58 protein-coding genes (1 of these 58 running past the window's edge) are annotated in these 54,131 nt (G+C 67.9%); 35 read left to right on the plus strand and 23 right to left on the minus strand.

Translation table 11 applies throughout. The annotated features are described in order from the left end of the window. Positions 1-476: 476 nt before the first annotated feature. A complete protein-coding gene (locus tag AC1DXV_RS01005) occupies positions 477-824 on the minus strand; it encodes a ribonuclease E inhibitor RraB (protein ID WP_477868285.1) in 348 nt (115 codons plus the stop codon). A 138-nt stretch (positions 825-962) separates the two neighbouring features. On the opposite strand from AC1DXV_RS01005, the gene AC1DXV_RS01010 reads away from it, so the two are divergent. From AC1DXV_RS01010 to AC1DXV_RS01030, 5 genes are all read left to right on the plus strand, one after another. After that, positions 963-1,418, plus strand: coding sequence for a hypothetical protein (locus AC1DXV_RS01010; protein ID WP_477868283.1), 456 nt, complete (start codon positions 963-965; stop codon positions 1,416-1,418). 16 nt (positions 1,419-1,434) lie between these two features. After that, the gene (locus tag AC1DXV_RS01015) at positions 1,435-1,806 is read left to right on the plus strand and encodes a hypothetical protein (RefSeq protein WP_477868281.1); all 372 of its coding nucleotides are present in this window, start codon (positions 1,435-1,437) and stop codon (positions 1,804-1,806) included. Positions 1,807-2,118: 312 nt separating this feature from the next. Beyond that, entirely contained in the window at positions 2,119-2,457 is a 339-nt protein-coding gene (locus tag AC1DXV_RS01020; RefSeq protein WP_477932131.1) for a hypothetical protein, read from the plus strand. Between the two features lie 654 nt (positions 2,458-3,111). Further along, positions 3,112-3,699, plus strand: coding sequence for a 2OG-Fe(II) oxygenase (locus tag AC1DXV_RS01025; RefSeq protein ID WP_477864098.1), 588 nt, complete (start codon positions 3,112-3,114; stop codon positions 3,697-3,699). Beyond that, complete coding sequence (locus AC1DXV_RS01030) at positions 3,696-4,220, plus strand: hypothetical protein (protein WP_477932133.1); 525 nt, start codon at positions 3,696-3,698, stop codon at positions 4,218-4,220. The genes AC1DXV_RS01025 and AC1DXV_RS01030 overlap by 4 nt, the downstream gene beginning before the upstream one ends. Before the next feature lie 452 nt (positions 4,221-4,672). Here AC1DXV_RS01030 and AC1DXV_RS01035 read toward each other — a convergent pair whose 3' ends face one another. Further along, positions 4,673-5,155, minus strand: coding sequence for a GreA/GreB family elongation factor (locus AC1DXV_RS01035; protein ID WP_477864129.1), 483 nt, complete (start codon positions 5,153-5,155; stop codon positions 4,673-4,675). Between the two features lie 562 nt (positions 5,156-5,717). On the opposite strand from AC1DXV_RS01035, the gene AC1DXV_RS01040 reads away from it, so the two are divergent. Continuing rightward, entirely contained in the window at positions 5,718-6,284 is a 567-nt protein-coding gene (locus AC1DXV_RS01040) for a GNAT family N-acetyltransferase (RefSeq protein ID WP_477864100.1), read from the plus strand. A gap of 79 nt (positions 6,285-6,363) precedes the next feature. Further along, complete coding sequence (locus AC1DXV_RS01045) at positions 6,364-6,900, plus strand: hypothetical protein (protein WP_477932135.1); 537 nt, start codon at positions 6,364-6,366, stop codon at positions 6,898-6,900. 412 nt (positions 6,901-7,312) lie between these two features. Here the strand turns inward: AC1DXV_RS01045 and AC1DXV_RS01050 are convergent, their stop codons facing one another. Next, positions 7,313-8,329: a 1-aminocyclopropane-1-carboxylate deaminase gene (locus AC1DXV_RS01050; protein WP_477864102.1), complete on the minus strand. Its 1,017-nt coding sequence runs from the start codon at positions 8,327-8,329 to the stop codon at positions 7,313-7,315. A 136-nt stretch (positions 8,330-8,465) separates the two neighbouring features. On the opposite strand from AC1DXV_RS01050, the gene AC1DXV_RS01055 reads away from it, so the two are divergent. After that, complete coding sequence (locus AC1DXV_RS01055) at positions 8,466-8,990, plus strand: Lrp/AsnC family transcriptional regulator (protein ID WP_477864103.1); 525 nt, start codon at positions 8,466-8,468, stop codon at positions 8,988-8,990. 15 nt (positions 8,991-9,005) lie between these two features. Here AC1DXV_RS01055 and AC1DXV_RS01060 read toward each other — a convergent pair whose 3' ends face one another. Further along, on the minus strand, positions 9,006-10,061 hold the full coding sequence (locus tag AC1DXV_RS01060; RefSeq protein ID WP_477864104.1) for a helix-turn-helix domain-containing protein: 1,056 nt from the start codon (positions 10,059-10,061) through the stop codon (positions 9,006-9,008). Positions 10,062-10,264: 203 nt separating this feature from the next. Between AC1DXV_RS01060 and AC1DXV_RS01065 the strand changes: the two genes are divergently transcribed. Continuing rightward, complete coding sequence (locus AC1DXV_RS01065; protein ID WP_477864105.1) at positions 10,265-11,848, plus strand: GMC family oxidoreductase; 1,584 nt, start codon at positions 10,265-10,267, stop codon at positions 11,846-11,848. A 246-nt stretch (positions 11,849-12,094) separates the two neighbouring features. After that, positions 12,095-12,874, plus strand: a complete 780-nt coding sequence (locus tag AC1DXV_RS01070) for an alpha/beta fold hydrolase (RefSeq protein WP_477932137.1) — start codon at positions 12,095-12,097, stop codon at positions 12,872-12,874. Here the strand turns inward: AC1DXV_RS01070 and AC1DXV_RS01075 are convergent. After that, a complete protein-coding gene (locus tag AC1DXV_RS01075; protein ID WP_477864107.1) occupies positions 12,847-13,557 on the minus strand; it encodes a TetR/AcrR family transcriptional regulator in 711 nt (236 codons plus the stop codon). The two genes, AC1DXV_RS01070 and AC1DXV_RS01075, sit on opposite strands and share 28 nt — an antisense overlap. A gap of 145 nt (positions 13,558-13,702) precedes the next feature. Here AC1DXV_RS01075 and AC1DXV_RS01080 point away from each other — a divergent pair, with 145 nt between their 5' ends. The 3 genes from AC1DXV_RS01080 to AC1DXV_RS01090 all read left to right on the plus strand — a co-directional run bounded on the left by AC1DXV_RS01080 (position 13,703) and on the right by AC1DXV_RS01090 (position 15,369). After that, a complete protein-coding gene (locus tag AC1DXV_RS01080; RefSeq protein ID WP_477864108.1) occupies positions 13,703-14,704 on the plus strand; it encodes an NADP-dependent oxidoreductase in 1,002 nt (333 codons plus the stop codon). 60 nt (positions 14,705-14,764) lie between these two features. Then, positions 14,765-14,917: a VOC family protein gene (locus AC1DXV_RS01085; RefSeq protein ID WP_477864109.1), complete on the plus strand. Its 153-nt coding sequence runs from the start codon at positions 14,765-14,767 to the stop codon at positions 14,915-14,917. Between the two features lie 167 nt (positions 14,918-15,084). Further along, positions 15,085-15,369: a hypothetical protein gene (locus tag AC1DXV_RS01090; protein WP_477864110.1), complete on the plus strand. Its 285-nt coding sequence runs from the start codon at positions 15,085-15,087 to the stop codon at positions 15,367-15,369. On the opposite strand, the gene AC1DXV_RS01095 is transcribed toward AC1DXV_RS01090, so the two are convergent. The 5 genes from AC1DXV_RS01095 to nirK form a co-directional block, all read right to left on the minus strand. Continuing rightward, positions 15,345-15,722, minus strand: coding sequence for a high-potential iron-sulfur protein (locus tag AC1DXV_RS01095; RefSeq protein WP_477864111.1), 378 nt, complete (start codon positions 15,720-15,722; stop codon positions 15,345-15,347). The two genes, AC1DXV_RS01090 and AC1DXV_RS01095, sit on opposite strands and share 25 nt — an antisense overlap. A gap of 4 nt (positions 15,723-15,726) precedes the next feature. Beyond that, entirely contained in the window at positions 15,727-16,356 is a 630-nt protein-coding gene (locus tag AC1DXV_RS01100; protein WP_477864112.1) for a hemerythrin domain-containing protein, read from the minus strand. Positions 16,357-16,428: 72 nt separating this feature from the next. After that, complete coding sequence (locus AC1DXV_RS01105; RefSeq protein WP_477932139.1) at positions 16,429-17,004, minus strand: SCO family protein; 576 nt, start codon at positions 17,002-17,004, stop codon at positions 16,429-16,431. Further along, the gene (locus tag AC1DXV_RS01110) at positions 17,004-17,828 is read right to left on the minus strand and encodes a formylglycine-generating enzyme family protein (RefSeq protein WP_477864114.1); all 825 of its coding nucleotides are present in this window, start codon (positions 17,826-17,828) and stop codon (positions 17,004-17,006) included. Before AC1DXV_RS01110 ends, AC1DXV_RS01105 begins: the two co-directional genes overlap by 1 nt. A 1-nt stretch (position 17,829) precedes the next feature. Beyond that, positions 17,830-19,344, minus strand: a complete 1,515-nt coding sequence (nirK, locus tag AC1DXV_RS01115) for a copper-containing nitrite reductase (RefSeq protein ID WP_477932141.1) — start codon at positions 19,342-19,344, stop codon at positions 17,830-17,832. 268 nt (positions 19,345-19,612) lie between these two features. Here nirK and AC1DXV_RS01120 point away from each other — a divergent pair, with 268 nt between their 5' ends. The 5 genes from AC1DXV_RS01120 (at position 19,613) to AC1DXV_RS01140 (ending at position 24,584) form a co-directional block, all read left to right on the plus strand. Next, on the plus strand, positions 19,613-21,886 hold the full coding sequence (locus AC1DXV_RS01120; protein ID WP_477932143.1) for a nitric-oxide reductase large subunit: 2,274 nt from the start codon (positions 19,613-19,615) through the stop codon (positions 21,884-21,886). After that, positions 21,883-22,230 (plus strand): metal-sulfur cluster assembly factor, encoded by a 348-nt coding sequence (locus AC1DXV_RS01125; protein WP_477932145.1) that lies wholly within the window; start codon positions 21,883-21,885, stop codon positions 22,228-22,230. The genes AC1DXV_RS01120 and AC1DXV_RS01125 overlap by 4 nt, the downstream gene beginning before the upstream one ends. Before the next feature lie 5 nt (positions 22,231-22,235). Continuing rightward, entirely contained in the window at positions 22,236-23,348 is a 1,113-nt protein-coding gene (locus AC1DXV_RS01130; RefSeq protein WP_477932146.1) for a DUF8744 domain-containing protein, read from the plus strand. 6 nt (positions 23,349-23,354) lie between these two features. Then, a complete protein-coding gene (locus tag AC1DXV_RS01135; protein WP_477864119.1) occupies positions 23,355-23,759 on the plus strand; it encodes a SirB2 family protein in 405 nt (134 codons plus the stop codon). Positions 23,760-23,855: 96 nt separating this feature from the next. Continuing rightward, positions 23,856-24,584, plus strand: coding sequence for a hypothetical protein (locus AC1DXV_RS01140; RefSeq protein ID WP_477864120.1), 729 nt, complete (start codon positions 23,856-23,858; stop codon positions 24,582-24,584). Here AC1DXV_RS01140 and AC1DXV_RS01145 read toward each other — a convergent pair. Then, positions 24,581-25,999 carry a short-chain fatty acyl-CoA regulator family protein gene (locus tag AC1DXV_RS01145; RefSeq protein WP_477864121.1) on the minus strand — a complete coding sequence of 473 codons (1,419 nt, stop codon included), beginning with the start codon at positions 25,997-25,999 and terminating at the stop codon, positions 24,581-24,583. The two genes, AC1DXV_RS01140 and AC1DXV_RS01145, sit on opposite strands and share 4 nt — an antisense overlap. A gap of 39 nt (positions 26,000-26,038) precedes the next feature. After that, positions 26,039-28,333, minus strand: coding sequence for a 5-methyltetrahydropteroyltriglutamate--homocysteine S-methyltransferase (metE, locus tag AC1DXV_RS01150; RefSeq protein ID WP_477932147.1), 2,295 nt, complete (start codon positions 28,331-28,333; stop codon positions 26,039-26,041). Positions 28,334-28,441: 108 nt separating this feature from the next. Here metE and AC1DXV_RS01155 point away from each other — a divergent pair, with 108 nt between their 5' ends. The 7 genes from AC1DXV_RS01155 to AC1DXV_RS01185 all read left to right on the plus strand — a co-directional run bounded on the left by AC1DXV_RS01155 (position 28,442) and on the right by AC1DXV_RS01185 (position 36,531). Further along, entirely contained in the window at positions 28,442-29,353 is a 912-nt protein-coding gene (locus AC1DXV_RS01155) for a LysR family transcriptional regulator (RefSeq protein ID WP_477864123.1), read from the plus strand. Between the two features lie 62 nt (positions 29,354-29,415). Further along, positions 29,416-30,555, plus strand: a complete 1,140-nt coding sequence (prpC, locus tag AC1DXV_RS01160) for a bifunctional 2-methylcitrate synthase/citrate synthase (RefSeq protein WP_477864124.1) — start codon at positions 29,416-29,418, stop codon at positions 30,553-30,555. A gap of 15 nt (positions 30,556-30,570) precedes the next feature. Further along, positions 30,571-33,189 carry a Fe/S-dependent 2-methylisocitrate dehydratase AcnD gene (gene acnD / locus AC1DXV_RS01165; RefSeq protein WP_477932149.1) on the plus strand — a complete coding sequence of 873 codons (2,619 nt, stop codon included), beginning with the start codon at positions 30,571-30,573 and terminating at the stop codon, positions 33,187-33,189. Positions 33,190-33,217: 28 nt separating this feature from the next. Beyond that, complete coding sequence (gene prpF, locus AC1DXV_RS01170; protein ID WP_477864126.1) at positions 33,218-34,414, plus strand: 2-methylaconitate cis-trans isomerase PrpF; 1,197 nt, start codon at positions 33,218-33,220, stop codon at positions 34,412-34,414. A gap of 14 nt (positions 34,415-34,428) precedes the next feature. After that, the gene (locus AC1DXV_RS01175; RefSeq protein ID WP_477864127.1) at positions 34,429-35,292 is read left to right on the plus strand and encodes an isocitrate lyase/PEP mutase family protein; all 864 of its coding nucleotides are present in this window, start codon (positions 34,429-34,431) and stop codon (positions 35,290-35,292) included. A gap of 222 nt (positions 35,293-35,514) precedes the next feature. Next, positions 35,515-36,186, plus strand: coding sequence for a response regulator transcription factor (locus AC1DXV_RS01180; RefSeq protein ID WP_477932151.1), 672 nt, complete (start codon positions 35,515-35,517; stop codon positions 36,184-36,186). Positions 36,187-36,252: 66 nt separating this feature from the next. Continuing rightward, positions 36,253-36,531, plus strand: a complete 279-nt coding sequence (locus AC1DXV_RS01185; protein ID WP_477873595.1) for a DUF3297 family protein — start codon at positions 36,253-36,255, stop codon at positions 36,529-36,531. Here AC1DXV_RS01185 and AC1DXV_RS01190 read toward each other — a convergent pair whose 3' ends face one another. Then, entirely contained in the window at positions 36,532-36,705 is a 174-nt protein-coding gene (locus AC1DXV_RS01190) for a hypothetical protein (protein ID WP_047509380.1), read from the minus strand. It abuts the gene before it with no gap. A gap of 125 nt (positions 36,706-36,830) precedes the next feature. Then, the gene (locus tag AC1DXV_RS01195; RefSeq protein WP_477873594.1) at positions 36,831-37,538 is read right to left on the minus strand and encodes a glutathione binding-like protein; all 708 of its coding nucleotides are present in this window, start codon (positions 37,536-37,538) and stop codon (positions 36,831-36,833) included. A gap of 165 nt (positions 37,539-37,703) precedes the next feature. On the opposite strand from AC1DXV_RS01195, the gene AC1DXV_RS01200 reads away from it, so the two are divergent. Then, a complete protein-coding gene (locus AC1DXV_RS01200) occupies positions 37,704-39,074 on the plus strand; it encodes a glycerophosphodiester phosphodiesterase family protein (protein ID WP_477867747.1) in 1,371 nt (456 codons plus the stop codon). 9 nt (positions 39,075-39,083) lie between these two features. Here AC1DXV_RS01200 and AC1DXV_RS01205 read toward each other — a convergent pair whose 3' ends face one another. Further along, the gene (locus AC1DXV_RS01205) at positions 39,084-39,794 is read right to left on the minus strand and encodes a nucleotidyl transferase AbiEii/AbiGii toxin family protein (protein WP_477867740.1); all 711 of its coding nucleotides are present in this window, start codon (positions 39,792-39,794) and stop codon (positions 39,084-39,086) included. After that, positions 39,787-40,260, minus strand: coding sequence for a helix-turn-helix domain-containing protein (locus AC1DXV_RS01210; protein WP_477867742.1), 474 nt, complete (start codon positions 40,258-40,260; stop codon positions 39,787-39,789). The genes AC1DXV_RS01205 and AC1DXV_RS01210 overlap by 8 nt, the downstream gene beginning before the upstream one ends. A 132-nt stretch (positions 40,261-40,392) precedes the next feature. On the opposite strand from AC1DXV_RS01210, the gene AC1DXV_RS01215 reads away from it, so the two are divergent. From AC1DXV_RS01215 to AC1DXV_RS01230, 4 genes are all read left to right on the plus strand, one after another. Beyond that, a complete protein-coding gene (locus AC1DXV_RS01215; protein WP_477867744.1) occupies positions 40,393-42,561 on the plus strand; it encodes a metallophosphoesterase in 2,169 nt (722 codons plus the stop codon). A 54-nt stretch (positions 42,562-42,615) separates the two neighbouring features. Further along, a complete protein-coding gene (locus tag AC1DXV_RS01220; protein WP_477867745.1) occupies positions 42,616-42,918 on the plus strand; it encodes a DUF1330 domain-containing protein in 303 nt (100 codons plus the stop codon). Between the two features lie 87 nt (positions 42,919-43,005). Then, entirely contained in the window at positions 43,006-45,759 is a 2,754-nt protein-coding gene (locus tag AC1DXV_RS01225; protein WP_477932153.1) for a putative bifunctional diguanylate cyclase/phosphodiesterase, read from the plus strand. Positions 45,760-45,779: 20 nt separating this feature from the next. Beyond that, positions 45,780-46,115, plus strand: a complete 336-nt coding sequence (locus AC1DXV_RS01230) for a hypothetical protein (RefSeq protein ID WP_477932155.1) — start codon at positions 45,780-45,782, stop codon at positions 46,113-46,115. A gap of 4 nt (positions 46,116-46,119) precedes the next feature. Here AC1DXV_RS01230 and AC1DXV_RS01235 read toward each other — a convergent pair whose 3' ends face one another. Both AC1DXV_RS01235 and AC1DXV_RS01240 read right to left on the minus strand, forming a co-directional pair. Then, a complete protein-coding gene (locus AC1DXV_RS01235; RefSeq protein WP_477932157.1) occupies positions 46,120-46,647 on the minus strand; it encodes a GNAT family N-acetyltransferase in 528 nt (175 codons plus the stop codon). A gap of 1 nt (position 46,648) precedes the next feature. After that, positions 46,649-47,239, minus strand: a complete 591-nt coding sequence (locus AC1DXV_RS01240; RefSeq protein WP_477872368.1) for a helix-turn-helix domain-containing protein — start codon at positions 47,237-47,239, stop codon at positions 46,649-46,651. 87 nt (positions 47,240-47,326) lie between these two features. Between AC1DXV_RS01240 and AC1DXV_RS01245 the strand changes: the two genes are divergently transcribed. Then, positions 47,327-47,776 (plus strand): hypothetical protein, encoded by a 450-nt coding sequence (locus AC1DXV_RS01245; RefSeq protein WP_477932159.1) that lies wholly within the window; start codon positions 47,327-47,329, stop codon positions 47,774-47,776. On the opposite strand, the gene AC1DXV_RS01250 is transcribed toward AC1DXV_RS01245, so the two are convergent. The 5 genes from AC1DXV_RS01250 to AC1DXV_RS01270 form a co-directional block, all read right to left on the minus strand. Beyond that, on the minus strand, positions 47,757-48,476 hold the full coding sequence (locus AC1DXV_RS01250; protein WP_477872364.1) for an LrgB family protein: 720 nt from the start codon (positions 48,474-48,476) through the stop codon (positions 47,757-47,759). The genes AC1DXV_RS01245 and AC1DXV_RS01250 overlap by 20 nt on opposite strands. Next, entirely contained in the window at positions 48,469-48,837 is a 369-nt protein-coding gene (locus AC1DXV_RS01255; RefSeq protein WP_477932161.1) for a CidA/LrgA family protein, read from the minus strand. The genes AC1DXV_RS01250 and AC1DXV_RS01255 overlap by 8 nt, the downstream gene beginning before the upstream one ends. Beyond that, positions 48,834-50,411, minus strand: a complete 1,578-nt coding sequence (locus AC1DXV_RS01260) for a DHA2 family efflux MFS transporter permease subunit (protein WP_477932163.1) — start codon at positions 50,409-50,411, stop codon at positions 48,834-48,836. The genes AC1DXV_RS01255 and AC1DXV_RS01260 overlap by 4 nt, the downstream gene beginning before the upstream one ends. 73 nt (positions 50,412-50,484) lie before the next feature. After that, positions 50,485-50,889, minus strand: a complete 405-nt coding sequence (gene vapC / locus AC1DXV_RS01265) for a type II toxin-antitoxin system VapC family toxin (RefSeq protein ID WP_477871968.1) — start codon at positions 50,887-50,889, stop codon at positions 50,485-50,487. Beyond that, a complete protein-coding gene (locus AC1DXV_RS01270; protein WP_477871966.1) occupies positions 50,886-51,080 on the minus strand; it encodes a type II toxin-antitoxin system VapB family antitoxin in 195 nt (64 codons plus the stop codon). The genes vapC and AC1DXV_RS01270 overlap by 4 nt, the downstream gene beginning before the upstream one ends. Positions 51,081-51,230: 150 nt before the next feature. Here AC1DXV_RS01270 and AC1DXV_RS01275 point away from each other — a divergent pair, with 150 nt between their 5' ends. The 4 genes from AC1DXV_RS01275 to gudD form a co-directional block, all read left to right on the plus strand. Continuing rightward, entirely contained in the window at positions 51,231-52,061 is an 831-nt protein-coding gene (locus AC1DXV_RS01275; protein WP_477871964.1) for a hypothetical protein, read from the plus strand. Between the two features lie 70 nt (positions 52,062-52,131). Next, positions 52,132-52,650, plus strand: coding sequence for a DUF2306 domain-containing protein (locus tag AC1DXV_RS01280; RefSeq protein ID WP_477871962.1), 519 nt, complete (start codon positions 52,132-52,134; stop codon positions 52,648-52,650). A 7-nt stretch (positions 52,651-52,657) separates the two neighbouring features. Then, the gene (locus AC1DXV_RS01285) at positions 52,658-53,674 is read left to right on the plus strand and encodes a LacI family DNA-binding transcriptional regulator (protein WP_477932165.1); all 1,017 of its coding nucleotides are present in this window, start codon (positions 52,658-52,660) and stop codon (positions 53,672-53,674) included. A gap of 101 nt (positions 53,675-53,775) precedes the next feature. After that, positions 53,776-54,131: the 5' end (the start) of a glucarate dehydratase gene (gene gudD, locus AC1DXV_RS01290; protein ID WP_477932167.1), read on the plus strand. 970 nt of this gene lie beyond the right edge of the window; 356 of the gene's 1,326 nt are visible here — the first part of the coding sequence; the start codon lies at positions 53,776-53,778; the stop codon falls past the right edge of the window.

Here is a 54,131-nt window from a genome sequence, read left to right on the forward strand (position 1 = left end):
GCTTTAGGGTAGCCTGCAGTCGTCGGCAACCGCACATGCTCCCTGCAATGCTCGCTTCACTCATACCGATCGCACCAGGAGAACCAGGCACTCAGTTGTGGGAAGTTGGGTGGGCACGAGGTGTTTCGCGAAGTGCTCTTCGCACTCACCTCGGCGACCCGTTCTACGTGGAGACTGACAGTCTCTGCACCTTTGGTGGCGAAGAGGACTGGTGGGCCTATAGGAGCCAAACGGGGGAGGTCTTTGCTGTGTGTTTGCGCGTACGGTACGAGGATGCAGTCCTGTGCCTGAGCGACCCGACCGAGGAGTCAATTCGAACGGGTGCGACGCTGCTTGTGCCGTGGGCTCTCGAACTCTTTGACCTGCCACGACACCGGTGATCCGATCGCATCGGCGTCACGCGACGAGCGTCGCTGACCGGCCACAACCGGTCGGTCGCCAGTGTCCGCTTACGGGTTTGCCAATGGGCGGGGACGCTATGGTGCGAGGATGGGCCCAACGTCCATTCCGTCGTAGCTGCCAAGGCCGTAGCGTTCAGCCAGGGCGTAGAACTGACCGTTCCTCTCAAACAGGCTCGCGGGCGTGTGAACCTCCTCCTTCTCCACGTGCAAGAAGTAGTAGGGCTGCTCGCCTTCGTCCAAGTCCGGAACGTACAAGTCGACGAACCTGCATCCGTCGCGTTCGAGGGCGGGAACGATTGAGGTGAGCTTTTCCTCAGAAGCATCAGTGAAGAAGTATCCCCACAGCATGGGCTTCGACATGTCCCATCTCGCGCCGCTCGCGATGCTCGAAAACATCTCTTCCAATAGTTCGAGTTCGATCATTTGTTGACTCTGTATACAGTTCGTACGGCGCACTCTACAGTGGACGGGCGCGACCAACCTTCGCGCCACTCGGCGGAAGTCGCATGTCGGCCACATGCCGTCGGTCGCCGATGACTGCTTTCAGGTCTTCCCTGCAGAATGTCGACTTCGCCGCTTCTCTTCGAAACATCGTCGATGGCTCTACCTTTTCACGTGTGGTGCGAATTGGACGGCGCGCGTCTGTATGAGCGTGCCGATGGGCGCTTCCAGCAACTCGAGCGAGGTGTGCTTGCGCCTTGGTATCAACTGCATCGCTGCCTCTTGGTCGAGCGAGGGCTAGCTGAACTCCTGCGAAGTTTCGACTTGGATCGAGTCGCGTTCGAGCCGGCGGTTGTCTTTGATCCGGTCAGCGGACAAGAGAATCACACTCTCGCGCGAGTTCGCATTGGCCAGTTCTTCACGCCCGATCAGATGCGAGATCTTTCGATGGATGGGTCACGTCTGCTGGTGATGAATGACTCGCATGTTTTCGCGAGCCCCGATCTCAAGGACCTGCTGTGCAATGCCAAGATTCCCTACCTTCGGTTCAGCGAGGGACTTCGAGGATTCGGCTAGTCGCCGCAGGCATATGTTGTCCACTCGACACATTGAAGATGCATACGACGCAGCCAAGCTGATCGAAGGCTCGCTGCTTGACGGCTGGGCGCTTGGCTATGTTGGCGTCCCATGGCCTGGCCCGTGGCCCAAGGTCAATGGCGACCTCTTCGTCGTCGATCCTGACGGCTGGCAGGCTGGCATCGCATGGGAGTCCTCAGGGCCGGAGGTCCGCGAGATATCCAGCGCGTCTGCGACCAGATGGGGTGTTTATCAGATCAGGTTTCCTCTGCCGGTGATGAGCGAACGCGATCTGGTTCGCAACTTCGTGGCAGTCCTTCCGATGCTGCGTGATCTGCGAGCAAGCGTCGCGGCAACTCGTGAGTCCTTCGCTTTGAAAGGCGGATGAGCTGCTCAACCGCGGCTTCGCCGAGTTGAATCGAAGGGCTTGAACGACCGCAACGGGTCGCCTACAGGCGAACAGGCACCTCGGCCGATCGGCAACAGTCGGCCACAAGCAGCAGTTCGCCCATGACCGGTTTCAGGCAAGCGCTTCCCACCTTAGCCGGCCTCGCAGTGCTGTCTCCGACCGAGCACCGTACGCGTCATCCCAACCCGCGACAGGCGAGGCGTACTGTCACTCTCACTTCAGGGACTGAGCCACCGACCGCCAGCAGAAGCTTTCGGATAGGCTATCGCCCCAACGATGGAGAGTCCTCTGATGCGACTGATTGCCACCATTGCCGTGGTCCTGCTTTTTGCGCTGATCGCCATGCTGGTCATCTCGACTGCATTGGCGGCCAGGGAGTTGAAGCAACGGTTTCCTGCCGTCTGGGCGGCAGAGGGAGAGCCGGAGGCGTGGCTCTGGTTGCAGCGAACAAGCGTCCGCGGGGGCATCCTCAGTTTTCTGGACGAGAGGCGGTACCTGGCTGCGAAAGACGAGCGCTACTCGCGTTACTGCGCCTACTTACGCCTCGGTTGGCATCTATTCTTTCTGGCGCTGTTGGCGGTAGCGAGTTTCGTAGTGCTGGCTGCGTTCAGCGATCCACAGGTGGCCTGAGGACCGCCCACATTCGGCCAGATGCCGACGCTCACGAGAGTCTGCTTCGAGGCCGTGCGATAGTAGTCCCCATGCCGCGGAGCCAATCGTTCATTTCTGGTGAGGTAGCCTGGTCGCAGGGGCGCTTCCTTGACTGTGGGCGAGTGCTCTGCGAAGAGCTGTCGCCAGAGGAGCAGGTGAGATGGGCGACAGGACTGCTGAAGTTCTGCATGCGATACGGCCCCTCAGTACCGTCGATCGCGCGTGTCGCTGCACTGGCAGACGCTCCATCCGATTGGCGATTCGCTCACGCCGCGTTCTCTGACGTTCGCGCAATCACGCTAGCTGGCGAGCAAGCAGATGTATCCGTCGGTCCGCTCTTGAAGAGCATGCTGTACGTGGCAGAGAACACGGCGAAAGTCATCTACAACGCATCGGGGGAGCCTGCTCCGTTTGACCATGACGCGGGTTGGTGGCTCGTGCCCTGCTTTGAGAAGTTCCTGCAGGTAGTCGCTCGGCCAGAGGTGGCCGACGACGGTCGTCGGCTTCTCTTTGCTTCATCTTGATCTCGGCCACTAGACGCCGATCGTCAGCGGCGGCTTTCGAGTAGGCTACGACCTCTCGGCCAGGGTAGGCAGCTTCGAGCAGTCGCGCTCCTGCCAAACGTTCGACACCATGCAACGCACAGACATCTCCCCTGGAATCTTCACGGTAAGCCGATTCCTCACCTCGATCGAATGCGCCGAGTTCATCGCTTGGGCGGAGAGTTCCGCGTTCGAGTCGGCTCCCATCGTTTCTGCTACAGGCGTGAGAATTCAAGAAGAAACGCGCAACAACGATCGGCAGATATGGGATGACTACTTGCTCGCTGAGAAGCTCTGGCAGCGTGCTTCACCTCACCTTCCTAAATTGATCGGGGGCAGGCAGCCTGTCGGCCTGAACGAGCGATTTCGCCTCTATCGGTACGTTCCAGGTCAGCGATTCACTTGGCATGCAGACATACCGTTTCGCAGAAGCACTGGAGAGATCAGCCTGCTCACCTTCATGATTTGCCTGAACGAAGGGTATGAGGGGGGCGCCACTCGCTTTGAAGCAGCAAAGGTTGTAGGGGCGGCCGGCACGGCGCTGATCTTCCAGCACGGGCTCGTCCACGAAGGCGCAGAGGTCAGGCACGGTCTGAAGTACGTTCTGAGATTTGATGTAATGTTTCGTGCTGAACCGCAGAATGACGCGTACTCCTCCGGCGAGGGAGAGATCACATGACACCACAACAACTCGTTGGCATCGCAGTGCGGCTCTTTGCAACCTGGCTGGCTCTTACCAGMGTCGCCTACTTCGTTTCCATTCCAAAGGCGCTGGCCTCGGCGCCACCGCTGGGCAACGACGCCAATATCGCGGTCGCCTATGCCATTGGTGGTCTCTACGTAGCGGGTGCACTGATTCTGTGGTTCTTCCCCATGGTCGTTGCCCACAAGCTGTTGCCGCGCACTCAGCACGAAAACCGGCTGTCGTTTCGTGCCCATGAATTGGCACGTGTTGGTTGCAGCCTGGTCGGCTTGTGGCTGCTGGCAAAGGCGTCCCCCTCGCTCGTTTGGCTCATCTTTCGGTCGCTCATGCTCAATGACGGTAGCTCTTCGTTCTCTGCGCTCGCCGCAGAAGCGAAGCTCGACGTTGCGGTCGCCGCTTTTGAGGCGGGGCTTGCAGTGTTCTTCATCGTGAAGTCGCATCTCTTCGCCCGGCTTGTCGTTCCTGCGGCGAAGGGGGAGGTCGAGAGTGACATCTAGCGCCTTCATCAAGCAGACGTCCTCCGGCATGCGTCGCACGCCTGCGGTCGCCGCTCATGTTGAACGACTGCCTTTCGGCGGCGAGACTGGCAACCCGAAGGACCGCAACGGGTCGGATACGGGCATCCACGGCCGCCCTCGGCGAATGTCCGGTTCGCAGCCGCGCACCTCGACACCTCGAAGGGCAGCTCAGGGTCGAGTTCACCCGTTGACGAACGACTGCTCCCGAGCAGCTCGCCTTCAACAACTGCTGTGCGGCGCTGAACTCGGCAGAGCGTCGGGCAAATGCCAACCCTGACCTGCCTCGCGGTCAGTGCCACCGAAGTGAATTGATGTGCGCGAGGCCGAGAGCGCGAACGAACTCTGCATAGCTGGCCAGGAGTTGTGCAGAGCGTCCTAAAGGGGTCGGGGCGAGTAATTTCTGATCAATTCGGCGCGAACTTGCTCGCAGCTCAATGAACCCGCAGCACCTCAAACTGCTGTCGGATTGGAGCGACCTGTATCGACACCTCATCACCCTCGCATTTGCCCAGCATGGCCCTGCCCAGCGGGGCCTCGCTGCTGATGACCTGAACGAGCTGACCGCCGCTGACCAACTTCATGCTGCCTCCATCTGGGCCGAGAAAGAGCTGTTGCCGCTTGTCGTCGGAATCGACCAGGCAGACCAGCGCGCCGAGCTGTATACCTTTGCTGGCGTCGTAGGGGAGCGGGCGGAATTGGCGCCAATTGGCCATCGCCTGGCGGATGGCTTCGGCGCGACGAGCTTGGCCGGTGGCCAGGTAGGCGGCTTCGAGTCCCAATGTGTCGTATTTGTTCTCGGCGATGTTTTCTTCGTGAGTCGCCGTTTCATGGGCCGCCCGCATTGCCTGTTCGGCTTGCAGCAGGTCTTCGGCGAGCCGTTCCAGCACCTGTTGCTGCAGCAAGAATTTATCCATGATGAAAGTCGGCATCTCGAACAAGCGGGGGTCAGGTTTTGATTATGAAGGGCTCCACCAGCCTTCGACGATCTGTTGGCTGCAGGTCAAGCCATTGCTGACATTCGCGCCTCGTGGTCGAATGCCAGCAGCTGGCCAGATTGAGAAGCTCGCCAGTGTCCGCTTCAGAGCACGCTGATAGATGGCAGTCCAGCCGACTTTGATGCGTTCGCGGACCCGGTCCAGCAGCCGGGTGGCCTTCAACGGCGGCAGGTCTTTGACGGAGCCGGGGCAAAGAGGAGTGCACGGTTGCGAAGAGCGGGAGACGGAAGACTGCTTGGCGATGCCTCCCCGGGGGACGCCGCAAGACCTGCCCGGCGCTTGTAACTGATGCGGCTTTTGACGGGGAATTTGGTGCTGTGCAAATAAACAGTCAATGAGGGAAATTGAAGATGCAGCAGATACTTGCCGCAGGTCCTGCCCGACCGGTTGCTGCACGGTTTGCCGTGATATGTCGCACCGCGTGTTGCCCTGCAACACGTTAGGCACCGCGGGCAAACCGTGGTCTTCCCACGCTCCATATATGCCTGACATCACTTTTCGCGTCGCTGAGTGGCAAGACAAGGCTGTACTCTCTCGAATGCTCGAGTTGTATCAGTACGACTTGTCCGAGGTCTGGCCTCAGACCCTGAACATGCATGGCGAGTATGGCTTCGCCGTCGATCGCTACCTTCGCAATCCACGGCTGCGCGCCTACTTCTTCCTGGTTGACGGAAACTACGCCGGCTTCGGGCTGGTGGATCCGGATGTGAGCCTCCCCGAGAACGACTTCTGGATGGGGCAGTTCTTCGTAATGAAAAGGTACAGGCGAACCGGGGTTGGAACCAAGGGGGCCCGGTTCATCTTCGATCAGTTTCGTGGCAAGTGGGAGGTCGGACAAATGCCCCTCAACTTCCTTGCTCAGGCGTTCTGGCGTCGCACCATCGGTGAGTACACGAATGGGAATTTCGTGGAGCACGAACTACACGACGAACGATGGGACGGCTTTCTTCAATGCTTCGACAACAGCCTCCAGGCGAATGACGCCTTCCCTTCCATCGAGAGGACGCTGCCCGGCAAGCCGGTCAACGCCTCTCACGTCAAACGTTGAGACTGTGCAATAACCTCCGCGCCCCTGAATCAGGCGCGGCAATTGGATTGCGATGCCATCGCTTCAACGGGGGCACAGGATGGCACGCTACAAGCCAGTCGAACGAGGTGGGATGTTCATCCCGGTGATGCTCAGCGAGCAGATCCAGCCCGGAACGTTCGAGTTCGCGCTGGATCACCTGGTCGACCATGAGTTGGACCTGACCAGACTCGATGCCCGCAGCAAGGAGCGCAGCGGCACGCACGCCGAGCTGGCCCATCGGGCCGATCGGCTCGACCCCGACAGCGCCAAGATGGCCACGAGCAAGGGGGTGATCCAGGGCTATGCGGCGCAGGCCGCGGTCGACAGCAAGCACCAGATCATCGTGGCTGTCGAGGTCACTGGCTCGGGCTCTGAGCAAGCCATGCTGCTGCCGATGATCGACAAGGCGGCGCCCGTCATCGAGCCGCACACGCTGATCACCGCCGACACAGGACGGCGACGTGTCCGGCCGGCAAGACGCTCACCGGCAACGGCCACATCTATGGTCAGCGCGACCATCGGTTCGAGCGCTACGAGGCCGCGGCGTCGGACTGCGCCGGCTGCCAACATCGAGAAGCTGGCGCATCGCACATAGTGGGCGAGGCGTGCACCGGGGGCCTTCGCCGCAGATATCCATCAACCATCAATGCCTGGTGCCGCTCGCGATCTTGCGACGGGGTTTCGGCACAGTCTCGTTGAGCGGCCACTTTCCGGAGCCTTGCTCAACCTGAGCCAATTTCCGCTTTGGGTCGAGGCTGTGTTCAAACGCGCGGAGAGCCGCACGGGATAGGCCTGCCGGTGAACGCGCAGCACGCGCTTCGCGATGAATTCGAGGTTGAGGGCTCACGCCTTACGCATCGCCGCGATCAGTGGCTCCACGCCGATGATCCTGAGGGTTCCCCGCCAGTTCGTTGAAGTGCCCGGGGGATTTTTGGGGGACTGCGCGGTACAGACAGGGAGGTTCAGTAGCATGGATGCGCAGGGCGTTTTTTCTTGCGCCGTGCCCTTCAGCCGTTGCGAAACAGGAAGCTGTAGGCATTGAGCGCCGGCACGCCGCCCAGGTGCGCGTACAGGACTCTCGATCCTGCAGGGAACTCGCCCTGGCGCACCATCTCGATCATCGCGTGCATCGACTTGCCCTCGTAGACGGGGTCGGTGAGCATGCCTTCCTGGCGCGCACAAAGGCGGATCGCTTCCAGCGTGCCCTCGCTCGGCAACCCGTACTCGGGCCCGCCGAAGCGCGTGTCCAGCACCACGTCCTGGTCGGTGACGGCCCGGCCCAGCGAGACCAGCTCGGCCGTGTGCTGCGCGATGCGCAGGATCTGCGCGCGGGTCTGCGCCGGCTTGGCCGACGCATCGATGCCGATGACACGATCGGCACGGCCGTCGGCGGCAAAGCCGACCACCATCCCGGCTTGCGTGCTGCCCGTGACCGAGCAGACGACGATGTAGTCGAACCTGAATCCGAGCGCTGATTCCTGGGCGCGCACTTCCTCCGCGAACCCGACGAATCCCAGCCCGCCCAGCCGATGTTCCGAGCACCCGGCCGGGATCGGGAAGGGCTTGCCGCCGGCCCGCCTCACATCGTCCAACGCCTGCTCCCAACTCGGGCGAATGCCGATGTCGAACCCGGCGGCGTCGAGCCGCACGTCGGCACCGAGGATGCGCGACATCTCGATGTTGCCGACGCGGTCGTAGACAGCATCGGCGTAGTTGACCCAGTTTTCCTGCACCAGCACGCACTTCATCCCCAGATGGGCCGCCACCGCGGCGACCTGGCGCGTCTGGTTCGACTGGATGCCGCCGATCGAGACCAGCGTGTCGCAGCCTTCCGCGAGCGCTTCGGGGATCAGGTACTCGAGCTTGCGGGTCTTGTTGCCGCCGAACGCCAGGCCGCTGTTGCAGTCCTCTCGCTTGGCGAACAGTTCGACCTTTCCACCGAGATGCGCACTCAGTCGCTTCAGCGGGTGAATGGGCGAAGGACCGAAGGTCAGCGCGTGGCGTGGGAAGCGATTCAGGTTCATGGCAGGTCCCGTGAAGTTCGACGTGTCGACATGGTAGGAACAACGGCTGTTCACAGGGTTGCAAATGAAGTCGACTCCAAGCACCATTGGTATTCTCCGGATCGCCTATATCTGATTAACTTGCGCCAGAAGAGAAATGAACGCAACAAAGATTCGCTCGCCCAAGGGCGCTTCCACCCCGGTTCAGGCGCCGGTGCCGGCCGCTGATCTCGACCGTACCGACAAGTTGATTCTTCGGGCACTGCAGCGCGATGCGTCGGTGTCGAACGTCGCGCTGGCTCGCATGGTGAACCTGAGTGCGCCCGCCTGCCTGCGTCGCGTCGACCGGTTGAAGAAGCTGGGCTTGATCACCGGCATCGTCGCGCTGCTGAGCCCGCGGGCGCTCGATGCGGGGATGATCGTGATGATCGGCGTGGTGCTCGACCGGTCGACGCCCGACTCGTTCGCGAAGTTCGAGAAGGCGGTCGCCAAGGTCTCCGGATGCATGGAGTGTCATGTCATCACCGGCGAGTTCGACTACTTCATGATCGTGCGCACCCGTGACAACGAGAGCTTCAACCGCCTGCACGCGGAGCAACTGCTGCAACTGCCCGGCGTGCGCCAGGTGCGCTCGTTCATCGGGCTCAAGCAGGTGTTGTCGACGACGCAGATTCCGATCTGATGTTGCCGCCCGCGACTAGCGCTTCGCCTGGATCCCCCGCAGCTTCACCGCGTCGGAAGCGATCGCGGCGAGCTCCAGCAGGGTCTTCCGCTGGGTCTTGTCCAACTGTCGCGGGCGGTAGTCGATGACGCAGATGGAGCCCAGCGCGAATCCATCCGGGTCGTAGACCGGTGCACCGGCATAGAAAAGGAAGTGCGGGGCACCTGCCACCGCCGGATTGCCGGCGAAGCTCGCGTGCTTCGCCAGGTTCCTGACCTCCATCACATCGCGCTGCAGCACGGTGTGGTTGCAGAAGGCCCAACTTCTCGGGGTGTCGGGCATGTCCAATCCTTGCCGCGATTTGAACCACTGGCGCTCGGCGGTCAGGACCGTCATCAGCGCGATGGGGCTCTTCAGGTCATTCGCTGCGAGCCACGTCACCCTGTCGAATGGCGCTTCTGAAGGGGTGTCGACAAGGCGTGAGCGTTGCACGGCCTGCAGCCGGCTGGCCTCGTTCGGAGCCACCGGAAATCCGTTGCTGGCGATGTCGATGGCCTGACCCTCGTCCTGCGCAAGCTCCGTCAACACGCCCTCCAGATGGTCGAGCGGAATCTCGCGCACGCGTGCCGCCGGCGCCGATGCGCCGCGCCGCGCGGAGGGCGCGATGGCAACGAGCTCCGCATCCTTGAAGCGGCCGTCGTTCGCCAGCGTCTCCAGCAGTCCGAGGCCCTGGCTTCCCCAGGCCTCCAGGTCGACGACGACGGCGGCAGGAAGGCGCCCTGCGACGGCCGCTGCCGCGGACCAGGTGCTCATCTGGAACTGAGGGGACACATGCCCGACACGCTCGAGCACGGCCTCGAACCGTGGCCGGCGGCTTTCGTTCGTGACCACGAGCACCACCGCGGAGTGCGCACGCCCTTGAGGCCTGCTGCCCGGCAACAGCGCTTCGACGTCGGAGCGATGAACCCGGCGATGGCCGCCCGGCGTCTTCCATGACGGAAGCCCGCCCCCCTCGATCAAGAGCTGCGCGGTGCGAACCGAGATGCCCAGAAGCTTGGCCGCTTCCGTCGTGGTGAGGACGTCGTCTTCCATGGAGGGGTGGGGTCGCGGGATCGATGGGGACGGCAGCGTCACAGGCAAGGCGCAGAGCTTAASCCAGCGGCGAGGACCGCGATCAACCTACGGTGCATGTCGGGAATTCTATCAAATTTGCATTATTTGATAGATTTGAAACACACTCCGCGCCGCGCGCAGCCAGCGTCGCACTTGCAATCACCTCTTCACCGGACATGACCATGACCTTGAGCCCCGCCCAACCGCAAGCCACACCCGTTTCCTTCCCTGACAGCCACTTCGACTTCATCGTGTGCGGAGCCGGCACGGCCGGCTCCGTGGTCGCCGGCCGCCTGGCCGAGAACCCGGAGGTGCGGGTCCTGCTCATCGAGGCCGGGGGCGATGACGAGGTCCCCGACGTGCAGCAGCCTGGAAACTGGCCGCTGAACCTCGGCTCCGAGCGAGACTGGAACTTCAGCGGCGCGCCCAACCCGCATCTCAACAACCGGCAGATCCCGCTGAACATGGGGCGTGTCCTGGGCGGCGGCTCGAGCATCAACGTGATGCTCTGGGCGCGCGGCCACATGAACGACTGGGAGGACTTCGCCGAGGCCAGCGGGAATCCGGCCTGGGGCTATGAATCCGTGCTGAAGATCTATCAGCGCGTGGAAAACTACGGCGGCACCCCCGATGCGAAGCGTCGAGGCGTGGGCGGCCCGGTTCACGTCGCGCCCGCCCGCCACCCACAACCGGTGGCGAGCGCGCTGATCGATGCCGCGCGGCAGATCGGCATCCCTGCCTTCGAGAACCCCAACGGCGTGATGATGGAAGGCCGCGGTGGCGCTGCCATCAACGACCTCATCATCAAGGACGGCCGGCGCAATTCCATCTATCGGGCCTACGTCCACCCCTGCCGCGGCCAGGCCAACCTGACGGTGCTGACCCACACGTTGGTCAGCCGCCTGGTGTTCGAGGGCCGACGTGTCGTTGGCGTCGAGGTGGTTCGCAGTGGGCGCGCCGAACGCTTCACCGCCGACCGCGAAGTCATCCTGTCGCTCGGCGCCGTCAACACGCCCAAGGTCCTGATGCAATCGGGAATCGGCCCGCAGGACGAATTGCGCCGTCACGGCATTCCGCTCGTCCAGCATTTGCCCGGCGTGGGTGCCAACCACCAGGACCATGTTTCGTTCGCCGTCATCTTCGAGTACGAGAACCCCCAGCAGGTCGGCCACGGCGGTTCGGAAGCGACGCTCTACTGGTCGAGCGACAGTTCGTTGCGCCTGCCAGACATGTTCCATTGCCAGGTGGAATTTCCCGTCCCGAGCGCGGAGACCGCGCCGCTCGGCGTGCCGGCGCATGGCTGGACGATGTTCGCGGGCCTCGCGCATCCGAAGAGCCGCGGCCGCATCACGCTGTCGGGCGCCGGCCCGATGGACAACCCGATCATCCAGCCCAACACGCTGTCGGACCCGGACGATCTGCGAAGCGCCCTCGAGAACATCCGGTTGGTGCAGGAGCTGGGCTCGCAGTCCGCGTTCAAGGGCCTCGTCAAGCGCGAGAGCCTGCCCGGCAGGCTCGCCGGGAAGGACCTGGAGAACTACGCACGCAATGCGGCCGTGACGTACTGGCACCAGTCCTGTACGGCGAAGATGGGACGCGACGAGATGTCGGTGGTCGACGGTTCCCTGAAAGTCCATGGCGTACAGGGGCTGCGCATTGCTGACGCATCCGTCATGCCGCACGTCACCAGCGGCAACACGATGGCGCCTTGCGTCGTGATCGGCGAGCGCGCCGTCGAAGAGATCCGCGCGACCTGCGGCATCTGAGCAAGAGCGGGCGAAGCGTCTTCGCCCCCCTTGCAATGCCCTTTCGAACCTGCACTCGAAGCCGAGAACATTTATTGCGCAAATCGTCCGGCGTCAACATTTTATGAAGACGATCTGGAGGAAATGAAGTTCATTTGGCACAACCGGGTGGCTCAACTTGCAACCACGTTAACCGACGTCTTCTCTACCATTTCGGAACGATTCGCGAATCCACCCAACCCTCTTCGACAGTCAAGGAACCTCTCCATGAACATCACATTTCGCAAGCTCATCGTCGCAGCTGCGGCAACCGCCAGCATCGTCGGCGTTGGTGGTGGCGCCAGCGCACAGCCTCCCCAGGTCAGGAACGTCGTGCTGGTGCACGGCGCCTTCGCAGATGGCTCGGGCTGGCGTGGTGTCTACAACGAACTGACCAAGCGCGGCTATCAGGTCACCATCGTCCAGAATCCGCTGACCTCGCTGGCCGACGATGTGGCCGCCACCAAGCGCGCGTTGGCACTCCAGAACGGTCCGACGATCCTCGTCGGCCACTCCTGGGGCGGCACCGTGATCACCGAGGCCGGTGTCGACCCCAAGGTCGTCGGCCTCGTCTATGTGTCGGCGCTGTCGCCCGACGCCGGTGAGACGACGAGCGAGCAGTACACCGGGTTCTCGGCCCCCGACTTCGTCATCGATGTCCAGGCCGACGGGTACGGCTTCGTCAACCGCGACAAGTTCAAGATCGGGTTCGCTGGCGATGCCACCGATGCGGAGGTCGCGTTCATGCGGGACTCGCAGGTGCCGATCAACATGTCGGTGTTCGGCACCAAGCTCACCCAGGCGGCGTGGCGGACCCGGCCGAGCTGGGCTGTCATCGCGACCGACGACAAGGCCTTCGACGTGCGGATGCTGCACAAGATGGCCAAGCGGATCGATGCCACCGTGACCGAGGTGAAAGCCAGCCACGCGGTCTTCATGACGCAGCCGAAGGCGGTCGCTGCCGTGATCGAGCGAGCCGCTCAGGACGCAGCGCGCAAGTCTCGCTGAGACCCGCCGCCCGCCAGCTGCTCGCCCGGCAGGCTGCGCAGCAGCATCAGCAGGCCCTCTTCCAGATCCTGCTGGAAGCGGTAGCGCAAGGCCGCCAGCTCGGGCAGCTCGATCACTTCGGCCGCGACCTGGGCCGGGTGGCTGAGCGGCCAGAGCCCGATGAGCAGCGGCAGGGCCAGGTGGATGCAACGCTCGAAGCTCGCTGCCGCGATCGACGGCACGCAGGCGTGAAAGTCGAGCGCGGTCTCCTGGCGCACGGCCAGCAGGCCACGCTTGAACTCGACCATGCGCCCGGCCGAGATGTTGTGCTCGAGGATCGACGGGAAGATGCTGGTGAGCCGGCACAGCAGCGGGCGCGCCGCCACGGTGGCCGCGAACGCCCGCGCGACGTGCTCGACCGTTCCTGCGCGCTTGCGGTCCCGCCCCAGCGCCTTGTGCAGCTCGGCACGCCACACGACGAACTCCTCGACCAGCACATCCAGCAAGACGGCTTCGCTGCTCTCGAAGTACCGGTAGACGTTCGACTTGGTCATCCCGGCGCGCCGCGCCAGTTCGTTGATGCCCAGGTCATGCACGTCCGGCATGTCCAGCAGCAGCGCCTTCGCGGTGTCGAGCAGGTGGCGGCGGCGCTCCTCCTTCTGTTCGGGGGAGCGCGCGCGCAGGTACGGGGAGGGAGGACTCATCGGGGTCGTCGCCGGCAGGGATTTCACGAAAAGGGATTTGCACAAGAGACCGTCGGTCTGCTACATTGGAGACCATCAGTCTCCTAACGTTCGCAGCATAGCAAGGAAACACCATGGACATGCGCCTCGCGGCAAGAGAACAACCATGAAGGCATTCGTTCTCCATCGATACGGCAAGAAGCGCGCGCTGGAACTGGCAGAGGTGCCGACTCCGGAGCTGCGCGACGACGAGGTCCTGGTCCAGGTGCATGCCGCCGGCGTGAACCTGCTCGATTCCAAGCTCAGGGACGGCGAGTTCAAGCTCATCCTGCCGTATCGCCTGCCGCTCATCCTCGGCCACGATGTGGCTGGGGTGGTCGTCAAGATCGGCCCGCGCGTGCGGCAGTTCAAGGTCGGCGATGAGGTCTGTGCGCGGCCGGATGATTTCCGGATCGGCAGCTTCGCTGAATTCGTGCCCGTCAAGGAAGCTTCGCTGGCGCTCAAGCCCCGGGGGCTGACGATGGAAGAAGCCGCTTCCATCCCGCTGGTGGCGTTGACGGCGTGGCAGGCCCTGGTCGTGAAGGCCGGACTGAAGAAGGGGCAGAAGGTCTTCATCCAGGCCGGCTCCGGCGGCGTCGGCACCGTGGCCATCCAACTGGCCAAACATCTCGGCGCCACCGTGGCCACGACGACGAGCGCGGCCAATGTCGAGCTCGTGAAGCGCCTGGGCGCCGATGTCGTCATCGACTACAAGACCCAGGATTTCGAGGATGTTCTGCGCGACTGTGACGTGGTCCTGAACAGCCAGGACGGCAAGACGCTCGAAAAGTCCCTCCGCGTGCTCAAGGCCGGCGGGAAGCTCGTCTCCATCTCCGGGCCGCCCGATCCCGATTTCGGCCGGGAGATCGGCGCACCCTGGTTCGTGAGGTGGGTCATGCGGCTGCTGAGCTCGGGCGCGCGGCGACAAGCCAGGCGCCGCGGGGTCGGCTACTCGTTCCTCTTCATGAAGGCGAGCGGGAGCCAGCTGGGCGAGATCACTCGCCTCTTCGACGTGGGCGTGCTCCATCCCGTGGTGGACCGGGTCTTCCCGTTCGAATCGATCAACGAGGCGATGGCCTATGTCGAAGCGGGCCGCGCGAAGGGCAAGGTCGTCGTCAAGCTCAGGTGAGCGCGACATTCTCCTGCTGCGAAGACCTCGAGTCCCTTCACGTCGTTCCGACCGGACCACGTGGGCATCCGCGTAGACGACATCGATGCGGCCATCGCCTGGTACACGACCACCCTCGACTTTCGCGTGATGCACTCGATGGCGCTCGGCGAGCGCAGATTCGCCCATCCGTCACCGCGTGCAGGCGCCGGCGATCTACCGGCTGTTCGGTGACAAGGAGGGCCTGCTCGACGCCGTCGCGGAACAGGCGCTGGCCAATTTCGTCGCCAGGAAGCGAGCCGACAAGTCCGGCATGGACCCCGTCGAATCGCTCCGCAGGGGCTTCATGGGCTACACATCGTTCGGGCTCGAGAGCGCGCGCGGTCGACCTCTGCCACGCCATGGCGAAGGGCACGGTGCTCGAGATGCTCGGCAGGGCCCCCGAGGCGCGCCGCGGCATGGCCGAGGCGGCCCGCGATGCGGTGCTGGGCGCCATCCTGAAGGACGCCCCGGTGAAAGACTCTGGCGTGGTGGCGGCGGTCTCGACGCTGCGTGCGCACCTGGCCGACCTGCCGGGACTCACCGTGGCCGAGAAGCAACTCATGCACGAGTGGCTCGTGCGGGTCGCCGACCCGGCGCCCCGACAGACGCCCTCGGCAGGTCAAGGTGCTGCGCGGCGCACGTAGGCGTCGCACCAGCCCCTGGCCGCCACCAGCTTGCGTGGGAACAGGGTGCACTCGGACCAGGCCTGTGCCGGCACGCGGTACAGCGCGCAGTTGTCGCAGGTGCTGCCGGCGGTGAACTTCGGATAGACCCGGCGGTCGACGCGCGCCACGTCCTCGACGTAGCCCACCGCCTTGGCGTGGGGATCGCGCTCGTCCAGGTGCGCGAAGGTCGACGGGTCTGGTGGCGGCGCCGGCTTCGGCTTGCCGTGCACCACCGGGAGCCACGGCGCAGCACCGATCGGCAGCAGCCGGATGAAGCGACGCCGCGTGCAGGCCGGTGTGGCGTCGAGGAGGATCGGAGTGGGCAGTGCCATGCGGTCAGCGCCCGCCCGGCGGCCGGCTGCCGTGGCCGATCGCCGGCCCGATGCCCAGCGGCGGCGGCAGGGCCCACAGGATCTTCTTGAAGACATGCCGGTAGTTGTCGTCCGGCGGGTGGCCGGCCAGCGGGTCGCGGTTGGCGCAGAACGCGCGGTCCAGTCCAACCCAGTCCTCGGCGGTCAGCACGCGCTGCGCGAGCGGCAGCACCTCGGTCTCCTCGGCGCGGATGTGCGCGAGGTAGAAATCGATGTAGCGCTGCATCGCCTGCTCGAAGCGGTCGCGGCGCTGGCACAGCTGTGCGGTGTCGGCCATCATCTCGAAGCCGAGCAGCTCGTGCTCCAGCTCGCGGATCGCCCGCTCGCCATCGGCGTGCTCGCGGTCCAGGCGGTCGAGCACCTCGTCGCCCTCGGTCGTGCGCCTGCGCAGCAACGGGAACAGCAACTCGCTCTCCTTCGCATGGTGCAGGCGTTCGGGAAACTCGTCGACGTAGAACAGCATCGCGCGCAACACGCCGAAATCCGGCAGGCTGCCGCGGCGCCGGTGATCGGCCAGCAGCAGGCTGATCGAGCGCAGCATCGCCGACATGGCGCTGTGCTCTTCGAGGATGACGCGTATGGCAGCGTGTTGCATGGCAGTGTCCCGGCCGGCGATGGAACCCGAGCTTGGCGCCGCTTCGCCCGAGGCGTGTTGATCCGCGTCAATTCAGCGCGCGTCGGCGCGCAGCGTCTCCTGGATGAGCCGCACGAACGCGGGGTCGGCGCTGCCGAGCCGCGAGCTGCGGCCGATGACGCGCCCCTGCGCATCGAGCAGCACCAGCACGCTCGTGTGGTTGAAGTCGCCGTCGGCGAGCTGCCGGTAGCGGATGCCCAGCAAGGCCGCCAGCTTGCGCGTGCCTGCAGGGTCGGTGCGCGCCAGTGTCCATGTCGCACGCTCCAGGTGGCGTTCGTCGAACGTGCGCTGGAGCACCTGCGGCGTGTCGCGCGCCGGATCGAAGCTCACCATCAGCAAGCTCAGGCGGCTGCGGTCCGCCGCAGGCAAGGCCGCCTGCGTCTCGCGCAACGCATCGATCAGCATCGGGCAGACGTACTGGCACGAGGTGTAGAACATCGTCGCGAGCACCAGGTGGCCCCGGTCCCGGCCGAGCGGGACCGGGGCGCCGTCCTGGTCGGTCAGGCGCAGCGGGAGCTGGTAGATCGAGTCGCCGGGCAGCGGCGGTTCGGCCGCCACCGAAGCGGTCGCCAGCGCCAGCGCAGCGGCCAGCAGGGTACGTCGAAGCATCATGGAATCTCCTCGAGAAGATGGGAAGCGTGAGGCAGCGGGCGCACGCAGCGCAGGCCGAGGCTGCTCGTGCTCTGCGGCGCCTGCAGCGACGACAGCAAGGCCACCCGCATCAGCACCGCATAGTTCTGCCGGTCTTGCAGGTCGATCGCGCCGGCACCGCAGAACTGCAGCTTGTCGGGGTCGTCGGCCGACCGGCTGTCGGGATTGATGAGCAGCGCGTTGAAGTCGTCGACCCACTCCCAGACCAGCCCGTGCAGGTCGCGCACGCCGTAGGCATTCGGCTCGCCGCCGACGCTCGGCAGCGCCTGCGTGGCCGGCCGGCCGTACCAGGCCAGGATGCGGGCCCGCCACGCCGGGTCGGCCCGGGCATCGCGCCGCCCGGCATCGGCGGCGGCGACGTATTCCCATTCGGGCCACGACGGCAGGCGGGCGCCTTCGGTCTCGCAGTAGGCCTGGGCGGCGAACCAGCTGACCTCGGTGACCGGTTGCGACGACTGCGCGCCGGCCGGCGGCTCGGCATCGCTGCGCCAGTGCTCGAGGTAGCCGCCGTCGGCGAAGGCGCGCGCCACCTGGCCGCGCCGCCACTCGGGATGCGCGCGCACGAAGCGCTGCCAGTCCGCCACGGTCACGGGCGTCTCGCGCATCTCGAACGCCGGGATCGTGGCCGGTCCCCCATCCGCGTCGCGCGCGAGCACGCTGGTGAGCGTGCCGGCCGGCACCGGCACGTAGGCCGGCGGCGCGGCAGCAGCCCCTTGTGCGGCAGCCGGCAGCGGGATCGCCGACAGCGCGGCCGCCAGCACCACGGTTGCGAGCCGCTTCACGTCAATGCTCTGCGGTCGCGGTGGTTCCCGGCTTCGCCTCGCGCGCCTTCTTCACCTGGCCGGTGGAGATGCGCCCTCCGGCGTTGCCCCAGCTGTTGAGGACGTAGGTGAGGATGTTCGCGACCTCGTCGTCGTTCAGCTGGTTCATCGGCGGCATCACGGAGTTGTAGTCGGTGCCGTTCACGGTGAGCTTGCCGGCCAGTCCGCGCATCACCACGTCGATGGCGCGTGCGGGGTCGGTGGCGAGGAAGTCGGACTTCGCGAGCGGCGGGAACACGCCCGGCAGCCCTTCGCCGTTCGCCTGGTGGCATACCGAGCAGGTCCCCGTGAACAGCGAGCGCCCGGCCTGCACCTGGTCCTGCAAGGTCAGCGTTCCCGCGGCCGCGGCCTGGGTCGCGACGGCGACCGGCCGCATGTCGGGCTGCGCCCGGTCGCCGAGGTAGACGGAGTCGAGCTCCTTGCCCGAGTAGATCGTCTTGTCCTCGGGGCCGCTGACCTTCATGATCGCCAGCGCCCCCTTGTTGAAGGCACGGAAGATCGAGTGATCCACCAGCACGTAGCTGCCGGGCACCTTGGTCGTGAACTTGACGACCGCCGCGCCGCCGGCCGGGATCAGCGTCGTCTGCACGTTCTTCTGCACGTTGCTGCCGCCCTCGTAGCGGACCTCGTCGAAGATCGCGCCGATCACGTGGAAGCTCGACACCAGGTTGGGCCCGCCGTTGCCGACATACAGCCGCACCGTCTCGCCGGTCTTCGCCGGGATGGCCTTGTCGCCGGTCAGCGCGCCCTCCGCGCCGTTGAACAGCACGTAGGTCGGCCGCTCGTCGATCGCCTTCTCCATGTCGAAGGCCTGCAGGCCCTTCTCGCGGTACTTGCCGGCGGTGTAGAAATCGCCCTGCATCACGTAGTACTCGTGGTCCACCTTCGGCAGGCCTTGCGGCGGCTCCACCAGGATCAGGCCGTACATGCCGTTGGCCACGTGCATGCCGACCGGCGCCGTCGCGCAGTGGTAGACGTAGATGCCTTCGTTGAGCGCCTTGAACGTGAACTGCGAGGCATGGCCGGGCGCGGTGAAGCTGGAGGCGGCACCGCCGCCCGGCCCCGTCACGCCATGCAGGTCGATGTTGTGCGGCATCTTGCTGCTCGGGTGGTTCTTCAGGTGGAACTCGACGGTGTCGCCCTGACGGACCCGGATGAAGCTGCCGGGCACGGTGCCGCCGAAGGTCCAGAACATGTACGACACGCCTTCGGAGATCTGCATCTCCTTCTCGACCACTTCCAGCTCGACGATGACCTTGGCGGRCACCGTGCGGTTCGTCGGCGGCGGCACGTGCGGCGGGCTGGTCAGGATGGCGCGGATCGGTGCCCCCTGCGGCGGCCCGAAATCGCCGGACTTGCGTGACGTTGCGGGGGCAGGTGCGGGCGCTGCGCCCGCGGCGGCGAGTACCGCGCTGCCACCACCCGCGGCGAGCGCCGCCAGCGTGGCGAGCAACGCATTCTTGATCCATGTGCTCATGTGAATATCCGGTATGGGTTGTACATCTATTGGCGGTGCAACGGTACCGGCGGACCCAGGGCGGTGCCTTGTCCTGGGTCAATGCCCGCCAGATGGGTTGGAGGTTTCTGCGGGCGGGTCGTCCCGTGCTTGATCCGGGTCAATGCGTTCTCGCCATGGCGTGCTTACGATAGGTGCACAAGAAATGCATCTTTAATCGAGCCGGCAGCAAGGAGCCATTCCCATGACCACCTCGGTCCCGCCGGCGAACCCTCTCAGGAGCAGAACCATGAACAACAATCGCAGGCTCTGGCGCTGGCTGGGCCTCATCTTCGTCCTCTCGTTCGGAGCCCTCGGCTTCATCGGCTACCAGATCTACCTGGCGGCGCCGCCGATCCCGAAGTCGGTCGTCACGGCCGACGGCGAGGTCCTGTTCACCGGCGAACAGATCCAGGCCGGCCAGCAGGTGTGGCTCGCCTCCGGCGGGCAGCAGCTCGGCACGGTCTGGGGGCACGGCGCCTATGTCGCGCCGGACTGGTCGGCCGACTGGCTGCATCGCGAGGCCGTCGCGCTCCAGCAGATCCTCGTGCAGGCCCACCAGCAGGCGCAGCCGTCGCTCGGCAGCCAGGATCGCGCGGCCATCGACAACGTGCTGCGCCAGCAGATGCGCGCCAATGGCTACGACGACGGCAGCGGCGTGCTGAAGGTCTCGAACGAACGCGGGCAGGCCGTGCGCGCCGTCGCCGGCCACTATGCCGCGCTGTTCGGCAGCGACACCTCGCTGGCTGTGCTGCGCGAGCAGTACGCGATGCGGGCAGGTGCCATCCCCGCCGCCGAAGACCGCCGGGCCCTGACCGCCTTCTTCTTCTGGACCTCGTGGGCGGCCGCGACCGACCGCCCCGGCGAGACCGGGCTCTCGTACACGAGCAACTGGCCGCACGAGCCGCTGGTGGGCAACGTGATGACCGGCTCGGCGGCCATGTGGTCGATGGCGAGCATCGTGCTGCTGATCGCCGGCATCGCCGCGATGCTGTGGTTCCATGGCGGACAAGCCCATGAGGAAGACTTGGCGCCGCCGGCCGCCGACCCGTTCCTGAAGATCGTCGCCACGCCCTCGATGAAGGCGACACGCAAGTACTTCTTCGCGGTCATCGGCCTGCTGCTGCTGCAGATCGGCATGGGGGCCGTCACCGCGCACTATGCGGTCGAGGGCGAGGCCTTCTTCGGCATTCCGCTGGCCCAGGTGCTGCCCTATGTGGTGAGTCGCACGGTGCACACGCAGGTCGGCATCTTCTGGATCGCCACCGCCTGGCTCGCGACGGGGCTCTACATCGCACCGCTGCTGTCCGGCGTCGAGCCGCGCTTGCAGAAGCTCGGCGTCGACGTGCTGTTCTGGGCGCTGATCGCGATCGTCGTCGGCTCCACCGCCACCGGCTGGCTCGGGACGCTGCAGCATCGCGGCGTGGACTTCAGCTTCTGGATTGGCAACCAGGGTCTCGAATACACCAGCATGGGCCGGGTCTGGCAGCTGTTGCTGTTCGTCGGCCTGCTGTTCTGGCTGCTGCTGCTCGGGCGCGCGCTGTGGCCGGCGCTGAAGAGGCCTTCGGAAACCCGCGGCCTGATCGCGATGGTGTTCCTGTCGGCGGCCTGCATCGGCGGCTTCTACGCCAGCTCGCTGATGTGGGGCAGGCAGACGCACTACTCGATGATCGAGTACTGGCGCTGGTGGCTCGTCCACCTGTGGGTCGAAGGCTTCTTCGAGGTGTTCGCGACCGCCGTGGTGGCGCTGATCTTCACCCGGCTCGGGCTGGTGCGCGCCGCGAGCGCGAACCGCGCGATCGTCGCCGAGACCATCGTGTTCCTGTTCGGCGGGATCCTGGGCACGCTGCACCACCTCTACTTCACCGGGACACCCACCTCCGTGATCGCGGTCGGCGCCGTGTTCTCCGCGCTCGAGGTCGTGCCGCTGGCGATGATCGGGCTGGAGGCGCTGCAGACGCACCGCCGCTCGAAGGGCGCGGCCTGGCTCGCCGCGTACCGGTGGCCGATCCTGTGCTTCGTGTCGGTGGGCTTCTGGAACACGCTGGGCGCCGGCGTGCTCGGCTTCGCGATCAACCCGCCCGCGTCGCTGTACTACGTGCAGGGCCTGAACATGACGGCGGCGCACGGCCACGCGGCGCTGTTCGGCGTCTACGGGATGCTGGGGATCGGCCTGATGCTGTTCTGCCTGCGCGGCCTGTACGCGCGCCACCTGCATGCGGATCGGCTGCTCGCGCTGTCCTTCTGGGGCCTGAACATCGGCCTCGCGATGATGGTCTTCATGTCGCTGCTGCCGGCCGGCGTCTACCAGGCGTGGGCCAGCATCGATCAGGGCATGTGGTTCGCGAGGTCGCCCGCGATCGTGCACTCGCGCCTGATGGAAACGCTGGTGTGGCTGCGCGTTCCCGGCGACATCGTGTTCGCGGCCGGGGCCGTGGTGCTGGCGGGGTATGCGTTGCGGCTGCTGCGCCGTCCGGCGGGCCAGGCGGATGGCGTGCCGGATGCCGCGGCGGTGCGGCCATGAGCAGCGATGCCGTGAGCAGGCTGCCGTTCCCGTACGACGGGCCGCCCACGCTGCGCGGACCGGTGCTGGCGGCGCTGACGGGGGTCGTCGATCCGGAGCTGTCGCTGTCGATCGTCGATGTCGGCCTCGTGTACGGGGTGTCGGTGGCGGCGGGCGAAGTGCGGGTGCGGGTCACGATGACATCGGCCGCGTGCCCGGTGATCGACGTGATCGTCGACGACATCGAGTCGGAACTCGACCGGCTGCTGCCGGCGGAGATCCGCATCGGGGTCGACCTGTGCTGGGAGCCGCCATGGACGCCCGACCTGATGAGCGAGCGGGCGCGCCGCTTCATGCAGGGTTGACGACGGTGTCTCGCTCACCTGGCGCGCTGCTGGCCCGGTCGGTGTTGCCGGCCTTGATCGCTGCCGTGCTGCTGGCGGCGGTGGCGGGCGGGCTGCAGCGCAGCGGCATCGCGCTCGGCACCGGCGCCGTGGCCGGCGCGGCGCTGTTGCAGCATGCGGCTTTGATGCTGTCGGGCCTGCTGGGCACGGTGATCGCCATCGAACGTGCGGTGGCATTGAAGCGCCGCTGGGCCTTCATCGCGCCTTGGGCCAGCGCCTTGGGCGGTGTCGCGCTGCTGGCCGGGCTTCCGGTGGTCGGTGTCTGGGCAGGGGCGGTCGCGGCGGCCGTCTTCGTCGCGGCGAGCGTGGCGGTGCTGGCCCGCCAGGTCGTGCTGCATGCGGGGCTGCTGCTGCTGGGCGCGATCGCCTGGCTGGTGGGCAACCTGCTGTTCGCGCTCGGCGCGGCGACCGCGCTGGTCCTGCCATGGTGGTTCGCCTTCATCGTGCTGACGGTGGCGGCCGAGCGGCTCGAGATGGCCCGGCTGATGCGGCACCCCCCGGCGGTGCAGTTCGCGCTGGTGGCGATTCTTTCGACCCTGCCCGCAGGCGCTGCCCTCACGGGCCGATGGCCGGTCGTTGCCGGGGTGCTGTTCGGCGGCGGCCTGGCGGCGTTGGCGTTGTGGCTGCTGGCTTTCGATGTTGCGCGGCGCACGCTGCACAGCCATGGCCTGAGCCGCTACATGGCGGTCAGCCTGCTGGCGGGGTACGCGTGGCTGGCCGTCGCCGGGGTGGCGTGGATCGGCATGGCCTTCGGGTGCCCGGGGCGGGACTGGGCGCTGCATGCCCTCGGGCTCGGCTTCATCTTCAGCATGGTGATGGGGCATGCGCCGGTGATCCTGCCGGCCGTCGCGCGAACGCGGCTGTGGTTCGGCCCCTGGTTCCATGCTCCGCTGCTGTTGCTGCACGCCTCGTTGCTCGTGCGCCTGCCGGGCAGCCTCGTCGATCCCTCGTGGCGCCGGTTCGGGGCGTTGCTGAATGCCGCGGCGGTGGGGTTGTTCGTCGTCACGGTGCTGGCGTCCGCGCTCGCATGGCGGCTGAAATCCGCGCGGGCGGTGCCGCCGCGAACCCGACCCGAGTGAGCTGCCATGGACTACTTCACCGTCAAGACCCTCCACCAATCCGCCGTGGCGCTGTCGTTCGCCGGGTTCTTCGTGCGCGGGGCCGCCTCGCTGGCGGGCGCGCGCTGGGTGCGCAGCCGGGCGGCGCGGTCGATACCGCATCTGATCGACACCGTGTTGCTGGCATCGGCCTTGACCCTCGCCTGGATGCTGCGGATCCATCCCGGCTCGGCGCCGTGGCTGCTGGCCAAGGTCATCGCGCTGGTGGCCTATGTCGGGCTCGGCGTCATCGCGCTGCGCCCGGGCCGGCCGGCCTGGCTGCGGGCGACGGCCTGGATGGCGGCGCTGCTGACCTTCGGCTACATCGTTTCGGTGGCCATCACGAAGAGCCCATGGGGCGTCTTCTCCGCATTCCTCTCTCCGCATTCGTGAGGCCCTGAATCAGCCTGGGGCCGATGGCGCCCGGGCCCGGTGCCGGCTATACCGTCATCCGGCCTGTCGCCCACCGGCGCAGCAAGGAGACATGACGTGGCATCCACCGACAAGCGCCTGATCCGCCCCTCGCAAGCGCACACCGCCGCCGAGCCCGCCGGTGCGGCGGCCGCGCAGCGCGCGTCGCCGTCCTGGCTGGATGGCAGCCCCCGCATGGCGACACAGCGGCAGCAGCTCGACCACCTGTTCGGGCCGGCGGCACAGCGCTGGATCGGGCCCGGCGAGGAGGCATCGCAGGCGGGGCAACCCATCGTGCAGAGGAAGGTGTATCCGCCCAAGCCGACCCACATCACCGAGCAGCAGGTCGAGCAATGGAACGCCTTCCTGGAAACCTGGGCCACGCAGGTGGTGGAAGCCGACGGCCTGGAAGCCTGGGTGGCCGATGAAGAAGTGACCATGTGGAATCAGGACTTCAACTTCGCGACCTCAATGGGCAATCTGAGGCAGCGGATCCGCACTCACATCCTGACGTACCAGATCAACCTCGACGCCGCGGAGGGCATCGGCTGGGACGACATGCTGCAGGTGATTCGCCTCACCGAACCCTCGCGGCTGTGCACGGTCACCATCGCCACCAACGTTCCCTATGACGGCAGCAAGGGCACCACGTGGTACGTGAAGGGCAACGCAACGGGACGCTCTCAACGCGGAGGGTGGAAGTACAACGCCATGGAGGACGGGTACCTGCCCAGTGCGCGAGGGCAGGTGCGAACCGCCCTGGAAATCCACAACGAAGAGGTCGTGCTGTTCGCGCAGACGGTCTAGGCATTCGCGTAGGGCTCGACCGGCCGCTGGTTCTCGTCGATGCGCAGCGGCCGCCCGAGCGCCGGGAAGGCGCGCTGCGCGCAGCCCTGGCGCTCGCACACCTTGCAGCCGGGGCCGATCGGCGTCACGGCCTGCGGGTCGGCCAGCGCCAGCCCGCGGGCGTACACCAGCCGCGACGCATGCCGGCGGTCGCAGCCCAGCGCCACCGCGAACTCGCGCGGCGGCGTGCCGAAGCCGCCGCTGTCATGGCGGATGCAGCGGGCGATCCAGAGGTAGGTGCGGCCGTCGGGCATCGAGGCCAGCTGCGTCAGCACGCGGCCGGGCTGCGAGAACGCCTCGTAGACGTTCCACAGCGGGCAGGTGCCGCCGGTGCGCGAGAAGTGGAAATCGGTCGCCGACTGGCGCTTCGAGATGTTGCCGGCCCGGTCCACGCGCACGAAGAAGAACGGCACGCCGCGCGCCTGCGGCCGCTGCAAGGTCGAGAGCCGGTGGCACACCGTCTCGAAGCTGACGCCGAAGCGGCGCGCCAGCAGGTCGATGTCGTAGTGCAATTCCTCCGCGGCGGCCAGGAAGGGCGCATAGGGCAGCACCAGCGCACCGGCGAAGTAGCTGGCCAGGCCGATGCGCCCCAGCGCGCGCGATTCGTCGCTGCGGAATTCGCCACCCGCCACCAGCGAGGCGAGGAGCTCGTCGGCCTCGACGAAGGCCAGCTGGGTGGCCAGCTGAAACGCGCGCTGGCCCGGCTCGAGATCCGCATGCAGCGTCAGCAGCCGTGAGCGCGGGTCGTAGCTGCGCAGGCCGGGCGGCGCATCGGCCGCGGCGCTGCGCGTCGAGATGCGGTGCTTCAGCAGCAGGTGCCGCTCGAGCCGCCCGGCGAGATCGCGGGCCAGCAGCGAGGGCGGCTCCATCTCGGCATGCGTGCGCTCGGCCAGCGCATCGAGCTCGGCGACATGGTTGTGGCGCGCGTAGAAGAAGTCGCGCACTTCCTCATGGGGCTGGGTCGGGCCGAGGTCGGGCCGGGCGTCCCGGTCCCCCAGGCCGGCCGCCATGGCTTCGAGGCGCTCCTGCGCATCCCGGGCCACCTTGTGCAGCTGGATCATGCGATTCGCCAGCGCAGGCATCTGCTGCGCCAGGGCCAGCACCTCCGCCTGCGGGATGGCGGCGCCGGCCTCGGCGACCACGTCGTGCAGCTGCGCCATCAGGCGCGCCTCTTCGCTCTCCGAGAAGAACTGCAGGTCGACGCCGAGCGCCGACTGCAGCCTCAGCAGCACCGGCACCGACAGCGGCCGCTGGTTGTTCTCCAGCTGGTTGAGGTAGCTGGCCGAGAGCTCCAGCAGGTGGGCGAGGGCGGCCTGGGTCAGGCCGCGTTGCTCGCGCAGCGTGCGCAGGCGCACGCCGAGGAAAGTCTTTCGCATGGCCTATTCTTGACCATCCGCCTGCCGGAAGCCCGCGCGTCAGGCCGGCTGGCGCAGCGCCTTGGCGGCAGCCACCATGTTGGTCAGCGCCGGAATCACCTCGGCCCATTGGCGCGTCTTCAGCCCGCAGTCCGGGTTGACCCACAGCCGCTCGGCCGGCACGCGCTCGGCGGCCTTCCTCATCAGCTGCACGATGTGCTCCTGCGTCGGGATGTTCGGCGAGTGGATGTCGTACACGCCCGGGCCGATCTCGTTCGGGTACTTGAAGTCCTCGAAGGCATCGAGCAGCTCCATGTCGGAACGCGAGGTCTCGATCGTGATCACGTCGGCATCCATCCCGGCGATGGCCGCGATGATGTCGTTGAACTCCGAATAGCACATGTGGGTGTGGATCTGCGTCTCGTCCTCGACGCCGTTCGCGGTGATGCGGAACGATTCGATCGCCCAGTCGAGGTAGCCCTTCCATTGCGACTTGCGCAGCGGCAGGCCTTCGCGCAGCGCGGCCTCGTCGATCTGGATCACGCGCACGCCGGCCTGCTCCAGGTCGAGCACCTCCTGGCGGATCGCCAGCGCGAGCTGGTGGCACGACACCGAGCGCGGCTGGTCGTCGCGCACGAAGGACCAGTTCAGGATCGTCACCGGGCCGGTCAGCATGCCCTTCATCGGGCGCTTCGTCAGCGATTGCGCGTAGCGGATCCACTCGACCGTCATCGCCTTCGGGCGGCTGATGTCGCCGAACAGGATCGGCGGCTTCACGCAGCGCGAGCCATACGACTGCACCCAGCCGAACTGGCTGAACGCGTAGCCGTCGAGCTGCTCGCCGAAATACTCGACCATGTCGTTGCGCTCGGCCTCGCCGTGCACCAGCACGTCCAGGTCCAGCGCTTCCTGCTCGCGCACGCTGCGCCGGATCTCGGCCTGCATCGCGGCCCGGTAGCCGGCCTCATCGAGGCGGCCGGCCTTGAACTCGCTGCGGGCGTGGCGGATGTCGGCGGTCTGCGGGAACGAGCCGATGGTGGTGGTGGGGAAGGGCGGCAGCTTCAGCAGCGCGGCCTGCTTCGGGGCGCGCTGTGCATAGCCGCTCTTGCGCTCGCCGAACGCGGCGTTGAGCGTCGCCACGGCCGCCTTCACCGCCGGGTTGTTGACGCGCGGCGAGTTGCGGCGCGCCGCGATGGCGGCCTGGTTGGAGGCGAGTTCGGCCTTCACCGAATCACGGCCGTTCTTCAACGCGGCGGCCAGCAGGCGCAACTCGTCCAGCTTCTGCAGCGCGTACGCGAGCCACGACTTCAGGTCGGCATCGAGCTTCTGTTCGCTCGCCAGGTCGACCGGCACGTGCAGCAGCGAGCACGACGGTGCGATCCACAGGCGCTCGCCGAGGCGCTCCTTCAGCGGCTCGAGCCAATCGAGCACCGCGTTCAGGTCGGTCTTCCAGATGTTGCGGCCGTTGATCACGCCGAGCGACAGCACCTTCAGCGGCGACAGGATGTTGAGCAGCGGCTGGATGTCGTCGCGGCCGTTGATCGCGTCGATGTGCAGGCCGGCCACCGGCAGGTTGGCGGCCAGGTGCCGGTTCTCTTCCAGCGGGCCGAAGTAGGTGGCCAGCAGCAGCTTCACGCGGCCGCTCTTCAGGTCGTGGTACGCGGTGTTGAAGGCGTGCTGCCAGTCGGCATCGAGCTCGGTCACGAGGATGGGCTCGTCGATCTGCACCCATTCCACGCCCTGGGCGGCGAGCTTTTCCAGCAGCTCGGCGTAGACCGGCACCAGGCGTTCGAGCAGCGCGAGCTTGCTGGAATCGTCCTTGGCCTTGCCGAGCGCCAGGTAGGTGACGGGGCCGACGATCACCGGCTTGGCCTTGACGCCGGCCTGGCGCGCCTCGGCGAGTTGCTCCAGCAGGCGCGACGCGTCGAGCTTGAACTGCGTGGCCGCGGTGAACTCCGGGACGATGTAGTGGTAGTTGGTGTCGAACCACTTGGTCATCTCGCCGGCGGCGACGCCACCGCCGCAGCAGCCGGCGTGGGCCTCGGCGGTCTCTGCCGATCGGCCGCGCGCGACGCGGAAGTAGTTGTCCAGCACGTCGCCCTGGAAACCCTGCACGCGCTCCGGCAGGTTGCCCAGCGTGAAGCTCATGTCGAGCATCTGGTCGTAGAACGCGAAGTCGCCGACCGGTGCGAGGTCGAGGTCGATCTGGTGGATCCAGTGGCGTTGGCGCAGCTGGGCGCCGAGGGCCTTCAATTGGTCGCGCGAAGACTCGCCCTTCCAGTAGGACTCCAGCGCGAATTTCAATTCGCGCCTGGCGCCGATGCGGGGAAAGCCGAGGTTGTGGGTCGTGGTCATGGCGTGCGTGCGATGGGAGAGATGAGAGAAGCGGTCGCCAGCGTACGCAGCAGGGGTCATGAAGTAAAATGGTATTAATTTGACAATCCATGAGATCGGCTCATCGATATGCTGGAGCGCAGTCACCTGGCCATCGTGCAGGAGGTCGAGAAGCAGGGCTCGCTGACGGCCGCGGCCGGCGTGCTGTGCCTGACGCAATCGGCGCTGAGCCATTCGATGAAGAAGCTGGAGCAGCAGCTCGGCACCGACATCTGGTTGCGTGAGGGCCGCAGCCTGCGGCTGACGCAGGCCGGGCAGTACGTGCTGGCGGTGGCCAACCGGGTGCTGCCGCAACTCGACCAGGCGGAAGAGCGGTTGCGCCAGTTCGCGCAGGGCGAGCGCGGCGCGCTGCGCATCGGCATGGAGTGCCACCCGTGCTACCAGTGGCTGCTGAAGGTCGTTTCGCCGTACCTCGCGGCCTGGCCCGATGTCGATGTCGACGTGAAGCAGAAATTCCAGTTCGGCGGCATCGGCGCGCTGTTCGGCTACGAGATCGACATGCTGGTCACGCCCGACCCGCTGTACAAGCCGGGGCTGCATTTCGAGCCCGTGTTCGACTACGAGCAGGTGCTGGTGGTCGGGCGCGATCACCCGCTGGCCGGCGCGGCCTGGGTGAAGCCGAAGCAGCTGACGCCCGAGGTGCTGATCACCTACCCGGTGGCGACCGACCGGCTCGACGTCTACACGCAGTTCCTGATGCCGGCGGGCGTGACGCCGAAGGCGCACAAGACCATCGAGACCACCGACATCATGTTGCAGATGGTGGTCAGCGGCCGCGGCGTGGCGGCGTTGCCGCGCTGGCTGGTCGAGGAGTACGCGCAGAAGATGGACGTGGTGGCCGTGCGCCTGGGTGCGCGCGGCATCGCGAAGCAGATCTTCCTGGGCGCCCGCGAGGCGGACATCGACATCGACTACCTGCGGGCCTTCGTCGAGCTGGCGCGCCGCTCGTCCTTCGCAAGCCTTGCAGAGTTGCAAGGCTGACTTCGCAAGCCTTCGCCACTTCAGTGTTGTCCCCGGCGTGGCGCATCGCGAAGATGGCGGGCATGAGCACCTTCCAACCGAAGAAGTCCGTTGCGCTGTCCGGCGTCACGGCCGGCAACACCGCGCTGTGCACCGTCGGCCGCAACGGCCGCGACCTGCACTACCGCGGCTACGACATCCTCGATCTCGCCGAGGTCTGCGAGTTCGAGGAGGTCGCCCACCTGCTGGTGCACGGCAGGCTGCCGAGTGCCGCCGAGCTGCGTGCCTACAAGGCCCGGTTGAAGGCGCTGCGCGGGCTGCCGGCCGCGGTGAAGGCCGCGCTCGAGACCGTGCCGGCCGCGGCCCACCCGATGGACGTGATGCGCACCGGCGTCTCGGCGCTCGGCTGCGCGCTGCCCGAGAAGGACGACCACGGCCTGCCCGGCGCGCGCGACATCGCCGACCGCCTGCTGGCCTCGCTCGGCTCGATGCTGCTGTATTGGTACCACTGGGCCACGCAGGGCCGGCGCATCGAGGTGGAGACCGACGACGACTCGATCGGCGGCCACTTCCTGCACCTGCTGCATGGCGAGCGCCCGCCGGCCGCGTGGGTGCGGGCGATGCACACCTCGCTGAACCTGTATGCCGAGCACGAGTTCAACGCGTCGACCTTCACCGCGCGCGTGATCGCCGGCACCGGCAGCGACATGCATTCGGCGGTGGCCGGCGCGATCGGCGCACTGCGCGGCCCGAAGCACGGCGGCGCCAACGAGGCGGCGTTCGAGATCCAGCAGCGCTACGGCACGCCCGACGAGGCCGAGGCCGACATCCGCCGCCGCGTCGAGGCGCGCGAGGTCGTGATCGGCTTCGGCCACCCGGTCTACACTGTCAGCGACCCGCGCAACGTGGTCATCAAGCGCGTGGCCCGGCAGCTCTCCGGCGAGGCCGGCACCACGAAGATGTTCGACATCGCCGAGCGGCTGGAGCGGGTGATGTGGGATGCGAAGAAGATGTTCCCCAACCTCGACTGGTTCAGTGCCGTGAGTTACCACCTGATGGGCGTGCCGACGGCGATGTTCACGCCGCTGTTCGTCATCTCGCGCACCAGCGGCTGGGCCGCACACGTGATCGAGCAGCGGCTCGACAACAAGATCATCCGGCCGAGCGCGAACTACACCGGCCCCGAAGACCGCGCCTTCGTGCCGATCGCCGAGCGCACCTGAGCACAACCACCGCGCATGAGTTCTCCCTACCGCAAGCGCCTGCCCGGCACCGCGCTGGACTACATCGATGCCCGGGCCGCCGTCGACGCCTTGCGCGCCGGCGCCTGGAGCGGCCTGCCGTACACCGCGCGTGTGCATGCCGAGAACCTGGTGCGCCGCTGTGACCCGGCCCTCCTCGACGACTGCCTGCTGCAGCTCATCGAGCGCCGCCGCGACCGCGACTTCCCGTGGTACCCGGTGCGCGTGGTCTGCCACGACATCCTCGGCCAGACCGCGCTGGTCGACCTGGCCGGGCTGCGCGATGCCATCGCGGCGCAGGGCGGCGATCCGGCCGCGGTGAACCCCGTCGTGCCGGTGCAGCTGATCGTCGACCACTCGCTCGCGGTGGAGTGCGGCGGCGACGACCCGCAGGCCTTCGCGAAGAACCGCGCGATCGAAGACCGCCGCAACGAAGACCGCTTCCACTTCATCGACTGGACGAAGCGGGCCTTCCGCAACGTCGAGGTGATCCCGCCGGGCAACGGGATCATGCACCAGGTCAACCTCGAGAAGATGTCGCCGGTGGTCTGGGTGCAGGACGGCCTGGCCTACCCCGACACCTGCGTCGGCACCGACAGCCACACGCCGCACGTCGATGCGCTGGGCGTGATCGCGGTGGGCGTCGGCGGGCTGGAGGCCGAGAACGTGATGCTCGGCCGCGCGTCGTGGATGCGCCTGCCCGACATCGTCGGCGTCGAGCTGGCCGGCCGGCGCCGGCCCGGCATCACCGCCACCGACATCGTGCTGGCGCTCACCGAGTTCCTGCGCCAGCAGAAGGTGGTCGGCGCCTACCTGGAGTTCTTCGGCGACGGCACGCAGGGCCTGACGATCGGCGACCGCGCGACCATCTCGAACATGTGCCCCGAGTACGGCGCCACCGCGGCGCTGTTCTTCATCGACGGCCAGACGCTCGACTACCTGCGCCTGACCGGCCGCGAGGCCGCGCAGGTGAAGCTGGTCGAGACGTACGCGAAGACAGCGGGCTTCTGGGCCGACACGCTGGCCGACGCGCGCTACGAGCGCGTGCTGCGCTTCGACCTGTCGACCATCGTTCGCAACATGGCCGGTCCGTCGAACCCGCACCGCCGCCTGCCCACCAGCGCACTGGCCGAGCGCGGCATCGCGGTCAACCTCGACCAGGCCCGCGCGCAAGAGGCGCAGGGCCTGATGCCCGACGGCGCGGTGATCATCGCCGCGATCACCAGCTGCACCAACACCAGCAACCCGCGCAACGTGATCGCCGCCGGGCTGCTGGCGCGCAACGCGAACCGCCTGGGCCTCGTGCGCAAGCCCTGGGTGAAGACCTCGCTCGCACCCGGCTCGAAGACGGTGGAGCTGTACCTGAAGCAGGCCGGCCTGCTGACCGAACTGGAGGCGCTGGGCTTCGGCATCGTCGCGTTCGCGTGCACCACCTGCAACGGCATGAGCGGCGCGCTAGCCCCCGCCGTCCAGCAGGAGATCCTCGAACGCGACCTGTACACCACGGCCGTGCTGTCGGGCAACCGCAACTTCGACGGCCGCATCCACCCGCAGGCGAAGCAGGCCTTCCTGGCCTCGCCGCCGCTGGTGGTGGCCTATGCGATCGCCGGCACGATCCGCTTCGACATCGAGCGCGACGTGCTCGCGGTGGTCAACGGCCGCGAGATCCGGCTGCAGGACCTGTGGCCGGACGATGCCGAGATCGATGCGCTGGTGCAGTCGTCGGTGCAGCCGGCGATGTTCCGGCAGGTCTACGAGCCGATGTTCGCCATCGCGGCCGCGAGCAGCGAGCGCGTGAATCCGCAGTACGACTGGCGGCCGCAGTCCACCTACATCCGCCGCCCGCCGTACTGGGACCGCGAAGGCATGGGCGCGCTGGCCGCGAGCCCGCGCACGCTGACCGGCCTGCGGCCGCTGGCGATCCTGCCGGACAACATCACGACCGACCACCTGTCGCCGTCGAACGCGATCGGGGCCGATTCGGCGGCCGGCGAATACCTGGCGCGGATGGGCCTGCCGGAGGAGGATTTCAACTCCTACGCGACGCACCGCGGCGACCACCTCACCGCGATGCGCGCCACCTTTGCGAACCCGACGCTGTCGAACGAGATGGTGCGTGCCGGCGATGGCAGCGTGCGCACTGGCTCGCTCGCGCGACTCGAGCCCGAGGGCCGCGTGGTGCGCATGTGGGAGGCGATCGAGGCCTACCTCGAACGCCGCCAGCCGCTGGTCATCATCGCCGGCGCCGACTACGGCCAGGGCAGCTCGCGCGACTGGGCCGCCAAGGGCGTGCGCCTGGCGGGCGTGGAAGTGGTGGTGGCCGAAGGCTTCGAGCGCATCCACCGCACCAACCTGATCGGCATGGGCGTGCTGCCGTTGGAGTTCCTGCCCGGCACCTCGCGGCTGACGCTCGGGCTCGATGGCACCGAGACGTACGACGTGCACGGCGAACGCACGCCGGGCGCCGTGCTGGGCCTGCGCGTGCGGCGCCGCGATGGCGCGATCGTCGATGTGCCCGTCACCTGCCGGCTCGATACGGCCGAAGAGGTGTCGATCTACGAGGCCGGCGGGGTGCTGCAGCGGTTTGCGCAGGACTTTCTCGCGGGCGTGCATTGATCCCGGATTGGCATCCGGGCTACCAGTCATGAGCTTCGTTCCACAGATCCGCATTCCCGCCACCTACCTGCGCGGCGGCACCAGCAAGGGCGTGTTCTTCCGCTTGCAGGACCTGCCCGCATCCGCACAGCTGCCGGGCGAGGCGCGCGACCGGCTGCTGCGCCGCGTGATCGGCAGCCCCGACCCGTACGGCAAGCAGATCGACGGCATGGGCGGCGCGACCTCGTCGACCTCGAAGGTCGTGATCCTGTCGCCGTCGACACGGCCGGGCCACGATGTGGACTACCTGTTCGGTCAGGTCTCGATCGACCAGGCCTTCATCGACTGGAGCGGCAACTGCGGCAACCTGTCGGCAGCCGTCGGCCCGTTCTCGATCGCGCAGGGCCTGGTGCCGGCGGAGCGCGTGCCGGCGAACGGCCTGTGCACCGTGCGCATCTGGCAGGCCAACATCGGCAAGACCATCGTCGCGCACGTGCCGGTGCTGAACGGGCAGGTTCAGGAGACCGGCGATTTCGAGCTCGACGGCGTCACCTTCCCGGCGGCCGAGGTGCAGCTCGAGTTCCTCGATCCGGCCGCCGAGGGGCCGGACGAAGGAAGCGGCGGCGCGATGTTCCCGACCGGGCGGCTCGTCGACGCGCTGGAGGTGCCCGGCATCGGCACGTTCGACGCGACGCTGATCAACGCCGGCATCCCGACGATCTTCGTCAACGCCCGCGACATCGGCTGCACCGGCACCGAGCTGCAAGATGCGATCAATGGCGATGCGCAGGCGCTGGCGCGCTTCGAGGCGATCCGGGCCTGGGGCGCCGTCCGCATGGGCCTGATCCAGGACGTGGCCGAGGCGTCGACGCGCCAGCACACGCCGAAGATCGCGTTCGTCGCGCCGCCGGCCGACTACGTGGCATCGAGCGGCAAGCCGGTGCGTGCCGCCGACATCGACCTGCTGGTGCGTGCGCTGTCGATGGGCAAGCTGCACCACGCAATGATGGGCACGGCGGCGGTCGCGATCGGCACCGCGGCAGCCATCCCCGGCACGCTGGTGAACCTGGCGGCTGGTGGCGGCGTGCGCAGCGCGGTGCGCTTCGGCCACCCGTCGGGCAGCTTGCGCGTGGGCGCCGAGGCGCGGCAGATCGACGGCCAGTGGACCGTCACGAAGGCGCTGATGAGCCGCAGCGCCCGTGTGCTGATGGAAGGCTGGGTGCGCGTGCCCGGCGACAGTTTCTGAACGAGAGCAAGCCCATGTCGACCCGTCAAACCCTCAAGGCCCTCGCCGCCGCCCGCCGCGGCGTGATCGTTCCCGGCGCGTTCAACGCGATGTCCGCCAAGGTCATCGCCGACGCCGGCTTCGAGGCGATCTACGTCACCGGTGCCGGCGTCACCAACATGTGGTTCGGCATGCCCGACCAGGGCTTCATGGGCCTGGCCGAGATCGCCGACCACACCGCACGCATCCGCGATGCGGTGGAACTGCCGCTGATCGTCGATGCCGACACCGGCTTCGGCAACGCGCTGAACGTGTACCACACGGTGCGCGTGCTGGAGCGTGCGGGGGCCGACTGCATCCAGCTCGAGGACCAGGTCGCGCCCAAGCGCTGCGGCCACTTCGCCGGCAAGGACGTGATCCCGCTCGACGAGGCGCTGGGCAAGATCAAGGCCGCCGTCGACGCGCGGCGCGACCCGGACCTGCTGATCATGGCGCGCACCGATGCCGCGGCCACGCAGGGTTTCGACGCGGCGGTCGAGCGCGCGCAGCGCTTCGCCGAAGCGGGCGCCGACATCCTGTTCGTCGAGGCGGTGACGACAGCCGACGAGGTGCGCGCGCTGCCGCGCCGCCTGGCGGCACCGCAGCTGGTCAACATGGTGATCGGCGGCAAGACGCCGATCGTCGGTGCCGACGAGTTGAAGGGCCTGGGCTACGGCTTCGTGCTGTATGCCAATGCCGCGCTGCAGGGCGCCGTGGCCGGCATGCAGCGCGTGCTGGGGGTGCTGCAGCAGGCCGGCCGCGTCGACGAGGATCCGGCGCTGGTCGTGCCGTTCGCGGAGCGGCAGCGGTTGGTCGACAAGCCGCGCTGGGATGAACTGGAGCAGCGCTACGCGCCGTAGCGGCTCCGTCATGAATCGGTCAATTTTTGGCCGACATCCAAGCTGACTGTCGCGCAGGTGACGCGATTGGTCAGATGTCGGCGAAGATTTTCGTGATCCTGATAACGGTTCCAGCGTAATCAGTGCGTCCGGAGGCGGGCACGCAACCTGCGCTGCAGTCAGATGCGCCGCCGGCGTGTCGACGCCGAACTCACGGACCTCCCCGAAAAGCCGAACTGACCTATGAGGATTGCCGCACTGTGGGCCCAACGCGCGGAGAGCCTGCGCGCGACGGATGCCTTCGCCTCCCGCGCCATCGATGTCGAACAGTTCAGCGACACCGAATCGCTGCTGCAGGCGTGGCGGGACACGGAGTTCGACGCGATCCTGGTGCAGGCCGACACCGCGCTGAGCCGCGACTGGTTCGACGTGCTGCGCACCCGCGCCGCATCGCGCGCGCCAATCGTCGCGGTCGGTGCCGGTGACACCTACTCCATCGCCCAGGCGCTGATGCGTGGCGCCGACGACTACGCCACCGAGGCCGAAGGCGCGACCGGCCTGGTGCAGCGCGTGCTGGCCCGCGTGCGGGCGCTGGCCTCGCCGGCACCCGAGCTGCGGGCCGGGGCCTACTGGCTCGACACCGCGCAGTCGGTGCTGGCCTCGCCCGGCCAACGGGTGCGCCTGACGGCGCGCGAGTGCAGCCTGGCGCAGGTGCTGTTCGAGCACCACGGCCGGCTCACGACGACGGAGATGCTGTCGGCCGCGCTGTTCGGCAACACCGATGCCGTCAACAAGCGATCCATCGAGCAGCACCTGTACAAGCTGAGGCAGAAATGCGTGCTCGTCTCGAGGCAGCAGGGCACGCCGCTGCACATCGAATCGATCTACGCGACGGGCTACCGGCTGCGGGCCTGATCCGAGGATGCGGCCGGTGCCGCAGAATGGCGGCTTTTCTCCATTCCCCGATCAGGAACCCTGTCCATGTCCGAGGTCAACGCCACGCCCACCCCCGTTCCCGCCGAACGACCTGCCTTGCCCGACCGCCTGTCGGTCGATCCGCGCAGCCCGTTCCATGTCGCCGCGATCTTCGAGCACGAGATCGGCATCCGCTTCAACGGCAAGGAGCGCGGCGATGTCGAGGAATACTGCATCAGCGAAGGCTGGATCCGCGTGCCTGCCGGCCGCTCGGTCGACCGCAAGGGCCAGCCGCTGCTGATCAAGCTGAAGGGCCAGGTCGAGTCGTTCTACCGCGAGGGCTGATCAGCTCGACGGATCCTTCGTGCGGGTGCGCGACACCGCCATCATGATGCCGATGCCCAGCACGATCAGGCAGGCGATGCCGACGTACACCGGTGCGAGCCCGGCCGTCACGAGGCCCCAGGCGACGCCGCCGACCAGCAGCACGAGGCCGACCATATAGAGCGCAAATGACATGGTGATGCTCCTTGCGGGCACGGGCGGCCCGGACCCGGCCACTCTAGTCACCGGCGCGCGCGCTGCCGATCGGAAGAGGGCGCCGCTGCGCGTAGTCCCCTTCCTACCGGATCAGGCCCGCTGTTTCACGCGGGTCGCTTCGGAATCGCCAGCCCGCGCTGTACGGCCGGCCGCGCCTTGAACGCCGCCAGCACGCGCGTGACGTTCGGGAAATCGGCCATGCCGACCAGCTCGCCCGCCTCGTAGAAGCCGAACAGGTTGTTGATCCACGGGAAGATCGCGATGTCGGCGATCGAGTACGCGTCGCCCAGGATCCAGTCGCGGCCCTCCAGGCGCTCGTCGACGACCTTCAGCAGCCGCTTCGATTCGGCCACGTAGCGGTCGCGCGGGCGCTTGTCCTCGTACTCGCGGCCGGCGAACTTGTGGAAGAAGCCGAGCTGGCCGAACATCGGGCCGATGCCGCCCATCTGGAACATCACCCACTGCAGCGTCTCGAAGCGGCCGGCGGTGTCGGCGGGCATCAGCTGCCCGGTCTTGCTCGCCAGGTAGACGAGGATCGCGCCCGATTCGAACAGCGCGAACGGCTTGCCGTCCGGGCCGTTCGGGTCCAGGATCGCCGGGATCTTGTTGTTCGGGTTCAGCGACAGGAACTCGGGCGACAGCTGGTCGTTGGTGTCGAAGCGCACCAGGTGCGGCTCGTACGGCAGCCCGGTCTCCTCCAGCATGATCGACACCTTCACGCCATTGGGCGTCGGCAGCGAGTAGAGCTGCAGCAGCTCGGGGTGCTGCGCGGGCCACTTGGTGGTGATCGGGAAGGCGGACAGGTCGGACATGGCGGGTGGGTTCGCAGTGGGCGGATGAGGGGGAGCGGGAGATTCTGCCCCGGTCCGGCTTTTCTTGCGGCGGTAGGTGAACTATGGTCGGTCACAGCGCTGTCACCCGGCCCGTCGAACATCGGCGGCTCATCGTTCTGAAGACTCTTCACGAAGAAAGACGCCATGCATCACACCGCTGTTCGACCCACCCGTGCCCGCCTCCTCGCCCTGACGCTGCTGGCCGGCGCCGCGCTGACTGCCTGCGGCGGCAGCGACGACGATCCCGCCCCGTTCGCGACGCTGGATGGCAAGGCCCCGCTGGTGATCGGCCACCGCGGCCTGCCGGGCCTGCACCCGGAGGAGACGCAGGCCGCCTACGAAGGCGCGGCCGATGCCGGCGCCGATTCGCTGGAGGAAGACCTGCACCTCAGCAAGGACTGCGTGCTGGTCGCGCGCCACAACCCCTGGCTGAGCGACAACACCACCGTGGCGACGGTCGCCCTCACGGTGCCCGAGGTGGCTGCCCGCAAGCGCACGGTGGCCGGGCGCCCGGTCAACGTGACGTACACGGTGGCCAACGCCAGCGAGCCGAAGCAGTACCTGACCGACCTGACCGACCCGGCCGACCCGAAATCGGTGCTGAAGTCGCTGATCGTCGACGGCGAGGACCACACCAACGACTGGTCGATCACCGACTTCACGGTCGCCGAGCTGAAGCAGTGGATCAAGGGCACCACCTACGACGCCCGCGCCGACCGCCCGACCGCCGAGAACGGCACGCAGCCGGTGCTGACGATGCAGGAGGTGCTGGCCATCGCGAAGGCGAAGAGCGCATCGACCGGCCGCACGCTGACGGTGTACCCGGAGGTCAAGAACCCGTACTGGAACAACCAGCAGGCGATCGCCAACGGCTGCGACACCGCGAAGACCGGCCACCCGTTCGAGGATGCGGTGCTGAAGTTCGTCGTCGACAACAACCTGAACGACCCGGCCGCACCGATCTTCGTGCAGAGCTTCGATCCGGCCAGCCTGAAGTACCTGAAGAGCATCGGCCTGAAGGCACGCAAGGTGCAGCTGATCGACGGCAACGACACGCACCTGGACACCGGCGTCGTCACCTACTCGACCTCCGACGTCTACACCTTCGTCGACGGCCGCCCGTACAGCTGGACGATCAACGGCGACGGACGCTACTTCGACGCGATGCTGACGCCCGCGGGCCTGGCCGAGATCAAGACCTACGCCGAAGGCATCGGCCCGTGGAAACCGCAGGTGATGGCCTGGAAGCAGGTGCCGTACGCCGGCGGCACGAAGATGGCCGACATCAACAGCGTGACGCCGACCTCGCTGATCGCCGATGCGCACAAGGCCGGGCTGGTGGTGCACAGCTACACCTTCCGCAATGAAAAGCAGTACCTGCCGGGGCTCTACAACGGCGATCCGATCGCGGAGTACCTGCCGTACTTCCGTGCCGGCATCGACGGCGTGTTCACCGACTTCGCCGGCACCGGCGTCGCGGCGCGTGCGGCGTACCTGAAGGAACTGGGGCGCTGATCCTGGCCCTCAGTGGCGCGGCGGTCGGGGCTGCAAGGCCTTCAACCGCTTGCGCAGCAGGGCCTCGGGAACGCGTTGCATGTCGAGGGCGCTCATGCAGCGCTCCAGCCACCGCTCGCGCGTGAGCGCGGCGTTCAGCGATTTCGCCAGCGCCTCCTGCACGCTGTCGCCGTAGGCGGTGGCTGCCTTCACCAGCGCACGGTTCAACAGCGCGCGCGGCGCGACCATCATCGCGAGGTCGATCAGGTCGCGGCTGTGCGTGTTGGTGTCGGCCCAGCGGTCCGTGTTGGCGAGTAGCTTGCCGGCGGCCATGTCCAGCGGTGTGAGCGTGGCGATGCCGGCGATGCGGTCCGACGGACCGGGGGATTCGAACTGGATGCGGCCCTCGAGCACGATCTCGAACTTGATGGCCACGCCGTCGACGCGCAGCTGCGTGCGCAGGCCGTACTGGTCGGCGCGCAGCGGACGCACCGGGTCGAGCAGATGGCCCGGTGCCGCCAGCGCGCCGATGCCATCGGGGCCGCCGGTCAGCTGGCGCAGCGCGCGGTAGCCGTCGATGCCCGAGACCAGGAAGTCGACGTCGATCGATTCGCGGTACTCGCCATAGCGCAGCGCCATGGCCGTGCCGCCGCCGAAATAGCAGCCCTTGTCGTGCAGCAGCGGCGCGTTCAGCGAGCGCAGCAGCTGCTCGATGCGGCGGTGGTGCTCGCGTTCAAACAAGCAGGCGCCCTCCGCCGAGCGTGTGCGTCAAGCGCTCGATCAGCTCGCGCTCTTGCGGCCCGAGCGCACTCTGGTCGACGTGGCGCCAGTTGCGCTCGTACAGGTCGAGCGCTTCCTGCGGTGTGAGCCGGTCGATGCCATGCAGCTGCCAGGCCAGCGCGGCCAGTTGCGGGAAGTCGGACAGGCTCAGGGTTTCGGGCAGTACGCTCGCAGGCTTGTCGACGCTGCGTGGATCGACCATGTCGAGCCGCAGCCCCAGCGCCGTCACGGCATTCATCCACGCACCGATCGACACCGAGGCCTCGCCTTGCTCGATGCGGTGCAGCGTGACGCGCGACATGCCCGCGGCCTCGGCGGTGGTCGTGGCGCTGATGCGCAATTGCTTGCGCTGGGCGCGGATCCGCTGACCGAGCTCGGCCAGCGCGGTGCTGCTGGCATCCCGGAGTGGGGGTGAGTTGGCGGGCATAGTGTTTCTCATTTTAGTCATTCGTGGATAAATGTCCAGAATGAGAAACACTTTAAATGGACATCCAGCGTCACGCTCACGTCACCATCCGACATCACCATCGGCAGCTTCGCAACCGATGAGCTGTTCCCCATGACGCATTCCCTGCGCCACACCCTGATTCCTTCGGCGTTCGTGGCCATCGCCGTCCTCGCTGCCGTCACGGCTTGCGGCGGTGACAGCGGCGGCAGCAGCGCTCCCGCGCCGGCCCCGCCGGCGGCGTTCTCGCCGTCGGTCGCATTGATGACCGACGTGCACTTCGAGGACGTCTACGGCGACTTCAAGAGCAGCAGCTTCAGCGGCATCCCGAGCACGGGTGGCAAGAACGCGACGATCCGCACGATGTACGCGCAGCTCACGTCGACGCGCCTGTTCAACGAGAACTACTTCGCCTTCCGCGCCGCGCTCGACGATGCCTTCGCGAAGGGCATCAAGTACGTCGCGCTGCCCGGTGACTACACCGACGATGCGCAGCCTGTGAACGTCGACGGCATCGCCGCGATCCTGCAGGAGTACCGCGCGAAGGGCATGCGCTTCTTCATCGCGCCGGGCAACCACGATCCCAACGAACCGTTCGACGACGACGAGGCCGGCAAGAACGACTTCCTGACGAAGGACGGCAAGGAGCAGAAGGTGTTCGCCACCGGCAACGCCGCCTGCAAGGCCGCCGACCCGACGGTGGTCTGCACCGACCAGCTGAAGGAGCTGGGCTACGAGAACATCATCGCCCGCCTCGGCGACTTCGGCTTCATGCCGACCTCGACCGACGTGCTGTGGGAAACGCCGTTCAGCCAGTACACCAGCTACAACTACACCGATGCGAAGACGCAGTCGGCGCTGTCGAACCGCCAGTTCGAGATCTGCCTGGAAGGTGAAGGCGGTGCCTACAAGGCGGCCGGCGAAGCGGCGCTCGGCAAGGCCTACACCAAGTGCGGCAGCCTGGTCGACGCGAGCTACCTGGTCGAGCCGACCCCGGGCCTGTGGCTGCTGTCGATCGACGCCAACGTCTATATCCCGAACGCCAGGTTCGATGCCGCCAACCCGAAGAGCTTCAAGGGCTACGACGGCGCCGGCAACGCAGGCTGGAACAAGGTGCTGACGCACAAGAAGCACCTGATCGAGTGGATCAAGAACGTGAGCACGCGCGCGAAGGCCGAGGGCAAGCAGCTGATCGCGTTCTCGCACTACCCGACGATGGACTTCTACGCGAACCAGACCGACGCGATGAAGGCGGTGTTCAAGCCCGGCGCGTTCCAGACCGCACGCGTGCCGGAAACGGCGACCACCGCGGCCCTCGCTGCCACCGGGCTGCAGCTGCACGTCGGAGGCCACATGCACTTCAACGGCAGCAACGAGTACACCGACGCCACCGGCCGCTACCTGGCCAACGTGCAGTCGCCGTCGCTCGCGGTGTACGGCGCGGCCTACAAGATCGTCACCTACAAGAGCGCCGATGTGGCCGACGTGCAGACGGTGGCGTTGAACGATGTGCCGCGCTTCAAGGAGCTGTTCCCGCACTACCAGGTGGAGTACGACCACCTGCAGGCGAGCACCGTGCCGGCCGACATCGCCAAGCGCTGGAACCACGGCGTGCTCGACACCAGGAGCTACGGCGAGTTCACCCGCTACTACTTCGGCGAGCTGTCGCGCCTGCGCTTCATGGACGAGTACTGGCCGTGCGAGATGAAGGAAGCGGCGATGGGCCTGACGCTGCAGCAGATGCTGGTGCTGTCGCAGCTGGACACGGCCGTCACGCTGGCGCAGCTGAAGGATGCACCGAACATCGTGCCGCTGAGCGCCGCCTGCGCTGCCGCCGGCACGCCGCCGGCCAGCCCGGTGGCCGCGCCGGCCACGCAGCTGGGCGCCGACTGGGCCACCGCCACCACCAAGGCGCGTGCGCTGGCCACCGCTGCGGGGCTGGACTTCGACGCGCTGGCCGCCGTCACGCCCTACGAGTTCTACGGCGACTTCCACCGCACGGTGTACGCCGGCGAGCTGGCGCTGCGCGACATGGGCGAGCTGCGCGTGAAGCAGTACAAGCTGCTGATGTCGGCGTTCCCGGCAGCGCCCGCGGCGATCGTCAAGGTCGGCGACAAGCCGTCGGACCAGAACGCGGTGCAGGTGGCCTTCCAGGCGCAGTTCAAGCAGGTCTTCGCGATCTTCAAGGGCCTGGGTTCGGGCAAGCCGAGCGGCCACTTCACGATCGACTTCAAGAACAAGAAGCTGGTCAACGCGGACGCCGCCGGGGTCAGCTTCAACTGACCGGGCGATTTGATGGCAAGCTCCGGGGTCCTTTCAAAGACTCCGGAGACTGCCATGCCCAAGGGCTACTGGATCGTGCGTGCCGACATCACCGATCCCGAGGTGTACAAGACCTACCAGGCGGCCAATGCCGCGCCGTTCAAGCGCTTCGGCGCGCGCTTCCTGGTGCGCGCCGGCGGCTTCGAGGTGGTCGAGGGCAGCAGCCGGGCGCGCCACGTCGTGCTGGAATTCCCGTCCTACGAGGCGGCACTCGCCTGCTGGAAGTCGGATGACTACCAGGCCGCGATCACGCTGCGCGAGAAGGTCTCGACGCTCGACATCGTCGTGATCGAGGGCTACGAAGGCCCGCAGCCCTGAGGCAACCGAGACTTTGCACACGGCTCGCGGCGTCAGCTTCGCGTCAGACCGTCTCAAGCCGCCCGTCGGCGGGGCCGATAAAGCCGTGTGGTCTCCTTCACCCGCCTCATCGCCCCCTGGCCGCGCCGCGCCGCTGCCGCGTGCCTGCTGTTGCTGGCAGGCGGCGCGCTGACGCTGGCCCGCCCGGCGCATGCCGGCACCATCGGCAGCGCCGTCTTCGCGATCGAGGCCCGCCACGGCAACGAACCCGGTGCCGTCATCGCCGAACTGCGCCCGATCGAGCCGCAGGCGCGCGCGAGCGGCGGTGACGACCTGCGCATCTTCCTGGCCGCCTGGGGCTATGCCCATGCCGCGATCGACAAGCCGGCCGTGGCCGAGGCCGCGATCGAGGAACTCACCGACATCGGCCAGCGCACGCAGGACGCCGCCGCGCTCGCGTCGGCCTACACGCTGAAGGCCTGCGTGCTGCAGTTCTCCGGCCAGGTGCGCGCGGCGTTCGGCTGGATCGAGAGCGCGGTGCCGCTGGCCGACAAGGTGAACAGCCCCGACCTCAGCTACTGGGTCGACATGACCGCCGGCGACCTGGCCACCTCGAACGGCCAGATCGACGAAGGCATCCGCCTGCTCGAAGCCGCGGCGCAGGCCGCACGCACCGGCCGCAACCCGCGCCGCGAGGCCCAGGCCTTCCAGGCGCTGGCGCCGCTGCGCATCGTCAAGGGCGACACCACCGCGGCGTTGGTCGAATCACGCCGGGTGCGCGAGCTCGCCAGCCGCGCCGGCGACGTCGCGCTGATCACCTCGGGCTGGATCATGGAGGCGCTGGCCGCCGAAGCCTCGCACCAGCCCGACCGTGCCGACCGCGCGCGCCAGCAGGCCGCGCTCACCGGCAGCGTGGTGCGGCCGGCGTCCGGCGTCAACTCGCAGATGGGCGGTGCCAGCTGGCTCAGCACCGAGCTCGACACGCTGCTGACGATGTCGACGCTGTACCTCGGCCACCGCGATTTCCCGTCTGCGCGCGAATTCGCACTGCGTGCGCAGCGCCTTGCCGACCAGCGGCAAGACCCGGGCACGGCCGCCCGCGCGATGGTCAACCAGGGCCTGGCCGAGCTCGGCGCCGGCCACATGCTGACCGGCCGGCAGCTCGCCGACCAGGGCCTGGCGATGCTCGCCAAGGCCGGGCGCAATGCCGAATACCTGATCCAGCTGAACCGCTATGCCGTGGCGCTGGAGCGCGCCGGGCAGGCCGTGCCGGCGCTCGACCGGCTGCGCGAGGCACTGCTGCTCGAGACCGAACTGGAGCGCCGCGATCGCCAGAGCACCGTCGTCGCGCTGCAGCGCGAATCGAGCTTCCAGCAGCGCCAGCGCCAGCTGGAGCAGCTGCAGCACGACAACGAGCTGCAGGCGGTCGAGATCTCGCGCCGCAAGAACGAGCGCGCGCTCGGCTTCCTGCTGGTGGCGGCGATGGYGATCGGCGTCATCGCGGCCTGGCGCCTGTACCTGCGCTCGCTCGACGCGAACCGCCGGCTGGCGCTGAACAACGAGGCCCTGGAGTTCGCGAGCACGCATGACAAGGTCACCGGCCTGCTGAACCGCCGCGCGATGGAGGCCGACATCGCCTCGCTCGGCGGCCAGCCGTACTGCGCCGTGACGCTGTCGGTCAAGCAGTTCGGCCTGATCGTCGGCAGCGTCGGCCACCAGCTCGGCGACACGCTGCTGTGCCAGATCGCGACCCGCCTGGACGACGCCGCGACCCGCGACGGCGGCCGCCTGTACCGCATCGACGGCGTGACTTTCGGCGCGATCTACCGCTTCGGCGGCGACGTACCGCGGCTGAATCGCGCGCTGGAGGCGCTGACCGAATCGATGGACATGCCGTTCGAGATCGGCCACCAGGACCTGATGGTGTCGATCGGCGTCGGTGCCTCGGAGTACCCGAAGGATGCGAGCAACCACGACGAGGTGGCGCGGCTGGCCGAACTGGCCAAGCTGCAGGCCCAGGCCGAGCCGGGCAACAGCCACGTGATCTACGACGCGCGCATCGGCGAAGGCCAGCGCGACAAGCTGCGCATGGAGTCGCGCATGAAGAAGGCGCTGGAATCCGGCGACTTCGAGGTGTTCTACCAGGGCCAGCGCGCGCTGCGCGGTGGCATCAAGGGCTTCGAGGCGCTGCTGCGCTGGCATGACGACGGCAAGATGGTGTCGCCGGCGCATTTCATCCCGCTGGCCGAGGAGACCGGGCTGATCGTGCGCATCGGCGCCTGGGTGCTGCGGCAGTCGTGCCTGCAGGCGAGGGCCTGGGCCGATGCGGGGCTGGGCGCGCCGGTGGTGGCGGTCAACATCTCGCCGCGCCAGTTCAACCACCCGGAGTTCATGACCACGGTGCGCGAGACGCTGGCCGAGACCGGGGTCGACCCGGCCCAGATCGAGCTCGAGATCACCGAAGGCAGCGTGATGGACGATGCCGAGGCGAGCGTCGCGCGCCTGCATGCGCTGCGCGCGCTCGGGCTGCAGCTCGCGATCGACGATTTCGGCACCGGCTACGCCAGCCTCTCGTACCTGCGCCGCTTCCCGTTGAACCGGCTGAAGATCGACCGCTCGTTCATCAGCCAGCTCGGCGCGAGCGAGCAGGACGACACCATCGTGCGCACGGTGATCGAGCTGGCGCACAGCCTGGGGTTGTCGGTCACGGCCGAAGGGGTCGAGACGCCGGCGCAGCAGGGCCTGCTCGACGGCTGGGGCTGCGACATCGTGCAGGGCTTCCTGCATTCGCGGCCCGCGCCGGCGGCCACCGCGACCGCGTTGCTGATGAGCGACCGGCAGCCTGCGCTCGCCGCGGCCTGAGGGTTCACAATCGCGCGGTGATGAATCGATTTGTCGTGGCAGCGGCGGGCGTGTTCTTCGTCGGCAGCGCGGGAGCGCAGTCGGCCACGGCCGAGTTGCGCCCCGAGCAGATCGCCCTGTACCGCCAGAAGCTCGAGGCCGGCTGCGTGACCGACGCGAAGGCTGGCGGGCTGACCGCGTCGAATGCCCAGGCCATGTGCGGCTGCTGGAGCAAGAGCCTCGCGCAGAGCGTGACCGAGGCGGAATGGCAGGCGGCGGCGTCGCATGCGCTGAAGCGCGACGAGGCGGCCGAGACGCAGGTGCTCGCGCCGCATGTGCGGCAGGCGGCGCGGCTGTGCGCCGCGGTCGGGCGCTGAGCGGTCAGGCTTCCAGCCGCCGGTAGAAATACGTCGTCGCGCACAGCCCGCCTTCGGGCATCAGCGCGTAGTCGGGGATCACGCCGACACGCTGCCAGCCCTCGCGCTCGTACAGCCGCTCGGCATCGGGGTTCGCGGTGTCGAGCACCAGCAGCGTCTTGCCGTGCTCGCGCGCCAGCGCCTCCGCCGCCCGCATCAGCGCCGCGCCGGTGCCCTGGCGGCGCGAGCGGCGGTGCACCAGCATCTTGCAGAGGTCGGCGCGGTGCGGCTGGTTGTCCGGCTGGTCGAGCACCAGCTGCACGGTGCCGACGATGCCTTGCGCGTCTTCCGCGACCAGCAGCGCGCGCTCGCCGCCGGCGACGCCCTCGGCCACGCGGCGCCAGAAGGCCTGCGCGCGCTCCGGGGCGAACGGCCGCATGAAGCCGACCGATGCGCCGCCTTCGACGCAGTCGATCAGCACCGCGGACAGCGCATCGATGTCGGCCGGTGTCAGGGTGGCGAGGCGTCGCACGGTCAGGTCGGGGGAGGGCATCTCATCTCCAGGGGGCGGTTTCGGTTGTGATCACGACGGCATAGCGGGCCGGCTTGCGCGTCGGGTTGTGGTAGCTCATCGGGCGGTCCAGCACCATCGCGAGGCAGTCGCCGGCGTTCAGGCGGTGCCGCTCGTCGCCGAGGGCGATCGCGATGCTGCCTTCGAGCACCCACACCTGCTGGTGCACGCGCGGCGTGCGCGCGGCCGTCTCGTAATTGACGCGCGCGCCGGCCGGGAAGGCCACCTCGACGATCTGGATCGGCGACGCGAAGCCGGGCGGCGAGACGTTGCGCCGCACATAGCCCGAGGCCGGGTCGCGCCACAGCAGCTGGTCGGCCAGGCGCGACACCGGCGCGGCGTCGGCACCGGGCGCCTCGAACAGCGACGCGAGCGGCACGCCGAGGCCGGTGGCCAGCTTCTCGAGCACGACGGCCGTCGGGCTGCTTTCGCCACGCTCGATCAGCGAGATCATCGAGCGGCTGACGCCGCAGTGCGTGGCCAGCTCGTCGAGCGACCGGCCGCGCGCGGCGCGCCGCTCGCGCACGTTCTGCGCGATGCGATCGGAGAGGGAGGAGGTCGTCTCGTCTTCCATTGGAATAATCATCCAGTATGTTGGATGATCCTGTCAAGGCCGCTGGGATGCATCGCAGGACTCGAGGCGTCGCCTACCATCCACGGCATGTCTCGCCGCAACCTCCATGGCATCAATTCGATCCTGATCGGCTTGCTGGCGCTGTGGCTGCTCGCCTGCGTCAAGCACCTGCAGATCTCCGTCGACATGCATGCCGGCTACTTGTTGGAGACGCTCGATCGCCTGGGGTGGCTCGCGCAGCCTTCTCGAGGCGACGCGCAGTTGAAGGACTGGGATCCGTTCTCGCTGAACGATGACACCGCGATCACCGTGGCGTTCGGGTTCGGCATCTACCTGGCGCTGGCGGCGATCGGCTCGGCGCTGTGGGCGCAACGGCGTGACGAGGACAACCTTTACCTGAGCGCCGGCTTCATGTGCGGTTCGTGCGCGCTCGTGTATGCGGACTACGCGTGGGGCATGGCGGCGATGTTCGCGGGTGCCGCTGCGATGCTGCTGCTGCGCTCCCGCACGCGTACCGTCAGCTCGCGACGAGCCTGAACACCAGCGGCATCAGCAAGGCCGCCAGCACCACCTGCAGCCCGAGCGCGATGCCGGCGTAGGCACCGGCCTCGTCGTTGACCTGCAGCGCGCGGGCCGCACCGATGCCGTGCGAGGTGGTGCCGAGCGCGAAGCCTCGCACCGCCCAGTCCGTGAACCCGAGCGCGTTGAAGAGCCAGCGTGCCGACAGCGCACCGGCCATGCCGGTCAGCACCGCGAACACCGCCGCCAGGGCCGGCACGCCGCCGATCTGCTCGGCGATGCCCATCGCCACCGGTGCGGTGACCGACTTCGGCGCCAGCGAGCGCACCACATCGGCGGGCATGCCGAACGCGAGGCCCATCGCGACCGCGCTGGCCGCGGCCGCGCTGCCGCCGGCCAGCGCTGCGATGACCAGCGCGACGCCGCGGCGCCGCATCTCGTGCCGCCGCAGCCACAGCGGCCAGCCGAGGGCGACCACCGCCGGCCCCAGCAGCACGTGCACGAACTGCGCGCCGGCGAAGTAGGTCGGGTAGGGCGTCTTCGTCGCGAGCAGCACGCAACCGATCACGACCACCGACCACAGCACCGGATTGGCCCACGCGGCGCGGCCGACGCGCTCGTGGCCGGCCTGCACCAGCACGTAGGTCACGAGCGTGGCCGTCAGCCCGAACAGCGGCGTGGTCGACAGGTAGACCCAGAGCTGCACGAAGTCAGCCATCGCGCGGCACTTGTGAATCCGGTGGCGACCGCAACAACGCACGCAGCACGAGGCCGGTGACCGCCATGCCGATCCAGGTCGACACGCACACCACGACCAGCAGCTGCCAGCCCCAGCGCGACACCAGGTCGAGGTGCGTGATCACGCCGACGCCGACCGGCACGAACAGCAGCGACAGGTGCGTCAGCAGCAGCTCGGCCGCGGCCTGCACCGGCGCACGCACGGCCGGCCAGCGCAGCWGGGCCAGCAGCAGCGCGAGGCCGATCACCGGACCGGGGATCGGCAACGCCAGCGCATGGGCGATGGCCTCGCCGGTGGCTTGCAGCAACAGCAGCCAGGCAAGGCCGCGCAATGCGTTCATCGCTGCTTCCCGCGGCCGATCATCCACGCGGCGCTCAATCCGCTGAGCAACGCGAGCGCCGCGCAGACGGCCATCACCTGCCGGAAGCCGCTCACGAAGGCAGTGCCGATGGCGTGTTGAAGGGCCGGCTTGAGCGCGGCGTCCAGGCCGTCGGGCAGCGCGATGCCGGCGAGCCGGTCCTGCTGATGACGGATCGCATCGGCCACGCCGGCCGGCAGCGACAGCGCCTGCAGCGACTCCGCGAGCTGCTGGTTGAAGCCGTGCGCCATCAGCACGCCGAAGCCGGCGATCGCCAGCAGGCCGGCCGCGCGCGACACCGCGTTGTTGACACCCGAGGCCACGCCGGCCGCTTCGGCACCGACCGCGTTCATCACCGTGGTCGTCAGCGGCGCGACCGTGATGGCCATGCCCAGGCCCAGCACGACGGTGGCCGGGAAGAAGCCCGTCCAGTAGCCGCTGCCGACGCCCGGCACCATGAACAGTGCGAAGCCGACGGCAGCCACCAGCGGGCCGACGATCAAGGGCAGGCGCGGCCCGGTGCGGTCGACGATGTGCCCCGCGGCCCGCGACAGCGCGAACATGATCGCGATGAACGGCAGCATCGCGGCACCGGCCGCTGCCGCACCGTAGCCCTGCACCTGGATCAGGTTGAGCGGCAGGAAGTACAGCCCGCCGCCGAGCGCGGCGTACAGCAGCAGGGTCAGCAGGTTGGCGCCGGCGAAATCGCCGATGCGGAACAGGCGCAGCGGCACCATCGGTGCGGCGCTGCGCGCCTCGACGCGCAGGAAGAGCGCGAGGCCGGCGATGCCGATCGCAAGCGCCGCGAGCACGTCGGCCGATCCCCAGCCGTGCAGCGGCGCCTGCACCAGTGCGAACACGATGCCGGCGAGGCCGAGCGTGACGAGCACGGCACCCGGCACGTCGATCGCCGTCGTGTCGGTGCTGTTGCGGCTTTCCGGCACGCGGGTGGCGCAGATCAGCAGCAGCGCGGCGCCGAGCGGCAGGTTGACGAGGAAGGCCCAGGTCCAGCGCCAGTGCTCGACCATCCAGCCGCCGAGCACCGGGCCGATGGCCGCGGCGACGCCGCTCAGCGCCGACCAGGTGCCGATCGCGCGCCCGCGCTCGGCCTGCGTGAAGTTGGCGCCGATCAGCGACAGGCTGCCCGGCACCAGCAGCGCCGCGCCGATGCCCTGCAGCGCGCGCGCCGCGATCAGCAGGTCGGCCGACGGCGACAGCGCGCAGGCCGCCGACGCGACGGTGAACAGCGCGACGCCGGCCATGAAGACGCGGCGCCGCCCGAGCCGGTCGCCGAGCGCGCCGCCGGCCAGCAGCAGCGACGCGAGGAACAGCGCATAGGCCTCGACGATCCACTGCAGCTGCGCCGCGCTGGCGTTCAACTCGCGCTGGATCGCGGGCAGCGCGACGTTGACGATGCTGCCGTCGATGAAGGCCATCCCCGAGCCGAGGATCGCGGCGGCGAGCGTCCAGCGCTGGCCGCTGGCCGGCGCGCCGGCGCAGGGCGCGCCATGCAGGATGGCGACCTTGTCGCAGGGGGTCTGGCCGGCAGGGTTCATGGTGGAGGGTTTGCGTTGATTCTGCCGGCTCAGAGAGATTCCGACGAAAGCAAGGCATTTGGCGCCGGCCAGATCACTCCACGGGAATCTCGACGACCTTGAGTCCGAGATGAGTCTCGAACGGATCGAAGTCGCGATCGGCGTGCAACAGGTGCATGCCATCCTCGATGCAGCGGGTTGCGATCAGCGTATCGATCGTCTTGCGGACCGTGACGCCGAGCGTACGGAGCTTCCGGAAGTTCTGGGCCGCCTGAATTGCGACATCGCGTCTGCAGATGTCGATCACGGTGAATGCCGCCAGTACTTTCCTGGCGGCCTTGAAATCAGCGTCTGTGCGGAATCCTTGCAGGACCTCGGCCAGCATCAGATCGCCGACTGCAATTTTCTCGCTGTTCAGTAGCGCATCGAGGGTCCGTGCTGCAGGTGTCGGCGCGCCGCGAAAGTAGTCGATCCAGACGCTGGAGTCGACGAGGATCACTTGTCGGTCCTCATCGCGTCGAGGTCACCCTCCCACTGGAGCTTCCCCCTGAATTGCCGCGCCTGCGCCTGGCGATTCAGCTGCAGCAGGGTCTGCAGCGCCAGCTCGACGACTTCGCGCTTCGTTTTCGCGCCGCTCACTCGCAGCGCGTCCCGCATGAGCTTGTCGTCGATCACGATGTTCGTACGCATGGTGTGTACCTCGGGACAGATTCGTACACATTCTATGCTCGGCGCGCAGAAGGTCCGGCTGCGCCTGACGCTCAGGGCGTCGCCGTGCGCGGCTGCAGCCGGTCCACTGCATTCCATGCGTAGCGTCCACGCTGCCCGACAATCGCCCGCATGACGCCGATCCGCTGCCTGCTCGCCCTCGCCACCCTGCTCATCGTGACCGCGAGCGTCGCGCAGCCGGCCCGCCCTGCCGCGGCGAACCTCGTGCTGGTGCTGCAGCCGCCCGACCGCGCGTTCCCGCTGGCCCTCGTGCGGGCTGGCATGTTCTCGCCGTTCGAGCTGACCGCGGAGTCGCTGCAGCCGGGCCAGCGCGTGCAGCTTCACCGGGCCGGTGCGCGCATCGGCGAGGCGCGCGTGGACCATCTGCAGATCGAGGAGCGGCAGGCCTGTTCGGAAGGCAGCCATGCGGTGCTGACGCCACCCCTGACGGGCGCGAGCGACGCAACGGCGCTGGTGACGACACGCCCGCTGAAGGATCCCGGCGTCGAGCGCGCAACCGCCGCCACCGAGGCCGATCGGCTCGCCGCCCGTGACGTCGCACGCACCATCCTGGCGCGCCACCAGGTACCCGCGGCGGCGCTGGCCGACACGCTCGCGGCCTTGCGCGTGTCCGCGCTGCGCATCGAGCGCGGCGGCCAGCCGGTCCTCGTCGTGTCGTCGCACATCGAGAACCAGGACAACGTGCAGACGCTGTTCTTCGTCGCCGAGCGCAATGCCCAGGGCGCCTATGCCGCCACCCATGAAGAGTTCTTCCGCGGCGGTGCCGGCGCGTCGGCACTGATGGAGATGGATTTCGTCGACCACGCCGACCTCGACGACGACGGCATCGCCGAGCTGGTCTACGCCTACGCCGGCTACGAGTGGTCGGGCTACGGCGTGCTGAAGCGCGCGGCCGCCGGGGGCTGGACGGCCGTGCATGCGCAGGCGATCGGCGGCTGCTGAAACGGTGTTGTCGGTCGCGCCCCCGGCGTGTACTGTTCGGGCTCCAACAGATCGACCCCAGGAGGAACCCATGGTCTACGGTCTCACGCCGCTCGGCGTCATCCACACGCTCATCTCCCTCATCGCGGTCGCGGCCGGCCTGGTCGCGCTGTTCCGCGACAAGCGCATCGTCGCGACGAACACCACCGGCCGCATCTACGTCTGGGCGACGGTGCTGACCTGCCTCACCGGCTTCGGCATCTTCCAGCACGGCGGCTTCGGCAAGCCGCACGTGCTGGGCATCGTGACGCTGGTGGTGCTCGGTGTCGCGGCACTCGCCGGCCGGCGCAGGCTGTTCGGCGGCGCGTCGCCGTACGTCGAGACCGTCGGCTACTCGTTGACGTTCTTCTTCCACATGATCCCCGGCGTCACCGAGACGACGACGCGGCTGCCGCTGGGCAAGCCGCTGCTGCCGAATGCCGATGCACCCGAACTGCAGGCCGTCGCCGGCGCGCTGTTCCTGGTGTTCCTGATCGGCGCCACCTGGCAGTGCCTGCAGCTGCGCTCGCGCAGCCGCCCGGGCCTCGCCTCGGCGTCACCCGCGGCCTGACCCGCCGATGACCCTGCAGCGCGCCCCGGCCTCGCACCTCAGCATCACCGTCAACGACGTGGCGCGCGTCGCCGGTGTCTCGGCGATGACGGTGTCGCGCGTGCTGAACCGGCCCGAGAACGTGCCGGCCGCCACGGTCGAGAAGGTGCGCGCCGCGGTGGCGCAGACCGGCTACGTGCCGAACCGCGCGGCCGGCGCGCTGCGCTCGAGCCGCAGCCGGCTGGTGGCGGCGGTGGTGCCGACGCTGTCGGGGCCGATGTTCCTCGAGACGCTGGAGGCGCTGACCGCCGGCCTCGCTGCGCGCGGCTACCAGCTGATGGTGGGGCAGAGCGGCTACAGCGAAGCGCGCGAGGACGAACTGCTGGCCGACATCATCGGCCGCCGCCCCGACGGCATCGTGCTGACCGGCGTGCTGCACACCGCGCAGGGCCGGCAGCGCCTGCTGGCCTCGGGCATCCCGATCGTCGAGACCTGGGACCTGATCCCCGACCCGATCGACGTGCTGGTCGGCTTCTCGCACGAGGCGGTGGGGCGTGCGGTGGCCGGCTACTTCGCAGGGCGCGGGCGCCGGCACCTGGCGGTGATCGGCGGCGATGACCCGCGCGCGCGCCGCCGTGCCGAAGCCTTCGCTGCCGAGGCACAGGCGCGCGGGCTGGCCGCGCCGGTGCTGCAGTACGTGCCCGCGCCGACCCGGCTGGGCCATGGCCGCAGCGCATTGCGCGAGCTGCTGCGCGCGCAGCCGCAGGTCGACGCGGTGTTCTGCAGCTCCGACCTGCTGGCGCTCGGCGTGCTGACCGAGGCACGCGCCAGCGGCATCGACGTGCCGGCGCAACTGGCCGTGGTCGGCTTCGGCGACCTGAACTTCGCGGCCGACCTCGAACCGGCGCTGAGCAGCGTGCGCGTCGACCCGCGGCAGATCGGCGACCTCGCGGCGCAATGCATCGTCACGCGCGCCGGCGGCGAGGCGCTGCCCTCGCGCGTGATCGACGTCGGCTTCTCGCTGGTCGAACGGGCCAGCAGTTGATCGGGTAAACCCGTATGCCACGGGCGGTCGCCAGCGCGTATTGTTAACGTTAACAATCTAGGAAGCGACCCCTGAACGAATCTCTGCAGACTGACTGATCCATGAGCACACCCACCATCACCGCGCTGCGCGCGATCCCCGTCGCCGGCCGCGACGACATGCTGCTGAACCTGAGCGGCGCGCATGGCCCGTTCTTCACCCGCAACCTGCTGATCCTGACCGACAGCGACGGCCGCACCGGCGTCGGCGAGGTGCCGGGCGGCGAGAAGATCCGCCAGACGCTCGAAGACGCGGCGCCGCTCGTCGTCGGCCAGCCGATCGGCAACCACCAGCAGGTGCTGCAGCGCGTGCAGCAGGGCTTTGCCGACCGCGACAGCGGCGGCCGCGGGCTGCAGACCTTCGACCTGCGCACCACCATCCATGCGGTCACGGCGATCGAGTCGGCCTTCCTCGACCT

Source organism: Rhizobacter sp. P3_C12, from assembly GCF_056402735.1.

What these genes read in the sequence shown, in the direction of transcription:
- AC1DXV_RS01010 (WP_477868283.1), top strand. Translation starts at nt 963, where the DNA reads ATGTCGACTTCGCCGCTTCTCTTCGAAACATCGTCGATGGCTCTACCT.
- AC1DXV_RS01215 (WP_477867744.1), top strand. Translation starts at nt 40,393, where the DNA reads ATGACGCATTCCCTGCGCCACACCCTGATTCCTTCGGCGTTCGTGGCC.
- AC1DXV_RS01020 (WP_477932131.1), top strand. Translation starts at nt 2,119, where the DNA reads ATGCGACTGATTGCCACCATTGCCGTGGTCCTGCTTTTTGCGCTGATC.
- AC1DXV_RS01220 (WP_477867745.1), top strand. Translation starts at nt 42,616, where the DNA reads ATGCCCAAGGGCTACTGGATCGTGCGTGCCGACATCACCGATCCCGAG.
- AC1DXV_RS01070 (WP_477932137.1), top strand. Translation starts at nt 12,095, where the DNA reads ATGAACATCACATTTCGCAAGCTCATCGTCGCAGCTGCGGCAACCGCC.
- prpC (WP_477864124.1), top strand. Translation starts at nt 29,416, where the DNA reads ATGAGCACCTTCCAACCGAAGAAGTCCGTTGCGCTGTCCGGCGTCACG.
- metE (WP_477932147.1), bottom strand. Translation starts at nt 28,333, where the DNA reads ATGACCACGACCCACAACCTCGGCTTTCCCCGCATCGGCGCCAGGCGC.
- AC1DXV_RS01260 (WP_477932163.1), bottom strand. Translation starts at nt 50,411, where the DNA reads ATGAACCCTGCCGGCCAGACCCCCTGCGACAAGGTCGCCATCCTGCAT.
- AC1DXV_RS01275 (WP_477871964.1), top strand. Translation starts at nt 51,231, where the DNA reads ATGACGCCGATCCGCTGCCTGCTCGCCCTCGCCACCCTGCTCATCGTG.
- AC1DXV_RS01105 (WP_477932139.1), bottom strand. Translation starts at nt 17,004, where the DNA reads ATGCTTCGACGTACCCTGCTGGCCGCTGCGCTGGCGCTGGCGACCGCT.
- AC1DXV_RS01075 (WP_477864107.1), bottom strand. Translation starts at nt 13,557, where the DNA reads ATGAGTCCTCCCTCCCCGTACCTGCGCGCGCGCTCCCCCGAACAGAAG.
- AC1DXV_RS01050 (WP_477864102.1), bottom strand. Translation starts at nt 8,329, where the DNA reads ATGAACCTGAATCGCTTCCCACGCCACGCGCTGACCTTCGGTCCTTCG.
- prpF (WP_477864126.1), top strand. Translation starts at nt 33,218, where the DNA reads ATGAGCTTCGTTCCACAGATCCGCATTCCCGCCACCTACCTGCGCGGC.
- AC1DXV_RS01125 (WP_477932145.1), top strand. Translation starts at nt 21,883, where the DNA reads ATGAGCAGCGATGCCGTGAGCAGGCTGCCGTTCCCGTACGACGGGCCG.
- AC1DXV_RS01190 (WP_047509380.1), bottom strand. Translation starts at nt 36,705, where the DNA reads ATGTCATTTGCGCTCTATATGGTCGGCCTCGTGCTGCTGGTCGGCGGC.
- AC1DXV_RS01175 (WP_477864127.1), top strand. Translation starts at nt 34,429, where the DNA reads ATGTCGACCCGTCAAACCCTCAAGGCCCTCGCCGCCGCCCGCCGCGGC.
- AC1DXV_RS01145 (WP_477864121.1), bottom strand. Translation starts at nt 25,999, where the DNA reads ATGCGAAAGACTTTCCTCGGCGTGCGCCTGCGCACGCTGCGCGAGCAA.
- AC1DXV_RS01180 (WP_477932151.1), top strand. Translation starts at nt 35,515, where the DNA reads ATGAGGATTGCCGCACTGTGGGCCCAACGCGCGGAGAGCCTGCGCGCG.
- acnD (WP_477932149.1), top strand. Translation starts at nt 30,571, where the DNA reads ATGAGTTCTCCCTACCGCAAGCGCCTGCCCGGCACCGCGCTGGACTAC.
- AC1DXV_RS01095 (WP_477864111.1), bottom strand. Translation starts at nt 15,722, where the DNA reads ATGGCACTGCCCACTCCGATCCTCCTCGACGCCACACCGGCCTGCACG.
- AC1DXV_RS01195 (WP_477873594.1), bottom strand. Translation starts at nt 37,538, where the DNA reads ATGTCCGACCTGTCCGCCTTCCCGATCACCACCAAGTGGCCCGCGCAG.
- AC1DXV_RS01280 (WP_477871962.1), top strand. Translation starts at nt 52,132, where the DNA reads ATGGTCTACGGTCTCACGCCGCTCGGCGTCATCCACACGCTCATCTCC.
- AC1DXV_RS01055 (WP_477864103.1), top strand. Translation starts at nt 8,466, where the DNA reads ATGAACGCAACAAAGATTCGCTCGCCCAAGGGCGCTTCCACCCCGGTT.
- AC1DXV_RS01240 (WP_477872368.1), bottom strand. Translation starts at nt 47,239, where the DNA reads ATGGAAGACGAGACGACCTCCTCCCTCTCCGATCGCATCGCGCAGAAC.
- AC1DXV_RS01065 (WP_477864105.1), top strand. Translation starts at nt 10,265, where the DNA reads ATGACCTTGAGCCCCGCCCAACCGCAAGCCACACCCGTTTCCTTCCCT.
- AC1DXV_RS01250 (WP_477872364.1), bottom strand. Translation starts at nt 48,476, where the DNA reads ATGGCTGACTTCGTGCAGCTCTGGGTCTACCTGTCGACCACGCCGCTG.
- AC1DXV_RS01040 (WP_477864100.1), top strand. Translation starts at nt 5,718, where the DNA reads ATGCCTGACATCACTTTTCGCGTCGCTGAGTGGCAAGACAAGGCTGTA.
- AC1DXV_RS01155 (WP_477864123.1), top strand. Translation starts at nt 28,442, where the DNA reads ATGCTGGAGCGCAGTCACCTGGCCATCGTGCAGGAGGTCGAGAAGCAG.
- AC1DXV_RS01185 (WP_477873595.1), top strand. Translation starts at nt 36,253, where the DNA reads ATGTCCGAGGTCAACGCCACGCCCACCCCCGTTCCCGCCGAACGACCT.
- AC1DXV_RS01005 (WP_477868285.1), bottom strand. Translation starts at nt 824, where the DNA reads ATGATCGAACTCGAACTATTGGAAGAGATGTTTTCGAGCATCGCGAGC.
- AC1DXV_RS01045 (WP_477932135.1), top strand. Translation starts at nt 6,364, where the DNA reads ATGGCACGCTACAAGCCAGTCGAACGAGGTGGGATGTTCATCCCGGTG.
- AC1DXV_RS01230 (WP_477932155.1), top strand. Translation starts at nt 45,780, where the DNA reads ATGAATCGATTTGTCGTGGCAGCGGCGGGCGTGTTCTTCGTCGGCAGC.
- AC1DXV_RS01100 (WP_477864112.1), bottom strand. Translation starts at nt 16,356, where the DNA reads ATGCAACACGCTGCCATACGCGTCATCCTCGAAGAGCACAGCGCCATG.
- AC1DXV_RS01120 (WP_477932143.1), top strand. Translation starts at nt 19,613, where the DNA reads ATGAACAACAATCGCAGGCTCTGGCGCTGGCTGGGCCTCATCTTCGTC.
- AC1DXV_RS01135 (WP_477864119.1), top strand. Translation starts at nt 23,355, where the DNA reads ATGGACTACTTCACCGTCAAGACCCTCCACCAATCCGCCGTGGCGCTG.
- AC1DXV_RS01285 (WP_477932165.1), top strand. Translation starts at nt 52,658, where the DNA reads ATGACCCTGCAGCGCGCCCCGGCCTCGCACCTCAGCATCACCGTCAAC.
- AC1DXV_RS01080 (WP_477864108.1), top strand. Translation starts at nt 13,703, where the DNA reads ATGAAGGCATTCGTTCTCCATCGATACGGCAAGAAGCGCGCGCTGGAA.
- AC1DXV_RS01245 (WP_477932159.1), top strand. Translation starts at nt 47,327, where the DNA reads ATGTCTCGCCGCAACCTCCATGGCATCAATTCGATCCTGATCGGCTTG.
- AC1DXV_RS01210 (WP_477867742.1), bottom strand. Translation starts at nt 40,260, where the DNA reads ATGCCCGCCAACTCACCCCCACTCCGGGATGCCAGCAGCACCGCGCTG.
- AC1DXV_RS01060 (WP_477864104.1), bottom strand. Translation starts at nt 10,061, where the DNA reads ATGGAAGACGACGTCCTCACCACGACGGAAGCGGCCAAGCTTCTGGGC.
- AC1DXV_RS01200 (WP_477867747.1), top strand. Translation starts at nt 37,704, where the DNA reads ATGCATCACACCGCTGTTCGACCCACCCGTGCCCGCCTCCTCGCCCTG.
- AC1DXV_RS01025 (WP_477864098.1), top strand. Translation starts at nt 3,112, where the DNA reads ATGCAACGCACAGACATCTCCCCTGGAATCTTCACGGTAAGCCGATTC.
- AC1DXV_RS01035 (WP_477864129.1), bottom strand. Translation starts at nt 5,155, where the DNA reads ATGGATAAATTCTTGCTGCAGCAACAGGTGCTGGAACGGCTCGCCGAA.
- AC1DXV_RS01235 (WP_477932157.1), bottom strand. Translation starts at nt 46,647, where the DNA reads ATGCCCTCCCCCGACCTGACCGTGCGACGCCTCGCCACCCTGACACCG.
- AC1DXV_RS01270 (WP_477871966.1), bottom strand. Translation starts at nt 51,080, where the DNA reads ATGCGTACGAACATCGTGATCGACGACAAGCTCATGCGGGACGCGCTG.
- AC1DXV_RS01090 (WP_477864110.1), top strand. Translation starts at nt 15,085, where the DNA reads ATGGCGAAGGGCACGGTGCTCGAGATGCTCGGCAGGGCCCCCGAGGCG.